Raw genomic sequence first — 56334 nt, forward strand, 5'->3', positions numbered from 1 at the left:
CCCGGCGGCGGGCGCGGCACGAGGTCCCGTACGGCGGAAGGCCCGCCCCCACTCCCGCCGACGCGGGCGGCGAGCCCGAAGACGCCCTGCTGCACGGCGAGGAGAACCGTGCCCTCCGATCGGCGGTCGCCCGATTGCCGGGACGCTGTCCGGAGCTGTTGGCCGCCCTTCTCTCGCCCCGAGACCTCACTTACCGTGAAATCGCAGGAGAGTTGGGTATCTCACAAGGAAGTTTGGGGCCGGTACGTTCCCGTTGCCTGGGATGTCTGCGCAGAATGCTGGCTTCAGAGGTTGCGGTTCCTGGCCCGTGGGGAAAGGAGCGGTAGACCGGAGAGCCACCAGGTGAGCGGGAGGCATGCGCACATGGGCATGAGCGTGACCATTTCGGCGGCGGCCGCCGAAGACGCCGAGCAGATCTTCAAGCTGCAGTATCTGGCGTTCCAGCGGGAGGCCGAGCTGTACGGCAACTACCTCATCCAGCCGCTCACCCAGTCACTGGACTCCCTGAAGGCGGAGCTCGCCTCGGACACCGTCCTGGTGGCCCGGCTCGGCGACGAGGTGGTGGGCGCGGTGCGCGGCAGCGTCGGCGAGGACGGCACGGCGAGCATCGCCAAGCTGTGCGTACACCCCCGGCTGCAGGGCCACGGCCTCGGCGCCCGGCTGCTGCGCGGCGTCGAGGAGGCCCTGTCCGGCCGCGGCGGCACGACCCGCTTCCGCCTCCACACCGGTCACAAGAGCGAGTCCAACCTGCGGCTCTACCGCAAGGCCGGCTACGCGCAGGTCGGCAACCGCACCGCCTCCGACGGCGTGCACCTGGTGATCCTGGAGAAGGAAGCCCGGCCCGCCGACTTCGCCGTCAGCGCGTAGCCCCCGGCGACGGGGGCGCGCCGCCCGCCCGGCGGCCGCCCCCGTACACGGATCAATGCCCGCTCTAGGCGCCCTGGCGCCTGGACCGCAGCCAGAGCATGCCCGTGACCGGCAGGACGACCGGGATGAAGAGGTAGCCCATCCCGAACTGCGACCACACGGTCGAGTCGGGAAAGGCCTCGGGCCGCACGAGCGTCCACGTGCCGACGGCCAGCACACCGGCCAGCTCGGCGCCGCAGCACACCAGCGCCGCCCTGCGCGCCCTCTCCCCGCCGCGCACCAGCGAGTACGTGATGAAGGCGTACGCCACGGCCGCGGCCGCCGACAGCGAGTACGCCAGCGGCGCCCGGCCGAAGCCGGTGGAGATCTCGTAGACCGAGCGCGACAGCGCGCCCACCACCATGACCCCGTAGAGCCACACCAGCAGCAGCCCCGGACCGGAGACCAGTCGCTTGCGCCCGGCGGGCGGGGCGGTCGTCGTGTCAGGCACCGGCGGTTCCCCAGATGTCGTAGAGCCGTACTTCCAGGACGGCGAGGACGACCGCACCCGCGGCCACCGTGACCGAGCCCCACTTGGTGCGCTCGGTCAGCGAGAGCAACCCGGCCGCCGGGACCGCCGCGAAGGCGCCCAGCAGGTAGGCCACGAAGATCACCGTGCCCTGTCCGGGCTTCTCGCCCCGGCCCAGCTGGACCAGGCCGATCACCAGCTGCGCCAGGACCAGCACGGTCACCACGGCCATGCCGATGAAGTGCCAGTCCTTGGTCGGCTGGTCCCGCCATGCGGCGTGGCCGCACCAGACGGCGAGGGCGAGTGCGGCCGCGCCGATGGCGACCGTCAGGGCGTCGAGCATGCAGCGAGGGTATTACGGGCCCGGAGACCCGATGCGTCCGCCCCTCGCCCGGGCTTCCCCGGAAGGCGCGGAGCCGGGCGGCCGACATGCGGACCGTGGCCTTGGCCACAGCGCACCCGGCCGCCGACTGCGCCGCCGACGTGGTCGTCAGGGACCTCCCGGCCGTGCCAGGACTGGCCGGAGAGGCCGGCGTCACCCTGGAGGCGCAGGGCCGAGGGTGCCCGGTGCCGTCCGGGATGCGACCGCTTTCTGTCCGCTATCCGGACATCATTGATCGGTGAGCCGCCCGGTCTGCTTTACTGGGGCCCATGACCACGACGAGCAGCCGCACCCTTGCGACCGAGGCGACGATGACGCCCGGTGCTCGTTGTATGTGTCGAATGCGCGCCTTCTGAGGGCCCCTTCCCGCCGTCTCGCGCCCCGAAGCGAGACCCGCCGAGCGACTCCGCCGCCACCCCGGTCGGCCGTCACCGCCGACTGACCCCCGGTCCGGACCGCTCCTGCCCCGCGCACGCGTCGACACCATCATTTTGTGACGGTTCGCCCCGTATCGCGTCCCCAGATGTTCGCCCCGTGCACGGCATCCGCACCCCGTGCACTCGACAGCGACGGAAATCCTGTGATCACCACATCGGGCCTCACGAAGGTCTACCAGTCCCGTGGCCGCGAGGTCACCGCCCTGGACGGCGTCGACCTGCACGTCCGCGAGGGCGAGGTCTACGGAGTCATCGGCCAGAGCGGCGCCGGCAAGTCCTCCCTGATCCGCTGCGTGAACCTCCTCGAGCGCCCCACCAGCGGCACCGTGACCGTCGACGGCGTCGAGCTCACCGCCCTCGCCGGCCGCGGCCGGCGCGCCGGAAAGGAACTGCGCGAAGCCCGCAGCCGCATCGGCATGGTCTTCCAGCACTTCAACCTGCTGTCCTCGCGCACCGTCCAGGCCAACATCGAGCTGCCCCTGGAGATCCTCGGCGTCTCCGGCCGCGAGCGCTCCCGCAAGGCCCTGGAACTCCTCGACCTCGTCGGCCTCGCCGACAAGGCCAAGGCCTACCCCAGCCAGCTCTCGGGCGGCCAGAAGCAGCGCGTCGGCATCGCCCGCGCCCTGGCCGGCGACCCCAAGGTGCTCCTCTCCGACGAGGCCACCAGCGCCCTCGACCCCGAGACCACCCGCTCCATCCTCCAGCTGCTGCGCGACCTCAACCGCCGGCTCGGACTGACCGTCCTGCTCATCACGCACGAGATGGACGTCGTCAAGACCGTCTGCGACTCCGCCGCGCTCATGAAGCGCGGCCGGATCGTCGAATCCGGCACCGTCGCCGAGCTGCTCGCCACCCCGGGCTCCGAGCTCGCCGGCGAACTCTTCCCGGTCAGCGGCACCGCCACCGGCCCCGACCACACCGTCGTCGACGTCACCTTCCACGGCGAGGCCGCCACCCAGCCGGTCATCTCCCAGCTCTCCCGCACGTACAACATCGACATCTCGATCCTCGGCGCCGCGATGGACACCGTCGCCGGCCGCCAGATCGGCCGGATGCGCATCGAGCTGCCCGGCCGCTACGAGGACAACGTCGTGCCCGTCGGCTTCCTGCGCGAGCAGGGCCTCCAAGTCGACCTCGTCGACGACGACTCGGACCTCGACTCCGAGATCGCCGCACTCGTCAAGGACGGTGCCAAGTGACCTGGTCCGAAATGCAGCCCCTGCTCACCCAGGGCACCTACGACACCCTCTACATGGTGCTGTGGTCCACCCTGGTGACCGTCCTCGGCGGACTGCCCCTCGGCATCCTCCTCGTCCTCACCGACAAGGGCGGCCTGCTGCAGAACCAGCCGCTCAACAAGGTCATCGGCGTGATCGTGAACATGGGCCGCTCGCTGCCGTTCATCATCCTGCTGATCTTCCTGATCCCGGTCACCACCGCCGTCGTCGGCACCTTCATCGGCCCCACCGCCATGATCGTCCCGCTCGCCATCGGCGCCATCCCCTTCTTCGCCCGCCTCGTCGAGACGGCCGTCCGCGAGGTGGACCACGGCCTGATCGAGGCCGTCGAGTCCATGGGCGGCGGCATCCCCACCCTCGTCGGCAAGGTGCTGCTCCCGCAGGCCCTGCCCTCGCTGGTCGCCGCGGTCACCACCACCGTGATCACCCTGGTCGGCTACTCCGCCATGGCCGGCGCCGTCGGCGGCGAAGGACTCGGCTCCAAGGCCATCACCTACGGCTTCCAGCGCTTCGAGACCGGCTTCATGGTCGCCACCGTGGCCGTCCTCATCGCCCTCGTCACGGTGATCCAGCTGATCGGCGACGGCGTGGTACGCGTCCTCGCCCGCCGCGGCCGTACAGCCTGAGCGGACCTTCCTCACCGGAACCGAACCTCCCCACCCCCAGAGCCCGCACTTGTCGTGCTTGGGCCACCACCCGGAAAAAGCAAGAAAGGCACTCTTCGTGCGCAAGAACACCAAGCTCACCGCCATCGCCGCCGCCACCGCCGCGCTCGCCCTCGGCCTCACCGCCTGCGGCAGCTCCTCGGACCCCTCCACGGCCGCCAAGACCGACGGCGGCAAGGTCGACGAGAGCAAGCCGCTGGTCATCGCGGCCTCCCCGAGCCCGCACGCCGACATCCTGAACTTCGTCAAGGACAAGCTGGCGGCCAAGGACGGCCTCAAGCTGGAGGTGAAGGAGTTCACGGACTACGTCCTGCCCAACACCGCCACCGAACAGGGCCAGGTCGACGGCAACTACTTCCAGCACAAGCCGTACCTCGACGACTTCAACAAGAAGAACGGCACGCACATCGTGCCCGTCGTGAACGTCCACCTGGAGCCCCTCGGCCTCTACTCCAAGAAGGTCAAGGCCCTCTCGGACATCAAGCCGGGCCAGACCGTCGCCGTCCCCAACGACACCACCAACGAGGGCCGCGCGCTCCAGCTGCTCGCCGCCAACAACCTGATCACCCTCAAGGAGGGCGTCGGCACCAGCGCCAAGCTGTCCGACATCACCGACAAGAAGGGCCTGGAGTTCAAGGAGCTGGAGGCCGCCACGGTCCCGCGCGCCCTGAACGACGTCGACGCCGCCGTCATCAACGGCAACTACGCCCTGGAGGCCAAGCTCTCGCCCGCCAAGGACGCCCTGGTCCTCGAGAAGGCCGAGGGCAACCCCTACGCCAACTTCCTGGCGGTCAAGGACGGCCGGCAGAACGACCCGCGGATCCAGAAGCTCGCCAAGCTCCTGAACTCCGACGACGTCAAGAAGTTCATCGAGGAGAAGTACCAGGGCTCGGTCGTCCCGGCCTTCGGCACCCCGGGCGCCTGACCCCACACCGCCTGGCGGACGCCGGCTTCCCGGCCCCGCGCACCCCCTCGGGCGCGCGGGGCCGCGGGCTTCCCGGGGACGCCCGCCTCCGGGCGGCCCGGCCCTGCACATCCCCCGGCCGATGCTGCATGCTGAGGCCTACGACCCGCACGAACGGTCCCGTACGAACGGTCCCGACCACGGTCCCCAGGCATGGAGCTGCGCATGACTACCACCTTCCCGGACGTCACCATCAGCACGGACCGGCTGGTGCTGCGCCCCTTCGAGGAGGACGACGTCACCGCGCTCGCCGAGATGATGAACGACGAGCACATCACCGCCTGGACCTCGGTACCGCACCCCTACACCCGCGCAGACGCCCACGCCTGGGCCACCGTGCACTCCCACACCGAGCGCACCGAGGGCCGCGGCATCGTCTTCGCCGTCACCGAGTTCCTCACCCAGCGCCTCGTGGGCATCGTCCACCTCCGGAACACCAACTGGCGCACCCGCACCAGCGAGGTCGGCTACGTCACCGCCCCCTGGGCCCGCGGCGAGGGCTACGCCAGCGAGTCCGTCCTCGCCGTCGCCCAGTGGCTCCTGCGCGACCAGGGCTTCGAGAGACTCGAACTGCGCACGGCGGCGGACAACACCGCCTCCCAGCAGGTCGCCCAGAAGATCGGCTGCATCAGCGAAGGCGTCCTGCGCAACGCGTGGATAGTGCGGACCCAGGCGGCCGACGGCAGCTGGGCCGAGACCCGCACCGACCTCATCGTCTGGAGCCTGGTCCCCGAGGACCTCGACGAGGCCGACGAATACGACGCCTACGAGAGCCGCCACGCCAGCCCCGGCCCCGCCGGACGCCCCGGCCACGACGACGGGTACCCCCTGCGGCAGCGCGCCGACGCGCACGGCTACGCCGTCGGCGCCGACCGGCGCTGACCCGATGACCAGGTAGTCTCACCCTGCCCGCCCGACGACGCCGACCACGACGCCGACGGGACACGCCGAAGACGCCGGCGGCACCGGCGTACGGCGTCGAGAGAGCCAGCCCCCGGCGTCGGCGGCACCCCGTACGACGCCCAGGGCGCCGACGGACGGCGCCCACGACGCCCCCCACCCCCACCCCAGGAGACCGACGACGATGGCCGACCGGGTCACGGTGATCGGCTGGGACGGCTCCCCCCTCACCGCCGCCGCCCGCTCCGCGCTCTCCGCCGCCACCCTCGTGGCCGGAGCCGCCCACCACCTCGCGCTCCCCGAAGTCCCGCCCGGCGCCGAACGCATCCGCCTCGGCAGCCTCGGCCTCGCCGCCCGCCGCATCGCCGGCCACCGCGGCACCGCCGTCGTCCTCGCCGACGGGGACCCCGGCTTCTTCGGCGTCGTACGCACCCTGCGCGCCCCGGAACACGGCCTGGAGGTGGAGGTCGTCCCGGCCGTCTCCGCCGTCGCCGCCGCCTTCGCCCGCGCCGGCATGCCCTGGGACGACGCCCAGGTCGTCGTGGCCCACCCCCGCACCCTGCGCCGCGCCGTCAACGTCTGCCGCGCCCACACCAAGGTCGCCGTCCTCACCTCACCCGGAGCCGGCCCCGCGGAACTCGCCCTGCTCCTGGAGGGGATCCACCGCACCTTCGTCATCTGCGAGGAACTGGGCACCGACCGGGAGCGCGTCACCGTCCTCACCTCCGACGCCGCCGCCGACCACACCTGGCGCGACCCCAACGTGGTCATCGTCATCGGCGGCGCCGGCCAGGCCCCCGCCGGCGCCGACCCCGGCTGGCTGCTCGGCCAGAGCCACGGCCTCGCCCCCGTACGCGGCTGGGCCCGCCCGCAGGACGCCCCCGCCGAACGGCCCCCGGGGGAGGGGGAGTCCGCGCAGCTGCGCGCCGCCCAGCTCGCCCGGCTCGGCCCCCGCACGGGAGACCTCGTCTGGGACATCGGAGCCGGCTCCGGAGCCCTCGCCGTGGACGCCGCCGCCCTCGGCGCCGCCGTCATCGCCGTCGACGCCGACCCCCGCGCCTGCGAGCGCGTAACGGCCGCCGCCCGGGGGCGCGGTGTCCAGATCCAGGTCGTCCCCGGCCGGGCACCGCACGTCCTGGAGAACCTGCCCGAACCCGACGTCGTACGGGTCGGCGGCGGCGGGGCCGCGGTCGTCGCGGCCGTCGCCGAGCGGCGTCCCGAACGGATCGTCAGCCACGCCTCCACGCGCGACGAGGCCGAGGCCATCGGACGCGCCCTCACCGGACACGGGTACGCCGTCGAGTGCGCGCTGCTCCAGTCCGTCGGCCTCGACACCCGGACCTGGGCGGAACAGGAGCGTTCCGTGGTGTTCCTGCTGGCAGCCGAACGCCCCGTGAACCGCTAGCGCGGAGCCCGGGGTAGGCTGGCCGATCGTCGTACCGCCCTGGTGGACGACTGGTGGACGCGCGACGTGGCGCAGTCCACAGCGGACGGTGCCGGTTTCTGGCCGACACGACGGCCGACGAGCGCGACAATGCTCAGGAGTTGTCGTGCGTGCGTACGCGAGGCGTCGTACGGCGCGGCAACGCCGCACGGCATGTTCCGCACGGCGGGCCCTGTGGGCGACCGGGCGATCGAAGAGGCAACACCGATGGGCGAGGGGTACGCATGACTGACACCGGCCAGGTCCCGGGCGAGGGTCACCCGGACAACACGGGCATGGTGGATCAGCAGGGCACGCCCGCTCCGGTCCCGCAGATGCCGCCCCTGCCCCCGATGCCGCCCCAGGCCCCCGCGGGCTACGCCTTCCAGGACCTCGTGGACGACCCGGCCGAGGCCGAGGACGACGAACTGCTGCTGATGCCGAGCGGCCACGGGCAGGGCTCCTGGAGCGACCCGCAGGTGGTGCCGCCGGCGCCGGCCTTCCCGGGTGAGTTCCAGAACGACTTCCCGAACGGCTTCCAGGGCGACTTCCCGGCGGAGCCCGCTTTCACCGAGTACCCGCAGCCCCCCGCCGGCGGCTACCCCGAGCCCGGGCACCTCGGCTTCCAGGAACAGGGCTACCCCGAGGCCGGGTACCCGGCGCCCGGACAGCCCGCGCCCGGCTTCCCCGATGCGGGCTTCCCCGCCTCCTTCGCCGAGCCCGCCGCCTACAGTGCGGGCGCGCACGAGGCCGGCGGCCGCGACTCCGGCTCCCTGGACCTGGGTGGCCTGGTGGCCCCGCCCGCCGCGCAGGTCCCGCCCGCCGCTCCCGTCATGCCGCCGCGCCGGCCGCTGCACATGGGCCCGCCGATGCCCGACGCCACCGGGGGAGTCGTACGCTCCCTCGCGGACCGGGGGCCGGCCGCCGCGCCGGCGGCGCCGGTGACGCCCGCCGCGCCCCAGGCCGCTGCGGCCGCCGTGCCGGCGCAGCCCGTCGCCGTGACGGCGGAGCCGGTGGCAGCCCCCGAGGCGGCGCCGGCTGCCGAGGCGCCTCCGGCTGCCGAGGCGGTGGACGTTGCTCCGGCGGCTGAGGCCCCGGTGGTTGAGGGCACTGCTGCCGAGGCGCCTGCTGCCGAGGCTCCGGCTGCAGAGGCACCCGCTGCCGATGCCGCTGCACCGGCCGCGGAGGCTGCCGCTCCGGCGCCTGAGGCTGCTCCGGCGCCTGAGGCTGCCGCTCCGGCTCCCGAGGCCATTGCCGTGGCCCCTGACGCCGTCCCGGCTGCCGCTCCGGCTGAGCCCGCGGAGGCCGCCGCCCCCGCGGAGGCCGCTGCCCCGCCCGCTGAGGCCGCCCCGGCGCCCGAGGCCCCCGCTCCGGCCGCCGAGGCCGCGCAGGTCGCCCCGGACGCCGCCGCCCCCGAGTACCTGGACCAGCCGGCCGCCGCCCCGCAGCCCGGGGAGGTCCCGCCGCAGGCCGGGACGCCGTGGACGGTGGAGCCGGCCGCCCCGGCAGCCGCCGCCCCCGCCGAGCCGTCGCCGGAGGCCGCCCCGGCCGCCGAGGGGGCCCCCGCGGCTCCCGCAGCCGCCGAGGCCGTCGCCGTCGCAGCCGCGCCCCAGGCACCGGCCGAAGCCGCGCCCGAGGCTCCGGAGCCCGTCGAGCCGGCGCAGGCCGCCGAGCCGGCCGAGGCCCCGGCCGACCCGCAGGCTCCGGCCGAGCCCGCCGAGCAGACCCCCGCGGAAACGGTGGCCCAGGCCGCGCCCGAGGCCCCCGAGCCGGCCGGAGCGCAGCCCGAGCCCGTAGAGCCCGTGCAGCCCGCCGAGGCCCCCGAGCCGGCCGCCGCGGAGGCCGCCGAGCCCGCCCCCGCCGAGGCCGAGGCCCCGCCGGCGGAGCCCGCCGCGGGCGAACCGGCCCCGGCGTACGACGACGCCGAGCGCGAGGCAGTGCTGCGCGTCATGCGCGAGCGCCGCGACATCCGCAAGGGCTTCCGTACCGACCCCATCCCGCACGAGGTGCTGCTGCGCGTCCTCGAGGCCGCCCACACCGCGCCCAGCGTCGGCCACTCGCAGCCGTGGGACTTCGTCGTCATCCGCTCCGCCGAGACCCGCCGGACGATGCACGAACTCGCCCAGAAGCAGCGCGAGGCCTACGCCAAGTCGCTGCCCAAGGGCCGGGCCAAGCAGTTCAAGGAACTGAAGATCGAGGCCATCCTCGACACCCCGGTGAACATCGTCGTCACCGCCGACCCGACGCGCGGCGGCCGCCACACCCTCGGCCGGCACACCCAGCCGCAGATGGCCCCGTACTCCTCCGCCCTCGCCGTCGAGAACCTGTGGCTCGCCGCCCGCGCCGAAGGCCTCGGCGTCGGCTGGGTCAGCTTCTTCGACGAGCGCGAGATGGTCCGCGCGCTGGGCCTGCCGGAGCACCTGGAGGTCGTCGCGTACCTGTGCGTCGGGTACGTGGACGAGTTCCCCGACGAGCCCGAACTGGCCCAGGCGGGCTGGTCGCAGCGCCGTCCGCTGGCCTGGGTCGTCCACGAGGAGACGTACGGGCGCCGCGCGCTGCCCGGCGAGGCCCCGCACGACCTGCTCTCCGAGACCGTCGCCAGCATCCGCCCGCTCGACGCGAAGGCGCTCGGCGAGGCCTGGGAGCGGCAGAAGCGCATGACCAAGCCCGCCGGGGCCCTGGGCATGCTGGAGATCATCTCCGCTCAGCTGTCCGGCCTCTCCCGGGTCTGCCCGCCGCCGATCCCCGAGCCGGCCGCCGTCGCGATCTTCGCCGGCGACCACGGTGTCCACGCCCAGGGCGTCACCCCGTGGCCCCAGGAGGTCACCACGCAGATGGTGGCCAACTTCCTGGGCGGCGGGGCGGTCTGCAACGCCTTCGCCAACCAGGTCGGCGCCGAGGTCTGCGTCATCGACGTCGGCGTGGCCGGGGACCTCCCCGCCACCCCGGGGCTGCTGCCGCGCAAGGTCCGCCCGGGCACGGCCGACCTGTCGACCGGGCCGGCGATGACCCGCGAGGAGGCCATCGCCGCCATCGAGGTCGGCATCGAGACGGCCCGCGACCTGGTCGCGGCGGGCAACAAGGCGCTCCTCACGGGTGAGATGGGCATCGCGAACACCACGGTGTCCGCGGCGCTGATCTCCGTCTTCACGGGGGTCGACCCGTCCGAGGTGACGGGCCGCGGCACGGGCATCAACGACGAGACGCACGCGCGGAAGGTCGACGTCGTACGCCGCGCCCTGGAGCTCCACCAGCCCGACCCGAACGACCCGATCGGCGTCCTGGCGGCCATCGGCGGCCTGGAGCACGCGGCGATCGTCGGCCTGCTGCTCGGCGGAGCCTCCCTGCGCACGCCGGTCATCCTCGACGGCGTGAGCGCGGGCGCGGCCGCCCTGGTGGCCCGCGCCATCGCCCCCGAGTCCCTGTCGGCGTGCATCGCGGGCCACCGCAGCGCGGAACCGGGCCACGTGGCCGCCCTCAACAAGCTCGGCCTGCGCCCTCTGGTCGACCTGGACCTCCGCCTCGGCGAGGGCACGGGCGCCCTCCTGGCCCTCCCCCTGATCCAGAGCGCGGCCCGCGCAATGCACGAGGTGGCCACGTTCGACTCGGCGGGAGTCACGGAGAAGTAGCCCCGGCACCGGCCTGAGCCCCCGCCCCGCTCAACGGGGGGCGGGGGCTTTGCCGTACGCGGCCACGGTGCGGGCCCGCCATCTCCCCCTCGACCCACCGGGGGCGGGGCGGTGGTTGCCCACCCGCCTCCCCGGGTGCGGGTCCGGTGGGCGGGGGAGCGGGGTGCCTGCTGGGCGGTCTCAGGGCTGGTTCGGGGGTTTCCGGGGAAGCCCCCAAAGGAACGGCACGGCCCAGAGGGGGAGCGGCGGGCCCGTCAGGGCTGGGCGAGGGGGCGTTGCCCCGGCCAGCCGGGCATTCCGGGCCCTCTGCGCCTGAGTTCCCGGTGCAGGGGCGCTGCTACCCGCACCGAACACCGACCACAGCGCCCTGCGGCCCACCCAGGCGCAACGGATCGCTACGCGGTCCTCGTTCCAGTGGGGATCCCACCCCCACCCCGACCAGCCGAAACCTCCCGTCCGAAGTTCGCCCCCGCAGGTACCGTCGGAGCCGGCGGGTCGTATCGTGGTCCCGGACGGGCGCCCCGCACTGCGTGCCCGTCACGCCGCTCCAGCGCAGCAGCGGCCCCGCCGACCAGACCCCGCCGCATCAGGAGCCGCAACCGCCATGGCAAACCCGGCACACCCCGCCTACCCCGTAGGACTCCGTCTGGCAGGGCGCCGCGTCGTCGTCATCGGCGGCGGGCAGGTCGCCCAGCGCCGCCTCCCCGCGCTGATCGCCGCCGGTGCCGACGTCCTGCTCGTCTCCCCCTCCGCGACCCCCTCCGTGGACGCGATGGCGGAGACCGGCGAGATCCGCTGGGAGCGCCGCCGCTACCAGGACGGCGACCTCGACGGTGCCTGGTACGCGCTGATCGCCACCCGGGACCGGGCCGCCAACGACGCGGCCTCCGCCGAGGCCGAGAGCCGCCGCGTCTGGTGCGTGCGCGCCGACGACGCCGACGCCGCCACCGCCTGGACCCCGGCCACCGGCCGCGTGGAGGGCGTCACCGTCGCCGTGCTGAGCGGCAACGACCCGCGCCGCTCCGCCGCCGTGCGCGACGCCGTCGTCGAGGGGCTGCGCGACGGTTCCCTCACCGCCGCCCGCCCCCGCGTCCCCGGCGTGGCCCTCGTCGGCGGCGGGCCCGGCGACCCGGACCTGATCACCGTGCGCGGCCGCCGCCTGCTGGCCGAGGCCGACGTGGTCATCGCCGACCGGCTCGGCCCCCGCGACCTGCTCGACGAGCTTCCGCCGCACGTCGAGGTCATCGACGCCGCGAAGATCCCGTACGGCCGTTTCATGGCCCAGGAGGCCATCAACAACGCCCTGATCGAGCACGCCAAGGCCGGCAAGGCCGTGGTGCGGCTCAAGGGCGGGGACCCGTACGTCTTCGGCCGCGGCATGGAGGAGCTCCAGGCCCTCGCCGAGCACGGCATCCCCTGCACGGTCGTGCCCGGCATCTCCAGCTCCATCTCGGTGCCGAGCGCCGCCGGGATCCCCGTCACCCACCGCGGGGTGGCGCACGAGTTCACCGTGGTCAGCGGCCACGTCGGACCGGACGACCCGCGCTCCCTCGTCGACTGGGCGGCCCTCGCCAAGCTCACCGGGACGATCGTCATCCTCATGGGCGTCGACAAGATCGGCCTGATCGCCGAGGCCCTGGTCCGCCACGGCCGCTCCGCCGACACCCCCGTCGCCGTCGTCCAGGAAGGCACCACCGCCGCCCAGCGCCGGGTGGACGCCACCCTCGCGACCGTGGGCGAGACGGTCAAGGCGCAGGAGGTCCGTCCGCCCGCCGTCATCGTGATCGGCGACGTCGTCCGCGTCAACGCCCCCCTCGCCGGCGCCTGACAGGCCGTTGGCACCGCACCCAGGACAAGGCAGTATCACCCTGTGGCTGATCTCATCACCATCGAAGACCCCGACGACCCGCGCCTGCGCGACTACACGGGCCTGACCGACGTCGAGCTCCGGCGCCGCCGCGAGCCCGCCGAGGGCCTGTTCATCGCCGAGGGCGAGAAGGTCATCAGGCGGGCCAAGGACGCCGGGTACGAGATGCGCTCGATGCTGCTGTCCGCCAAGTGGGTCGACGTCATGCGCGACGTCATCGACGAGCTCCCCGCCCCGGTCTACGCCGTCAGCCCCGACCTAGCCGAGCGGGTCACCGGCTACCACGTGCACCGCGGCGCCCTCGCCTCGATGCAGCGCAAGCCGCTGCCCACGGCGCAGGAGCTGCTGGCGTCGGCCCGCCGGGTGGCCGTCATGGAGGCGGTGAACGACCACACCAACATCGGGGCGATCTTCCGCAGCGCCGCCGCCCTCGGCATGGACGCCGTGCTGCTGTCGCCCGACTGCGCGGACCCGCTGTACCGCCGGTCGGTGAAGGTCTCGATGGGCGCGGTGTTCTCCGTCCCCTACGCCCGCCTGGAGGCCTGGCCCAAGAGCCTGGACTCGGTCCGGGAGGCCGGCTTCAAGCTCCTCGCGCTGACCCCGCACGAGAAGGCCTCGCCGATCGACGTGGCCGCCCCGCAGACCCTGGAGCGGGTGGCGCTGATGCTGGGGGCGGAGGGCGACGGGCTGTCCACCCAGGCGCTGGTCGCCGCCGACGAGTGGGTGCGCATCCCCATGGCCCACGGCGTCGACTCGCTGAACGTGGGCGCGGCCGCGGCCGTCGCGTTCTACGCCGTGGCCGGCAGCGGCCGCGCGTAGTCAGGGACCGTACGGAGGGGGTGGCGCGCCGGACGGTGCGCCGCCCCCTCAGAGTTTCTGCGCGAGGGCGATGCCCAGGGCCACGAGCAGGGTCACCACCACGAACACGATCAGCCGCTGCCGCAGCAGCTTCGGGTCCGGCCGCGACGGGCGGCGGCGCCCGGTGCCGGTCGTACGGGGTCCCGGGCGGCCTCCCGCCCGCCCGGCGGTGGAGCCGGGGTTGCGGGACGACGAGGGCCGCGACGGGGGCCCGCCGTGGTGCCCCTGCGGCCGGGCGACGGGCGTGGCGCTGCCCGTACGGCGCTCCGTGCTGCGGTCCGCCTGGCCCGGGCCCCGCTCGGCGGGCCGGGCGGCGGGCCGCTCGACGCGGGCCCGCTGCGCCGGCGGGCGCCCGTCGCCCAGGCCCTGCGCCTCGCGGGCGGCGATCTCCTTGAGCCGCATCGACAGCTGGAGCGTGGTCGGCCGTTCCTCGGGATCCTTGGCCAGGCACGCCCGGACCAGCGGCGCGAGGGCGTCGGGCACCCCCACCAGATGCGGCTCCTCGTGCACCACGCGGTACAGCATGACCTCGGAACTGCCGTGCCCGAACGGCGAGTCGGCGGTCGCCGCGTAGGCGAGGGTGGCGCCGAGCGCGAACACGTCCGTGGCGGGGGTGACGGCGGCGCCGCGCACCTGCTCGGGCGCGAGGAAGCCGGGGGAGCCGACGGCGGTGCCGACGTGGGTGAGGGTGCTGGCCCCCGTGGCCCAGGCGATGCCGAAGTCGATGATGCGGGGGCCCTTGGGGGAGAGCAGGATGTTCGAGGGCTTCAGGTCCCGGTGGACCACCCCCGCCTCGTGCACGGCGACCAGGCCCTCGGAGAGCGCGGCGCCGATCGCGGCGATCTGCGCGGCCGTCAGGGGGCCTTCCTCGGCGACCTTGTCGTGCAGCGAGGGGCCGGGTACGTACTGGGTGGCGAACCAGGGCCGCTCGGCGTCCAGGTCGGCGGCCACCAGCCGCGCCGTGCAGCCGCCGCGGATCCGGCGGGCGGCGGACACCTCGCGCGCGAAGCGCGAGCGGAACTCCTGGTCCTCGGCCAGGTCCGGCCGGATCACCTTGAGGGCCACGCGCTGGCCGCGCCGGTCGGACCCGAGGTAGACCACGCCCATGCCGCCGGCGCCGAGTCGCCGGTGCAGTCTGAACGAGCCGACGACACGCGGGTCCTCGCGCCGGAGCCGCATCATCGCCATGTCCACCCCGCTGACCGGTCGTCCTGTTGACCTGGCACAGCTTACGGACCATCCGGCACGAGCGCTCAGAGGCCGCGCCCTCGTCAGGGGATTCGATTGTCAGTACGGGCAAGCCACTTGAGGGTGTGACAGCTCCCGTATCCGCCCCCGCCTGCCCCCGGCCGGCCGTCCCAAACACCCCTCCGCCCAAGGGGATTGGCGCCCGTGCCGCACCGCCGGGCGGCTTCCCCCGCGGGGGGCGGGCCGGCCCGGGCGGCCGGGACCGCCAACACCCCGCGCGCAGACACGCGTGTGCGGGGAGTGACGGAAGTGAGCGAAGTCACTACCCTCCGGTCATCCCCTCCGGGAAGACCCCCATCACGGGGGAGGGATCTCCACCCAGGGGAGTAGGCGGAGACCGGCCTCGTCATCCTCCTGGAGGCCCGCCAAGGGGTACGAGGGCATGAGGCCAGGAGCCCTTCCGGAGCCTAGTGTTGAAGACAAGCGGCGGGTGGCGCACTCGTCCCCCGAGGTCACGAGCCCGCCGCTGCAGACGACAGGGAGAGGACCATGGCGGGCATCGCACGGCAGGGACGCAAGGCATTCGCGTTCAACGGCCATGAGTCCGGCACGCGCCACCCACTGGTGGCCGCGGCCATGGTGCTCCCCCTGGCCGCCCTCCTGCTCTTCCTCTTCGGAGGCTTCGATCAGGTGGCGGCACAGGCGTCGTCCGTGGGCGTGATGCTGGGGCGCTGAGCGGCGCCCCGGGCCCGGAAGAGCGGTCCGGGCCGGGACATCGGCCTGTCGTACCCCGTGGGGACGGGGGCGCGACGGACGGCAGGTGAAGGGTGCTGCCCGTACGACTGGGGAGTCGGACGGGCAGCACCCTTTCTCACGCCCCGTGACCCCCTGGCACCACTGCCGCCCCTTGAGGCATACGGGAACGCGGAAGCCCCGGCCGTCGAGACGGCCGGGGCTTCCGGTGCGGTGCGCGATACTGGGATTGAACCAGTGACCTCTTCCGTGTCAGGGAAGCGCTCTCCCGCTGAGCTAATCGCGCGGGCTGCGGTAGAGAACCGCAGGTCAGGCAAGTGGTGCAGGTGCTGCGTGCGCGATACTGGGATTGAACCAGTGACCTCTTCCGTGTCAGGGAAGCGCTCTCCCGCTGAGCTAATCGCGCGGGGGTCCTTGCGGACCGGTGGACGATACTGGGATTGAACCAGTGACCTCTTCCGTGTCAGGGAAGCGCTCTCCCGCTGAGCTAATCGTCCTTGGAGGTGGAGACGGGATTTGAACCCGTGTAGACGGCTTTGCAGGCCGTTGCCTCGCCTCTCGGCCACTCCACCTCGGAGTGTGCAGGGGTTCTCGGGAAGATCCCCCACTCAGAGCGGACGACGAGACTCGAACTCGCGACATCCACCTTGGCAAGGTGGTGCTCTACCAACTGAGCTACGTCCGCAGTGTCACCGTGTTCGCTCCGGGGTTCTCCCCCTTCGCTCCCTGGCGACGTGTTGAACTCTAGCGGATTCCCGGGCCAGCTCAAAAACGCGTTTCCGCAGCGTGCTGCCGCCCGATCACCAGCGGTCACCCGGCGGTCACCTCACCGGCGCCATCCCGCCACCGGTCATAGACTCGCAGCCGTGCACGACCTGCCTCCCCTGGCCCGCTTCGGCGGCCTCCTCGCGACCGACCTCCGAGACGTCACCAGTGACCCCTCCGCCCTCGACTCCACCGGGTTCTGGGCGGTGGCCGCCGACTTCGAAGGCCGGCTGGTCTGCGCGCGCTTCGGCGACGTACGCCCCGACCCCGTGCCGGCGCCCGTCACCGGGGCCTGGCGCGGGCCGGCCGTCGGCCAGTGGTCCTCCTCGCTCGACCGCGCCGCGTACGTGGCGGGCGTGCGCCGGATACGCGAGTACATCGCGGCGGGGGAGGTCTACCAGGCCAATCTCTGCCGGGTGATGTCCGCGCCCCTGCCCGATCCGGCCGCGGCCGACGTGGACGCCCTGACCGCGCTCCTCGCGCGGGGCAACCCCGCCCCCTACGCAGGAACGATCCGGCTCCCGGCGCACGGCGTCGAGATCGCCACCGCCTCCCCGGAGCTCTTCCTCAGCCGCGCGGGCCGCCACGTCGAGTCCGGCCCGATCAAGGGCACCGGCCGCACCGCCGCCGACCTGCTGCCCAAGGACCACGCCGAGAACGTGATGATCGTGGACCTCGTACGCAACGACCTCGGCCGCGTCTGCGCCACCGGGTCCGTCACCGTGCCCCAGCTGTGCGCCGTCGAGGAACACCCCGGCCTGGTGCACCTCGTCTCCACCGTCAGCGGCGAGCTCGCCGACACCACCGGCTGGCCCGAGCTGCTCGCGGCGACCTTCCCGCCCGGCTCCGTCACCGGCGCCCCCAAGTCCTCCGCCCTGCGGATCATCGAAGAGCTGGAGACCGCCCCCCGCGGCCCCTACTGTGGGGGCATCGGCTGGGTCGACGCAGACCTGGGCACCGCCGCCCTCGCCGTCGGCATCCGCACCTTCTGGATCGACCGCGAGGCCCCCGGCGGCCCCCGCCTCAGCTTCGGCACCGGCGCCGGCATCACCTGGGGCTCCGACCCGGAACGGGAGTGGGCGGAGACCGAGCTGAAGGCCGCCAGGCTGGTCGCACTGGCCTCCGGGGGCCCCATACCCGGCACGGCGGCGCCGGCCGCACACGAGACGCACGACCTGAGTGGAGGAACCGTACGGTGAGGATCTGGCTCGACGGCACGCTGCGCGACGCCGAGGACGCGAAGGTGTCCGTACTGGACCACGGCCTGACCGTGGGCGACGGGGTCTTCGAGACGCTCAAGGCCCAGGACGGGACGGTCTTCGCCCTCAGCCGGCACCTGGAGCGGCTCACCCGCTCGGCCCGCGGCCTCGGCCTGCCGGACCCCGACCTCGACGAGGTGCGCCGCGCCTGCGCCGCCGTACTGGAGGCCAACCCTATGCCGCTCGGCCGGCTGCGGATCACCTACACCGGCGGGGAGTCCCCGCTCGGCTCCGACCGGGGCGACACCGGGCCCACCCTGGTCGTCGCCGTCGGCGAGACCACCCGCCGCCCCGACACCACCGCGGTGATCACCGTCCCCTGGGTCCGCAACGAGCGCTCCCCGCTGACCGGCCTCAAGACCACCTCCTACGCCGAGAACGTGGTCGCCCTGGCCCGGGCCAACCGGGCGGGAGCCTCCGAGGCCCTCTTCGCCAACACCGTCGGGCAGCTCTGCGAGGGCACCGGCTCCAACGTCTTCGTCGTCCTCGACGGGGAACTGCACACCCCGCCCGTGGCGTCGGGCTGCCTGGCGGGCATCACCCGCGCGCTGGCCGTCGAATGGACCGGCGCGAAGGAGACCGACCTGCCCTTCGACGCCCTGGAGCACGCGGAGGAGGTCTTCCTGACCTCCACCCTGCGCGACGTACAGGCCGTGCACCGCGTCGACGGCCGCGTCCTGGCCGCCGCGCCCGGCCCCGTCACCGCCAAGGCCATGCGCGTCTTCGACGAGCGCGCCGCGTCCGACATCGACCCCTGAGCCCCCGGCCCGTGGTCACGGCGGCGCCGGGCGGGTAGAACTCGACGGTGACCACCACCCTGCGGCCGAGCGGCCCGCTTCAGCAGAGCGAATCCGGCGCGCGCTCGCGCCCGTACGAGGTCCGCGTCAACAGCCGGCGCGTCGGAGCGCTGCTGATCGCCGCCGACACGCCCTTCGGGCCGACGGTGGGGGAGATCCGCGACCTGGCCGTCGACGAGCCGGACCGGCGCCGCGGCCGCGCCACGGTCGCCGCCCTCGCGGCCGAGGAGGTGCTGCGCGGCTGGGGCTGCCGCCGGGTCCGGATCTCGGTCCCGGCCGGCTCGGCGGGCGGACTGCGGCTCGCCGCGGCCCTCGGGTACGCCGAGTACAGCCGCGACCTGGCCAAGGAGCTGCCCGCCGCCCCTCCCGCCCTCTCCGAGGGGGTCCGGGGCCGGCCCATGACCCCGGCCGAGTACGAGGCCTGGAACGTACGGGCCCGCGCCGGCTACGCGGCGAGCTGGGCCGCCCGCGGGATGCCGGAGGAGGCCGCGCGGGCCAAGGCCGAGGCCGACCACGACGCGCAGCTGCCCCAGGGCCCCGCCACCCCGGGGGTGACCATCACCGTCCTGGAGGCGGCCGGCACGCCCGTCGGCCACCTCTGGCTGGCGGCGGCGGGGGAGGGCGCGTACGTCTACGACGTCGCCGTCGCCGAGGAGCACCGCGGCCGCGGCCACGGCCGCGACCTGATGCTGCTCGCGGAGCGCACGGCACTCGCCGGGGGCCACCGGACGCTGGCGCTGCACGTGTTCACCGCCAACACCCCCGCCCTGCGCCTGTACGAGTCCCTCGGCTACCGGCCCACCCGGCTGAACTACGCCAAGGACCTGATCTAGGCGGACCCGCCCGCGAGCAGCCGGTCCGCGATCTCCTCGATGCGGGCGCGCAGGCCCTCCTGGCTCTTGCCGCCGTCCAGGCGCTCCCCGGCGATCACGTACGTGGGGGTGCCGGTCACGCCGATGGCCTTGCCCTCGGCCTGGTCGGCGTCCACGATCAGGATGTGCCGCCCGTCGATCAGGGCGGTGTCGAACTCCTCGACGTCCAGGCCGAGTTCACGCGCCACATCCAGCAGGACGGCCTCGCCGCGCTCGCCCAGCTCGCCGGTCCGGGCCAGGACGGCCTCCGCGTACGGCCAGCCCTGCCCCTGCTCCGCGGCCTCCTCGGCGGCCTGTGCGGCGGCGAAGGCGTGCTTGTGCTTCTCCAGCGGGAAGTGCCGCAGCCGGATGTCCATCCGGTCGCCGTAGCGGGCCCGCAGGGCCCGCACGTCGTCCAGGGCGCTGTGGCAGTCCGGGCACTGGAGTTCGCACCAGACATCGAGGATCACGGAATCGGTCATGCGAACAGTCTCCCAGACCCCCTGGGGAGGAGATCCGACCCCGAGATGTCCCGGAGATCGGCGCGGACGGGCCCGTGGCCGTGGCCGCCGCGGCGGCGGCCGGTGCAGGATGGAAGGGACGGACCGACCACCGCCGACAGCCGGAGGACCGCATGCTGGCCGAGACCATATGTTCCGCGGTGTCCGCGGCGGGCCTGGGCATCGCCGCGCTGACCGCGTACCGCAAGCGCTTCCTCGCCGCCACGCGGATCGCGGCGTACGCGCTGGTGCCGGTGGGCCTGGTGCTGACCGGCGTGGTGGAGTGGGTGTCCGGGATGGCCTTCAAGCCGGCCGTCTGGATCGGCTTCGGCCTGCTGGGCCTGGCCTGGGTGCTCTTCATGACCACCCGGGCCGTGGAGCGCAGGAGCCCGGGCAGGGCCCCCCGGGCGCCCAAGGCGGCCGCGGGAGCGCCCGGCCGCGACGCCGTCGCCCCCGGCGCCTCGGCCCCCTCCCTCGGCGGCGGACGGCGTCAGGACGCCGCGGCCGCTCCGGCGGACGACTTCTCCGACATCGAGGCCATCCTCAAGAAGCACGGCATCTGAACGGCGGGCCCGGACGACGCCCCTAGGCGAGCCCCACGGTGAACGCCGCGCGGTAGCCGGTGCCGGCCCGGACGGGGGTGAGGGTCATCCGGCCGCCCGCGGCCCGGTAGCGGTCGTCGTGGGCGTTGGGGTCGCGGGGTGCCTTGCGGCGTGCGTAGGGCTGGCGGCCGTAGACCTCCCGCAGGAAGGCGTCGGGCAGGAAGAACTGCGAGGTCGTCTCGGTGTCCCCGTCGGGGCGGACCTTGAAGTGGATGTGCGGTGCCAGTCCGGCGTACCAGCCCGGCACGATCGTGGTGAAGGCGCAGCGGCCGGATCCGTCGGTGACCTGGACCCCGCGCAGGTAGCTCTCCCGGCCCTCCGAGTACACGCCCGCGGCATCGGCCTGCCAGATGTCGACGGCGGCGCCCGCGAGCGGCCGGCAGCCGTCCGCCGCGCCCACCACCGTGAGCTCCAGCCGCAGCGGCACGCCCTCGCGGCCCTCGGTGACGTCCGAGCGGGTCCGGCCCCGGCCGACGTAGTTCGGGCCCGCTCCCGACCGCACGGCCAGGACGCAGTCCGGGGTGGCGCCGCCCGACGGAGCGGGCGCGGCCCTGCCGGGGGCGGCGGGGTGGGCGCAGGCCGCGGTGAGCGCGGCGATCCCGGCGGATCCGGCGGTCAGCAGGAGGGTCCGGCGGCTGGTCGGGCAGGTGCCCTGGTCGGTCATGCGAACCCCTCACGCGTGCGCCCGGGGCCGTCGCGCGCGGACGGCCGCCCACCGCGCCCACCGTGCCGCACCCCGCCCTGCGGGCCCGCGACCGACACACGGCCGACCGGGGGGACCGCCCGGGGGCGGGTCCTCGTACCCGATGCGGGGCCGGGCGCGGGGGAGAAGCCCCGGTAAACCACCTGAACTGACGAGAGAAGGCGAACTGCCGCGTCCGTTATGGCGTGTTGGGGGCGCAAAGGGGTGGGGCTGCGCCATCATCGCCCCGACATGCTCGACACATCGCAGGGTGAGCCGCAGGCTCCCGCCTCCGAGGCCCCCATCGCCCGGGCCGCCGCCGCCACTCTGGCTTCCACGACCGGCACGACCGGCACGACCGCCACGGCCCCCGTGGCCCCGCACGCTCCACAGGCCTGTGCCGCCCCCGTGGCGCCGGACGCGGCCGAAGGGCGCGGCTGCCTCTTCGCGCTGTCCCAGCCGCCCCTGATGATCTTCCTAGCGGTGATCGGCACCCTGCTGCTGCTGGCCGCCCTGCACGACCTCTATCTGCTCTGAGCCCTCCCCGTGGGAGTCCGCCTCCTTGCGGCGGGCCCGGTACGCGGCCACGTGCAGCCGGTTCCCGCAGGTCCGGCTGTCGCAGTAGCGGCGGGAGCGGTTGCGGGACAGGTCCACGAAGGCCCGCCGGCAGTCCGGGGCCTCGCAGCGGCGCAGCCGCTCCTGCTCGCCGGAGACGACGATGAAGGCGAGCGCCATGCCGCCGTCCGCCGCCAGGTGGTCGCCCACCGAGGCGCCGGGGGCGAAGTAGTGCACGTGCCAGTCGTAGCCGTCGTGGTCGGTCAGCCGCGGGGTGGTGCCGGCCGTGGCCACCAGCTCGTTGATCAGCGCGGCCGCCGCACGGGAGTTCGGTGCCGCGAAGACCTGGGCGAACTTGCCCCGGACCGTGCGCACCCCGGCGAGGTCGCGGGCGCCCAGCTCGCCGACGTCGCTGATCGCGTACTCCTCGACGAAGGCGCGCAGGGCCCCGATGTCGGAGAGCCCGTCGGGCTGGTCCGGCTCGGCCGCGGTGTTCACCAGCGCGACGACGACGTCGAGTGCGCGACGGGTGTCGTGGGGGATCTGCACGGGGTCGCTCCCTGGGGGCCGGGCCTGGCGGCGGCGGGCCGCTGCCGCCGTGGGGGCCGACAATAGCGCTTACCGCCGGGAAGGGGCCCGAGCGCACCGGCGCCGCCCCCGCGGGTGGCTTCCGCGAGGACAGCGCCGGTACTGCCGTATGTGGTTGTCCGTTCCGCACCGTCGCCCCGAGTCGGACGGTGGCGGGCTGGGATCCTGGTTCAGCTTTCGGCCAGGATGTGGGAGAGCTCCTTGTCGAGGTCGAAGTGCCGGTGCTCGGTCCCGGGTGGGACCGCGGCGTCCGTCCGCTTGAGGAACGACTCGAGGGCTCGGGCGGGTGCTTCGAGCAGCGCTTCTCCCTCCGGTGAGCTCAGGGCGATGCAGACGACGCCCTGACCGTGGCTGCGGGACGGCCAGACGCGGACGTCGCCGGTACCGGTGGGCCGGTGGAGGCCCTCCGCGAGGAGGTCGCGGGCGAACACCCATTCGACCGTTTCCTCGGCGCCGGTGTGGAAGGTGGCGTGCACGGCGTAGGGGTCGGCCGTGTCATACCGCAGGCCCGCGGGAACAGGCAGTGAGGACTCGCTCGACACAACGAGGCGCAGGTGCAGCTCGCAGCTGACCGTGGTGTTCATAAGCGCCAGGGCCTTTCGCTCAGTGTGCGCTCGGGGATTCGCACGTCGGCGAAATCGACATGCCACCTACGGTGCCGTTGTAAACCCCTCTGACCGTTTTGCGGACCTCTGGGTCCCTCGTACGGCGGATCCAAACCAGCATTCACGTGTGCTTCCGGCTCCGGTAGATTCGACCCCATGAATACGGGGAGTGACCGCGGAACCAATGAGTCCGCCAGTGGCGAGCCGGCCTCCGAAGAGGCCCCGCCGCACGAGTCGAAGGCGCCCGCCTTCATCAAGGCCAACCGCAGCCTTCACCTGAGCTGGCAGGTCGGCGTCTTCGTCGTCGGCCTCGCCGTCATCGGCGCGGGCGTCGCGATGCTCGTCCTGCCCGGCCCCGGCTGGGTCGCGATCTTCGCCGGCCTGGCGATCTGGGCCACCGAGTTCGCCTGGGCGTCCCTCGCCCTGCGCTGGACCAAGCGCAAGGTCTCCGAGGCCGCGCACAAGGCGCTCGACCCGAAGGTCCGGCGCCGCAACATCATCCTCACCAGCGTCGGCCTCGCCATAGCGGCTGCGCTGATCGGGTTCTACCTGTGGAAGTACGGCTTCACGATGCCGTGGAACCTCAAGGACCAGTGACCGGCCGCCGCTGGTCACGGAGCACCGCTGACATGCGGTAATGTTTGCGGTGCGTCCGGGCGATTAGCTCAGTGGGAGAGCACTTCGTTCACACCGAAGGGGTCACTGGTTCGAACCCAGTATCGCCCACCCGGAGCAGAGGCCCGGAGACTCGGAAGAGTCTCCGGGCCTCTGTCGTACCACCCGGCCCGCTCAGCGCAGCCGCCCGAGCGCCTCCCGCAGCCGGCGCGCCTGGCGCAGCCGCTTCTCGTACGTCGCCCCCACCGCCAGCAGCAGCAGGCCCGCCAGCGCCGGCGGCACCCAGCGCGGCAGCAGCCCGGCCACCTGGACCACGTACGGGGCCAGCTCGTGCAGGGCCACCGCCGCGAGGGTCGCCCCGCCCAGCAGCAGCGGCGCCCGGAGCCGGCGGTGGGCGCCCGCCAGGGTCACCGCCAGCGCCCCCGCCCCCAGCAGCAGCGGGCGCGGCCAGTACGGGTCGCTCCAGACGGCCACCAGGCTCGGCAGCAGGGTCGCGCCCAGCCCCGGCCCGTACGAGACCCAGGACGAGGCCCGCGGATCCCGGCGGCGGCGCAGCGCGCCCACCGCCAGCGCCAGCACCGACACCGGCAGGGTGTACGCCTCCACCACCGCCACCCCCGACGCCGCCAGCCGTGCCCACGCCGCCGCCACGAACAGCGCCCCCGCGACCCCGCCCAGCGCCCGCCGCTCCGGCCGCAGCGCCGCCCCCGCGCACAGCACCCCGGCCAGCGCGAGGACCAGCGCCAGCACGGGCGCGTCCCCGGCCGCCAACACCACGGCCAAGGCCCCCGCCCCGGCCGCCGTCCCCTCCGCCGCGACCCGCACCGGGCCCAGCCGGGGCGCGAGGGCCGCCACCACCGCCGGGACGGCCAGCACCGCCACCGCCCGCCAGGGCCAGGCCAGGCCCGCCACCGCGCCCAGCGCCACCACGGTCGCCGCCGCGTACCCGACGGCGCCCACCGCGCAGCCCGCCCGCACCGGCGCCGCAGCGGCCCTGTGGGCGGCTCCCAGCGCGCAGCCGACGCCCAGCACCCCGAACACCGCGAAGGTCGCCGTACGGCCGTCCAGGGCCGCCAGGGACAGGTCCAGGGCCCCGGCCGCGGCGCACCCCCCGGCGGTGAACGCGAGGGCCCGCGCCGGAGCGCGCAGCGCCACCGCCCCGGCCGCCGCCGTCACCGCGAGCTGCGCGGCGAAGACCGCCGCCGACGCCAGGCCCGGCAGCACCGGCGCCACGAACAGCCCGGCCCAGGCGCACCCCACCGCCGCCGCCCCCGCGACCGGGCGCGGCAGCACCCCGCCCGGCAGCCACAGCGCCCCCGCCGCCGCCAGCAGGGTCACCGTGAGCGTCGGCCCCGGCCCGTCCTGGTGCGGGGTCGTCGCGGCCCACACCTCGCGCAGCACCCCGGCCCGGGACGCCAGGACCACCGCCACCGCCGCCAGCCCCGCCAGGGCCCCCGCGGCGGCCACGCCCGCCCCGGCCCGCAGCAGCCCGCGCCGCACCTGCTCCGGGGCCGCGCCCGCCCGTACCGCCGCGGCCGACAGCGCGAGCGCCGCCGCCACCCGCGCCGCCACCGCCCACCACACGGAGCCCGCCCCGGCCGGGACCAGCGCACCCGCCGCCGACACCGCGGCCAGGCCCCCCGCCACCGCGGCCGCCCCAGCCCGCGGCTCGCGCCAGGCCACCGCCACGCCCAGCAGGCCCCCCGCCGCCAGCAGCAGCGCCGGACCGGCCGCCCCGGGCCGCGCCAGGGACAGCGCCAGCCCCACCGCCAGCGCCGTCCCGCCCAGCACCCCCGCGCACACCCCGGCGGGCACCCGGACCGCCCGGCGCGCCACGCCCGCGGCCAGGGCCGCGTCCAGCGCCGCCGTCGCCAGCAGCGCCGCGCCGGCCCACACCGGGTCCGCCCCCGCAACGGCCGCCGCCAGCGGCAACGGCAGCTGCGCCGCCCCCACCGCGGCGGGCAGCGGCAGCCGCAGCCCGCCCAGGGCCGTCCCGTACCCGGCCCACAGACCCGCCAGCACCGCCGACGCACAGGCCGCGTACCGCAACCCGTCGGTGCCGGACAGACCCACCGCGTGCACCGCGTACGCGTCCAGCACCGTCAGCAGCAGCCCCAGCCCGGCGACCGCCTCGGCCGTCGAGCGCAGCCCGCGCCGCAGCAGCGCGACGGGCGCCGCCAGCGCCGCCCCGGTCAGTACCGCCAGCACCGCCGAACGCCCGCCGATGCCCAGCGAGCCCCAGCTCAGCAGGGTGAACGCCAGCGCCGCCACCGCCAGCAGCACCGCGCCCAGCGTCAGCAGCACGTTCTGGGCGCCCGGCTTCGGCGCCTGCACCTGGGCGGGCCGCGGCACGGCCTGCGGCACCGGCTGGGCGAGGAAGCGCAGCAACCAGTCCCGGCGGGCCAGCAAGTACATGCGCCTGGCGTCCAGTTGGGCCAGCTCGCCGTCGATGAGCGCCAGCTCGTGGGCCGGCGGCAGGGGGGAGTCCATGCTCGGAGTGTGGCGCCCGTCACGCCATCAGGACATGGGCGGGCGTACTCAGATCGCCCTGAGTACCTCCCCGTCCCCGCCGCCGGAGCCGCCGCCAGAACCGACCCCGGAACCGCCCCCGGACCGGCGTCCGGCGCGCCAGACTGGAGGCATGCACCGCTGGACGCACTACCGCTTCCGCAGCGTGTGGGACCTCGACGCCCCGCCCGCGCTCGTCTACACCCTGCTGGCCGACCCCGGCCGCTACCCCGACTGGTGGCCCCAGGTCCGCAGGGCCGAGCGGCTCGACGCGGACACCGGGGCCGTCGTGATCCGCTCGGTCCTCCCGTACGGCCTCCACGTCACCCTCACCGAACTGCTCCGCGATCCCGCGCACGGCGTCCTCGAGGCGGCGCTGCGCGGGGACGTCGAGGGCTGGGCGCGGTGGACCGTGCGCCCCGGGGGCGCGGCCGGCGCCGTGCGCACACGGGCGGTGTACGAGCAGGAGGTCGAGGTACGGGCCGCCCTGCTGCGGCGGTTCGCCCTCGCCGGGCGGCCGCTGTTCCGGCTCAACCACGCGCTCATGATGCGGGCCGGGCGGCGCGCCCTGCGGGCCCGGCTGAGCGCTGCGCCGGGAGCGGTTTGATCCGGCCCGGAGGCTCTTGTATTGTTCAGTGCGTTCCCGGGCGATTAGCTCAGCGGGAGAGCACTTCGTTCACACCGAAGGGGTCACTGGTTCGATCCCAGTATCGCCCACCGGGACAGGCCGGTCCGTCTGATGACGGACCGGCCTTCCGCATTCCACGGCCGGTGTCTCAGGCGGCCTGCGGCAGTTCCGGACGCAGCGGCCAGTGCGGATCCACCGCCTCCGGAGTGCCCTGCCGGGCGAACCAGGCCTGCAGCCCCCGCGCCTGTGCCGCGTGCCACACCGCCTGGAGCGCGTGCAGTTCGGCCGGCGTCAGCCGCTCCAGCCGCCCCGCGAAACGGCGCCCGACCGCCCGTACGAGCTCCAGCGCGGCCTGCGCGTCCGCCGAGGCGTCGTGCGCCCCCTCCAGCTCTATCCCGTAGTGCGCGCACAGGTCCGTGAGCGTACGGCGGCCCTTGCGGTAGCGGTCCAGGTGCTTGTCCAGCACCCGCGGATCCAGCACCGTCAGCGGCCTGTCGTCCAGGTACCGGGCCAGCGTCGAGGCCCGGTGCCGGCGCAACTCCCGGTCCAGCAGCGTCAGATCGAACGGTGCGTTCATCACCACCACCGGCCGCCCCGCCATCTGCTGCTCGCCCAGCGCGCGGGCTATCTCCTCCACCACCGGCGCAGGCCACCGGCCGTTGCGCTGGAGGTGCTCGTCGGTCAGGCCGTGCACGTCCGTGGCGCCCCGCGGCACCGGGATGCCGGGATTGACCAGCCAGCGGGTGGTGCGGACCCGGCCGCCCGCACACTCCTGCACGACGAGCGCGGCGGACACGATCCGGTCCTGCTCGACGTCCACCCCGGTGGTCTCCGTGTCGAATGCGGCCAGCGGCCCCTCGTACCAGCGTGTCATCGCGAACTCCTCGTCCCCGGTCGGCAGATGGGCCGCTCCGGGCACCTCCGCCCGGGAACGCGCCATCCCCGCCGAATCCGTGATACCCGGGCTGTTTGCCCCGTACGCCGTTTGCGCGTACCCGGCTGCGGAGACAAATCCCGTGGGGGGTCGCACTGATGACCGGTCGTCACCCTCCCACCCGTTCACGGCAGAGCCCGAAGGCATGGGGAGCCGGCCATGGCGCTCACGCAGCCCGAACCGGGCGGGGTGCTGCACGGACAGGGCGATCCGCTGACCGGACCGCTGCGCGGCACACTCGCCACCACCGCCTGCATGGAGACCCTCCAGGTGGGCTACCTGCACGCCGTCGCGGCCGCGGCCGGCTGCTCCCTCTCCCAGCCCTTCCCGGACAACGGCATCGACTGGCACGTCAGTCACGGGGCGCCCCAGCACGTCGTCGACGACGAGGTGACCATCAAGGTGCAGCTGAAGGCGACTTACCAGATACCGGCCCGCCCCACCGGGGCCACCTTCGGCTTCACCCTCGACAACGAGCACCTGGTGAAGCTGGCGCGGACGCCGGTCGCCGTCCACAAGATCCTCGTGGTGATGCTCGTACCGCGGGAGCGGGAGCACTGGCTGAGCGCCGGCCACGACCGGCTCGACCTGCGGCACTGCTGCTACTGGACCAACCTCGCCGGGCACCCAGTGACCGGCCGGCGCCGCACCACGGTACGGATCCCCACCGAGCGGATCTTCGACGACCGGGCGCTGTGCGAGATCATGACCCGCGTCGGGTCGGGAGGGACACCTTGATGGACCGGCATCCGCCGCACCTCGAACCGCTGCCGCGCCCGGCACCCGCCCCGGGCACCCCCGATCCCGGCCAGGTCGACCCGCAGGTCCTCGGGGCCCTGCTGCACCGGCACGGCTGGCTGCGGCGCGGCGGCGCCGCGGGCCGCTACGGGCGGTGGACCCCGCCGGACCGGGCCGGCACCAGCCTGCTCGTCCCCGAGAACCGCACCTTCCCCGACTGCGCCGACCTGCTGGAGGAGGCGCTGACCGCGCTCTCCCGCAGCGGGGCGCCCTCCGCGCGGGAGGTGCTGTTCGGGCTGAGCGTGCCCAGCGACGAGGTCCGCTGGGAGCGGGAGGTCTCGCAGGGGCGGCCGTACGGGCCCCAGGGCGAGGCCGCCTGGCCGGTGCAGGAGCGGCTGCGCTCGGCCGCCCGCCGGCTGCTGCTGGCCGGGGCCCTCGCCGACCGCGCCCGCGCCGGGTACTACGGCGCCCGCCACCGGGCCCAGGCCGAACGGTTCCTGGACCGGGTGCTGGTGGGCCCGGCCCCGGGCGGGCGCAGGCTCGCCGCGTACGTCCCCGTGGACGGCGGCCGCGGGGCGGTGACGCGGCTGCACCACGCGCTGCACGCGGCGCGGGAGGCGGTGGACTACCGGCGGGCGACCGGCGGCATGGAGGCCTTCGACGCCGCCGTCGCCGCAGGGGTCAGCCGGGAGTTCGCCGAGGCGCTGATCGCCCTCGTCCGGGGCTCGGAAGGGGCCCGAGTGGCGCTGGCCTGGGCGCCGGCGGCCGGGGTGCCGGCCGGGTGCGCGGCGCGGCCCGAGCCGGTGGAGTTCTCGCCGGGGGACCTGCCGGTGCTGCGGGAGGCCGCCGCCCGCTACACCCGGGAGGAGCCGGCCGTCTCCGTACGGCTCACCGGGGCCGTGGTCCGGATGCGGAGCTCGGCGGCGGGCGACGGGGGCACGGTCCGGCTGCGGGTGCTGGCGGGCGCGGAGGTCCCGTACGTCCGGGCCGCCCTCGACGAGGAGGGGTACCGGACGGCGGTCCACGCCCACCTGGCCGGACTGCCGGTCCGGGTCAGCGGCCGGCTCTCCCGCCGGGGCGGCTTCCGCAGGCTGGCGCAGGCCTCGGACGTGAGGCCCGTCCCGCTGGACGAGGTGGAGCGGGACCGGCTGATGAAGACCCTGGACGGGGCCTTCGACCCGGAGGACGCGCTGCCGTCGGACGACCGGACGGGCGGCCGGCCGTCCGACGGGACGGCGTAGGGAGCGCCCGGTGCTGCCGCCGGACGACGGGGCGGCGGGGCGGCTCAGGGAGCGACCGGGGCCGCGGTGTCCGCCGGCTCGTGCGACGTGTCGCCCATGGGCGGGACCGCGGGGTCGCCCCGCTCCACCGTCACCGGGACGCCGCCCGTGATCTGCTCCAGGCGGGCCTTCAGCTCCTTCGAGGCCGCCCCCTGCTCGGTGCTCGTCACCAGGACCCCGGAGGCGTCCGGGGCGGGCGAGAAGGTGTACAGCGGGAAGGCCGGCCGGCCCTGGTCGGCGGTGAGCCGGTCCACGGCGGCCGTGAGCGCGCGGTGGGTGTAGCGGCTCAGGTAGAGGTCCGCGCGTCCCGGGTCGGCCGCGGGGTCCGCCTGCCGGGCGGCCTCCAGCAGCAGGCGGCCCCGGTCCAGGTCGGTCACGCACAGCGCGACCCGGCCCGCGGGCCGGTCGGCGACGTGGGTGCCGTACACGTCGGCGAAGGCGCCGCTCCCCTGCGCGCCGACGGCCTGGGACAGGCGCGAGGCCTCGGGCGTGTTCGCGGGGGTCCCGTCGGCGGCGGTGGGCGGGGTGCCGGGCTCGGCGCGGACCGCTCCCGGGCAGGCCGGCGCCCCGCCCGCGGGCGAGGGCGGGGCCGGCTCGGCCGCCGGTCCGGGGCCGGTGGCCGCCGCGCAGCCGGTGAGCAGCGCGGCGGCGGCGAAGCAGGCGAGTCTGACGGCGGTACGGCGCATGATCTCTCGATCCCCCTGGGGTTCCTGTGCTTCGGGCGCCCCTGTGACGCGCCCGGCCGCCGACCGGTTCCCCCGCGGGACCGTCCTCCAGAGCGCGGCCGCCGGCCGTCCTCCGGGTCCCGGCCGCCGGCCGTCCTCCGGGTCCCGGCTGCGGTTCCCCGTTTCGGGCGCGGCCGGGGCCACCGCCCGTCGTAAGTGGCCCCTACCCGGCCCCGGGCAGGGTGAAGGACGCCATCCGCAGGCCCGGGACGGGGGAGAAGTCCGCGCCCCGGGTGAAGCCGTGGCGCCCGTACAGGGTCACGGCCGGAGTGTTGTCCGCGCCGGTGGCGACCTCGACCGGGCGGCCCGGGAAGAGCTCCGTCAGCGCGTGGCGCAGCAGCAGCGAGGCGACGCCCCGGCGGAACCAGGCCGGGTCCACGCAGAGCCGGTCGACGGACACGCCGTCCCGCGTCTCCTCCCAGGCCAGGAAGCCCGCCACCGCGCCGGCGCCGGTGACCGCTCCCAGCCAGCGCAGCGGCCGCGCCCGCATCGTCTCCAGGTCCTCGCCGAGCGCGGGGATGCCGTCGAAGCCGATCAGCTCCGCCTCCACCGCGTAGGCGGCCCGGCCGATCCGGTGCACGGCGGCGGCCGTCGCGTCGTCGGTGAGGTCCAGCGGGCGCGGGCGCGGGCTCGGCACGGGGTGGGGTCCCTTCGGGTCGGGGCGGGAGGGGCCACGCTACCCGCGGGGCCGGCCGGGCCCGCCGGGATTTCCGGGCCGGGCCGGGGCCGCCCCGGCCCGGGGCATAACCGTTTAGCGGCGCAGCCACTCGGCTCGGTACGATTCAGGCGCGCAGCGTTCGCTCGCGTGCCCCCTCAGTCAGGAGAGACCGGTGTCAGACGTCCGTGTGATCATCCAACGCGATTCCGAGCGGGACGAGCGCGTGGTGGCCACGGGCACTACGGCGGCGGAGCTCTTCGCCGGCGAGCGCACCATCGTCGCCGCGCGCATCGCCGGTGAGCTGAAGGACCTCTCGTACGAGGTGAAGGACGGCGAGACCGTCGAGCCGGTGGAGATCTCCTCCGAGGACGGCCTCAACATCCTGCGCCACTCGACCGCGCACGTCATGGCCCAGGCCGTGCAGGAGCTGTTCCCCGAGGCGAAGCTGGGCATCGGCCCGCCGGTCCGCGACGGCTTCTACTACGACTTCGACGTCGCCAAGCCCTTCACTCCCGATGACCTGAAGACCATCGAGAAGAAGATGCAGGAGATCCAGAAGCGCGGGCAGCGGTTCGCCCGCCGCGTGGTCTCCGACGAGGCGGCCCGCGAGGAGCTCGCCGACGAGCCGTACAAGCTGGAGCTCATCGGCATCAAGGGATCGGCCTCCACCGACGACGGCGCGAACGTCGAGGTGGGCGGCGGCGAGCTGACCATCTACGACAACCTCGACGCGAAGACCGGCGAGCTGTGCTGGAAGGACCTCTGCCGCGGTCCCCACCTGCCCACCACCCGCAACATCCCTGCGTTCAAGCTGATGCGCAACGCCGCCGCCTACTGGCGCGGCAGCGAGAAGAACCCGATGCTCCAGCGCATCTACGGCACCGCCTGGCCCTCGAAGGAAGAACTGAAGGCCCACCTCGACTTCCTCGCCGAGGCCGAGAAGCGCGACCACCGCAAGCTCGGCAACGAGCTCGACCTCTTCTCCATCCCCGACGAGATCGGCTCCGGCCTCGCGGTCTTCCACCCGCGCGGCGGCATCATCCGCCGGGTGATGGAGGACTACTCGCGCCGCCGGCACGAGGAGGAGGGCTACGAGTTCGTCTACTCCCCGCACGCCACCAAGGGCGCCCTCTTCGAGAAGAGCGGCCACCTGGACTGGTACGCGGAGGGCATGTACCCCCCCATGCAGCTCGACGGCGGTACCGACTACTACCTCAAGCCGATGAACTGCCCGATGCACAACCTGATCTTCGACGCGCGCGGGCGCTCCTACCGTGAGCTGCCGCTGCGCCTGTTCGAGTTCGGCACCGTGTACCGGTACGAGAAGTCCGGCGTGGTCCACGGCCTGACCCGCGCCCGGGGCTTCACCCAGGACGACGCGCACATCTACTGCACCCGCGAGCAGATGGCCGAGGAGCTCGACCGCACGCTCACCTTCGTGCTGAACCTGCTGCGCGACTACGGCCTGACCGACTTCTACCTGGAGCTGTCCACCAAGGACCCGGAGAAGTTCGTCGGCTCGGACGAGGTCTGGGAGGAGGCCACCGCGGTCCTCCAGCAGGTCGCCGAGAAGCAGGGCCTCCCGCTGACCCCGGACCCGGGCGGCGCGGCCTTCTACGGCCCGAAGATCTCCGTGCAGGCGCGCGACGCCATCGGCCGTACCTGGCAGATGTCGACCGTGCAGCTGGACTTCAACCTGCCGGAGCGCTTCGACCTCGAGTACACCGGCCCGGACGGCTCGCGCCAGCGCCCGGTCATGATCCACCGCGCGCTGTTCGGCTCGATCGAGCGGTTCTTCGCCGTACTGCTGGAGCACTACGCGGGCGCCATGCCGCCGTGGCTGGCCCCGGTCCAGGCGGTCGGCATCCCGATCGGCGACGGGCACGTGGAGTACCTCCAGGAGTTCGCCGCCGCGGCGAAGAAGCAGGGCCTGCGGGTCGAGGTGGACGCCTCCTCCGACCGGATGCAGAAGAAGATCCGCAACCACCAGAAGCTCAAGGTCCCGTTCATGATCATCGTCGGTGACGAGGACATGGCCGCGGGCACCGTCTCCTTCCGCTACCGCGACGGTTCGCAGGAGAACGGCATCCCGAAGGACGAGGCGCTGGCCAAGCTGGCCAAGGTCGTCGCGGACCGCGTCCAGGTCTGATCCGGGCCTGACCGGCCCGATGACGGGCCGGGCCAAGGGCGGGGCCCCCGGAGAGCGATCACTTTCCGGGGGCCCCGCTCGTTCGCCAGGACGAGGTCATATGCTGCGCCTATGACGATTGAGCCGGAGCAGCAGATCGGTGTGGGCACGCAGGACGCGTTCCAGCGTCTGTGGACCCCCCACCGGATGGCCTACATCCAGGGAGAGAACAAGCCGACCGGCCCGGAAGCCGGCGACGGCTGCCCCTTCTGCGGGATTCCGGAGATGTCCGACCAGGAGGGCCTGGTCGTGGCGCGCGGCAAGCACGTCTACGCCGTGCTGAACCTCTACCCGTACAACGGCGGCCACCTGATGGTCGTCCCGTACCGGCACGTCGCCGACTACACGGAGCTCGACGGGCCGGAGACGGCGGAGCTCGCCGACCTCACCAAGCGGGCCATGTTCGCGCTGCGCAAGGCCTCCGGCGCGCACGGCTTCAACATCGGCATGAACCAGGGCAGCGCCGCCGGCGCCGGCATCGCCGCCCACCTGCACCAGCACATCGTGCCCCGCTGGGGCGGGGACACGAACTTCATGCCGGTCGTCGGCCACACCAAGGTGCTGCCCCAACTCCTCGCGGACACCCGCCAGATGCTCGCCGACGCCTGGCCGCACGACTGATCGGGCCGTCCCGCCCTACGCGTCGTAGACGTCCGCCTTGCGCGGGGCCGGCTCCTGGATGAGGCCGTTCATGATCGAGGAACGGTTGGTGAAGGCCGAGGTGTCCACGCCGTTCTCCTCCAGCACCTTGAAGGTCGCCGTGTGCACCGCCCGCAGGACCGGGGCCACCGTGCGCAGGGCGTCGTCCGCCATGAAGCGGTGGCGCCACATGGAGCCGGCCCAGACGTGCCGCAGACCGAAGGGCTCGGGCAGGACGAGCTTGCCGCCGAGGTGGTCCAGGAGCGGCGGGTACCAGGTCAGCGGGGCGCGCACGGCCAGGCGTACCACCTCCGTGGTGTCCACCAGCGGCAGCGGGCGCTCGACGGTCTCCCAGAAGCGGATGGACTTCGGGACCTCGATCACCGGGGTCTTGGACTTGGTGGTGAACAGGCCGTGCACCGGGCCGAGGGCGTGCGCGGTGACGTCCACGCGCAGGGTCTTGTAGAGAACGGTGACGGTGACCAGCATCGTGATGACGAGCTGGCCGTCCCACAGCGGGTACTGGATGCCGAGGTAGTGCCGGTTGCCGGCGCTGAACTGCTGCTCGTTGCAGATCCGGGTGATCTCGTGCGGCTTGACCAGGAAGGAGTCGACGTCCTCTCCGCTCGGCCGGGCCACTTCGGCGGCGCCCTCGCCGACGGGGGTGACGATCCAGTGCTGGATCGAGGCGGGCGGGAACCCGCCGGTGTGCAGGGGGCCGCGCTCCAGCTTGCGCAGCTGCGTGTCGATCGCGCGTATGACGTCCCAGCTGCGGAACGGGTGGATCTCGTGCCCCTCCTTCCTCGGGGTCAGCTCCTCGGCCATCTGCCAGCTGCCCCAGCGGGTGCCCATGCCGAGGATGCCCTTGGGGCCCGCGTAGAAGACGGAGTTGCTGCGGTCCTCCGCGGTCAGCTTCGCCAGCTGGCGGCGCAGGTCCTCGCGGGCCTTCTCGTCGGGGTTGCCGGGGACCGCCTCCGGGATCTTGGCGGCGACGGGGGCCCCGCCCCCGAGCAGGCCGTCCCAGCGGGAGCGCAGGTCTGCGGCGGTGTTCTCGCAGATCCGGCGGGCCAGGTACCAGCCGAGGACGGGGGCGACGAGCGTGCCGAGCAGGTAGACCTCCAGCAGACCGGTGCCGGGCTCGCGCTTGACCACCCGGTAGACCAGCACCGCGGCCATGAGGAACACGGCGACCAGCAGCACGGTGCCGATCCAGGTGCTCTTTTTGCCCCCGCCCTTGGAGAGGGACTTGCGCAACTGGAAGAGGCCGAGCCACAGCAGCATCCCGGGCAGGAACAAGACCCCGCTGACCAGCGTGATCAGGCGCAGCTTGCGGTCGCGTTCCTTGCGGATGCGGGAGGCGGCCAGGCAGTGCTCCACGACGGTCTGCGGGTCGGCGCCGAAGGACTGGATGAGCGGTTTGCGGCCGGGGGCGAGGGTGCGGGCCTCGACGGCGCGGCAGAAGGCCTCGCCCAGGTTGGGTTCGAGGAGGGAGATCTTGGGCGCCTTGACGGAAGCGGGGTGGTTCTCGCTGTTCGCCCCGAGGATGGATGACAGCGCGGTGTCCTTGCCGCCGTCGCGGTACGCGGCGGAGGCGAGCGCGTTGGTCGCGGCGGTCTGGCCGCCGCCGCCCTGGAGAGGAATCTGTGCTCCGGGCCTGAAGTCGAAACCGTCGTCCGCCACCGCTGCCCCCATCGCCGTGCCACTGTGCTCTTCGCCCGTGGTGCTGTCGTGCTCGTCGTGCTCGTCGTGCTTGTCGCGCTGTGTCGTGGTCCGTTGTGCTGTGCGTCGCGGCGAAAAGCCTATCGGCGTACCCGCCCCCACGGTCATGGGACAGGGAAATACCGCCCACCGCAAGCGCGTCGGGTGGGCGGCAGTCGGACCGCTATGTCGACTGGATTCCCTTCTCTGCCTGTTCGCGCACCTTGTCCGCGAGGTGGGCCGGCATGGGCTCGTGCCGGGCGTACGCGCGCCGGAACCGGCCCGTACCGTGCGACACCGAGCGCAGGTCCACGGCGTAGCGGCCGATCTCGATCTCGGGGACCTCGGCGCGCACCCGGGACCGGCCGGGGCCGGCCTGCTCGGTGCCGACCACGCGGCCGCGGCGGCCCGCGAGGTCGCTCATGACCGGGCCGACGTACTCGTCGGGCACCTCCACGTCGATTTCGGAGACGGGTTCCAGCAGGTGGATCGGGGTGTCGGCGGCCGCCTCGCGCAGGGCCAGGGCGCCCGCCGTCTGGAAGGCGGCGTCCGAGGAGTCCACGGAGTGCGCCTTGCCGTCGCGCAGGGTGATGCGTACGTCGACCAGCGGGTAGCCGGCCGCGATGCCGCGGGCGGCCTGGGCCCGTACGCCCTTCTCCACGGACGGGATGAACTGGCGCGGCACGGCGCCGCCGACGACCTTGTCGACGAACTCGATGCCGCTGCCGGGCGGGAGCGGCTCCACCTCGATCTCGCAGATGGCGTACTGGCCGTGGCCGCCGGACTGCTTGACGTGCCGGCCGCGCCCGGCGGCCTTGGCGCCGAAGGTCTCGCGCAGGCTGACCTTGTGGGGCACCGGGTCGACCTTGACTCCGTAGCGGGTCCGCAGCCGCTCCAGGGCGAGGTCCTGATGGGCCTCGCCCAGGCACCACAGGACGAGCTGGTGGGTGTGCGGGTTCTGCTCCAGCCGCATGGTGGGGTCCTCGGCGACCAGGCGGGCCAGGCCCTGGGAGAGCTTGTCCTCGTCGGCCTTGCTGTGGGCCTCGATGGCGAGGGGGAGCAGCGGCTCGGGCATCGGCCAGGGCTCCATGAGGAGCGGGGCGTCCTTGGCGGAGAGGGTGTCGCCGGTCTCCGCGCGGGTGAGTTTGGCCACGCAGGCGAGGTCTCCGGCGATGCAGGTGGCCAGGGTGCGCTGCTGTTTGCCGAAGGGGGAGGTGAGGGCGCCGATCCGTTCGTCGAGGTCGTGGTCCTCGTGCCCCCGGTCGGTCAGCCCGTGGCCCGAGACGTGGACGGTCTCTTCGGGGCGCAGGGTGCCGGAGAAGACGCGGACCAGGGAGACGCGTCCGACGTAGGGGTCCGAGGAGGTCTTGACGACCTCGGCGAGGAGCGGCCCGGCGGGGTCGCAGGTGACGTCGGGGCGGGGGGAGCCGTCCGGGGCGGTGACGGTCAGAGGGGCGCGTTCGGCCGGGGAGGGGAAGCCGCCGGTGACCAGTTCGAGCAGCTCCACGGTGCCCAGGCCCTGGCGGGCGCCGTCGGCGGCGGGGGCGGCCATCAGCACGGGGTGGAAGGTGCCGCGGGCGACGGCCCGCTCCAGGTCGTCGATCAGGGTCTTGACGTCGATGTCCTCGCCGCCGAGGTAGCGGTCCATGAGGCTCTCGTCCTCGCTCTCGGCGATGATCCCCTCGATCAGGCGGGAGCGGGCGGCCTCGATGCGGTCGAGCTCGGTGGGGTCCGGGTCGCGTTCGGTGCGCTCGCCGGAGGTGTAGTCGTACACGCGCCGGGAGAGCAGGCCGAGCAGCCCGGTGACGGGGGAGTGGCCGTCCGGCCCGGCCGGTCCGTGCAGCGGCAGGTAGAGCGGGACGACCGCGTCCGGGTCGTCTGCGCCGAAGATCTCGCCGCAGACGTCGGCCATCTGGGAGTAGTCGGCGCGGGCTGCCTCCAAATGGGTGACGACGATGGCGCTCGGCATGCCGACGGCCTGGCATTCGTCCCAGACCATCCGGGTGGCTCCGTCGATCCCGTCGGAGGCGGAGACGACGAAGAGCGCCGCGTCCGCGGCGCGCAGGCCGGCCCGCAGTTCCCCGACGAAGTCGGCGTATCCGGGGGTGTCGAGCACATTGATCTTGATTCCGGCCCACTCGACGGGGACCAGGGAAAGCTGGACGGAGCGCTGGCGGCGGTGCTCGATCTCGTCGTAGTCCGAGACCGTGCCCCCGTCCTCGACCCGTCCGGCCCGGTTGACGGCCCCCGCCGTCAGGGCCAGGGCTTCGACCAGCGTGGTCTTGCCGGCGCCGCTGTGGCCGACCAGCACGACGTTCCGTACGGACTCGGGGCGGTCGGCCGTCAGTGCCCTGCCGGCGGCTCCGGCTTGGTGTGATGTGGCTCCCATGGTGCTCGTGCCTCCCGGTGTCGCGGTGAGGAGGGTGATCGGGGTCCTTCGAGCTTTGCACCGCCGTCACACTGCGTCCATACGTGGTACCGGCCACGGCCGGGTGAGCCGACGGCGGGTGACGGACGGGTGACGGGCGTCCGCCGCGGGCAGGGAGCGGGGCGAACCGGTGGGTGCGCGGCGTGGCGGGTGCGGGGCGCTGGCTACGATGGGCCAGCCGGTGGCCGTGGTGGCCGTTCGGCCCAGCGACCCTCTGGGAAGGCCATGCTGAACAAGTACGCGCGTGCGTTCTTCACGCGTGTTCTCACGCCGTTCGCCGCATTTCTCCTGCGCCGGGGGGTGAGCCCGGACGCCGTGACCCTCATCGGCACCGCCGGAGTGGTGGCCGGCGCGCTGGTCTTCTTCCCCCGGGGCGAGTTCTTCTGGGGCACGATCACCATCACCCTCTTCGTCTTCTCCGACCTGGTGGACGGCAACATGGCCCGCCAGGCCGGCACCTCCAGCCGGTGGGGCGCGTTCCTCGACTCCACCCTCGACCGGGTGGCCGACGCGGCGATCTTCGGCGGGCTCGCGCTCTGGTACGCGGGCCTGGGCGACGACAACGTGCTGTGCGCGGTCGCGATCTTCTGCCTGTCCAGCGGCCAGGTGGTCTCGTACACCAAGGCCCGCGGTGAGGCGATCGGGCTGCCGGTCGCCGTCAACGGGCTCGTCGAGCGCGCCGAGCGGCTGGTGATCTCGCTGGTCGCGGCCGGCCTGTCCGGGCTGCAGACCTTCGGGGCCCCCTCGTGGATCGGGGTGCTGCTGCCCGTCGCGCTGTGGATCGTGGCGGCGGGCTCGCTCGTCACGCTGATCCAGCGGGTGGTCACCGTACGCCGCGAGGCGGCCGAGGCCGACGCGGCGTCCACCGGGGCCGAAGGCGGCGCGCTCTGATGGGCAGGGCACAGGACAGGCTGATCGACGGGCTGTACGGGCTCGGCTGGGCGGGCGTGAAGAAGCTGCCCGAGCCGGCGGCGGTGGCCCTCGGGCGCAAGATCGCGGACGTGGCGTGGAAGCGGCGCGGCAAGAGCGTGCTGCGGCTGGAGTCCAATCTGGCCCGCGTGGTGCCGGACGCGACCCCCGAGCGGCTGCGCGAGCTGTCGCATGCGGGCATGCGGTCGTACATGCGCTACTGGATGGAGTCCTTCCGGCTCCCGGCCATGGACGCGCGACGGTTCGGCGAGGACGTCCAGCTCGAGGACGACCACATCCTGCGCGAGGCGATCGCCTCCGGGCGCGGGGTCGTCGCCGCCCTGCCGCACCTGGCCAACTGGGACCTCGCGGGGGCCTGGGTCACCGGCCACCTGGGCGTACCCTTCACCACCGTCGCCGAGCGGCTCAAGCCCGAATCGCTCTACGACCGCTTCGTGGCCTACCGCGAGAGCCTGGGCATGGAGGTCCTGCCGCACACCGGCGGCTCCTCCTTCGGCACCCTGGCGCGCCGGCTGCGCTCCGGCGGGCTCGTCTGCCTGGTCGCCGACCGGGACCTGTCGGCCTCCGGGGTCGAGGTGGACTTCTTCGGCTCCCGGGCCAGGATGCCCGCCGGGCCCGCGCTGCTGGCGCAGCAGACCGGGGCCGTCCTGCTGCCGGTGACCCTGTACTACGGGGAGACCCCGAAGCTGTACGGCCGGTTCCACCCCGCGGTGGAGGTGCCGCAGCAGGGCACGCGGACCGAGAAGACCGCCGCGATGACCCAGGCGGTGGCGGACGCCTTCGCGTCGGGGATCGCCGAGCACCCCGAGGACTGGCACATGTTGCAGCGGTTGTGGCTCGACGACCTGGAGGAGCGCCCGTAGTGAAGATCGGCATCGTGTGCCCGTACTCGTGGGACGTCCCCGGAGGCGTCCAGTTCCACATCCGTGACCTGGCGGAACACCTGCTCCGCCAGGGCCACGAGGTGTCGGTGCTGGCCCCGGCGGACGACGAGACCCCGCTGCCCCCCTACGTGGTCTCGGCGGGACGGGCGGTGCCGGTGCCCTACAACGGGTCGGTCGCCCGGCTGAACTTCGGCTTCCTCTCCGCCGCCCGCGTACGCCGCTGGCTGCACGAGGGCGTCTTCGACGTGATCCACATCCACGAACCCGCCTCGCCCTCCCTCGGCCTGCTGTCCTGCTGGGCGGCCCAGGGCCCGATCGTGGCGACGTTCCACACCTCCAACCCCCGCTCCCGCGCGATGATCGCCGCGTACCCGATCCTCCAGCCGGCGCTGGAGAAGATCAGCGCCCGGATCGCGGTCAGCGAGTACGCCCGGCGCACGCTGGTGGAGCACCTCGGCGGGGACGCGGTGGTCATCCCCAACGGCGTCGACGTCGACTTCTTCGCCCGGGCCGACCCCAAGGCGGAGTGGGGCGGGCAGACCCTCGGCTTCATCGGCCGCATCGACGAACCCCGCAAGGGCCTGCCGGTGCTCATGGCGGCCTTCCCCGCCATCGTGGAGGCCTGCCCGGACGTACGCCTGCTTGTGGCCGGCCGCGGCGACGAGGAGGAGGCCGTGGCCTCCCTCCCCGCGGAACTGCGCTCGCGCGTGGAGTTCCTCGGCATGGTCTCCGACGAGGACAAGGCCCGCCTGCTGCGCAGCGTGGACGTCTACGTGGCCCCCAACACCGGCGGTGAGAGCTTCGGCATCATCCTGGTCGAGGCCCTGTCGGCGGGCGCCGCCGTCCTGGCCTCGGACCTCGACGCCTTCGCCCAGGTCCTGGACCAGGGCGCGGCGGGCGAGCTGTTCGCCAACGAGGACGCCGCCTCCCTGGCGACGGCGGCGATCGCCCTGCTGCGCGACCCGGCCCGCCGCGCGGAACTGAGCGCCCGCGGCTCGGCCCACGTCCGCCGCTTCGACTGGTCGACGGTCGGCGCGGACATCCTGGCCGTCTACGAGACGGTCACGGCCGGCGCGGCGGCGGTGGCGACGGACGAACGCGTCCCCCTCCGCACCCGCCTCGGCTTCACGCGGGACACGTAGGGGCCCGTAGCGGGTAGTGTCGCCGCCCGTGATCGAAAACCTTGTCTGGATCGCGGTGGTGCTCGCCGTCGTCGGGGTCTACCTCAGCTGGACCGCCGGGCGGCTGGACCGGTTGCACACGCGGATGGACGCCGCCCGGGCCGCGCTCGACGCGCAGCTCGTGCGGCGGGCGTCCGTGGTGCTGGAGGTGGCCACCTCCGGGGCGCTCGACCCCGCCTCCTCGCTCGTGCTGTACGAGGCCGCCCACGCCGCCCGGCAGGCCGAGGAGGAGCACCGCGAGGTCGCCGAGAGCGAGCTCAGCCAGGCACTGCGGGCGGTGTTCGCCGACGTGGACCAGGTGGAGGTGCTGAAGGCCGCCCCGGGCGGCGAGGAGGCCGCCGAGGAGCTGGCCGCCGCGGTGCGCCGGGTGCCCATGGCGCGCCGGTTCCTCAACGACGCCGTACGGGCCGCCCGCGCGCTGCGCCGCCACCGCAAGGTCCGATGGTTCAGACTGGCGGGACACGCCCCGTTCCCCCTGGCCTTCGAGATGGACGACGAGCCTCCGGCGGACCTCGCGGACCGCCCCGCCTGAGGTTCCTAGGGCCGCGGGGGACAAATGAAAGAGCCACCGGCTCCACATTGGCCCTTGTAGTGGACTGGTCGGTGGGGTTTTCTCAGCGAGTAGCACCCGTCTTCCCTTTCGAGTTCCTTTCGAGTGAGGTCAACCCGTGAGCACGCTTCCCACCTCTTCCCAGTCCACTGAGTCGGCCATCGGCACCTCCCGCGTCAAGCGCGGCATGGCCGAGCAGCTCAAGGGCGGCGTGATCATGGACGTGGTCAACGCCGAGCAGGCCAAGATCGCCGAGGACGCCGGCGCCGTGGCCGTCATGGCCCTGGAGCGGGTCCCCGCCGACATCCGCAAGGACGGCGGCGTCGCCCGCATGTCCGACCCGAACATGATCGAAGAGATCATCGGCGCCGTCTCCATCCCGGTCATGGCCAAGTCCCGCATCGGCCACTTCGTCGAGGCGCAGGTCCTGCAGTCCCTCGGCGTCGACTACATCGACGAGTCCGAGGTCCTGACCCCGGCCGACGAGGTCAACCACTCCGACAAGTGGGCCTTCACCACCCCCTTCGTCTGTGGCGCCACCAACCTGGGCGAGGCCCTGCGCCGCATCGCCGAGGGCGCGGCCATGATCCGCTCCAAGGGTGAGGCCGGCACCGGCAACGTCGTCGAGGCCGTCCGCCACCTGCGCCAGATCAAGAACGAGATCGCCAAGCTGCGCGGCTTCGACAACAACGAGCTGTACGCCGCCGCCAAGGAGCTGCGCGCCCCGTACGAGCTCGTCAAGGAGGTCGCCGAGCTCGGCAAGCTCCCCGTCGTGCTGTTCTCCGCCGGTGGCGTCGCCACCCCGGCCGACGCCGCGCTGATGCGCCAGCTCGGCGCCGAGGGCGTCTTCGTCGGCTCCGGCATCTTCAAGTCGGGCGACCCGGCCAAGCGCGCCGCCGCCATCGTGAAGGCCACCACCTTCTACGACGACCCGAAGATCATCGCGGACGCGTCCCGCAACCTGGGCGAGGCCATGGTCGGCATCAACTGCGACACCCTCCCCGAGGCCGAGCGCTACGCCAACCGCGGCTGGTAGTCACTGCCATGACCAACCCCGTGATTGGTGTCCTGGCCCTCCAGGGCGACGTACGGGAGCACCTGATCGCCCTGGCCGCGGCGGACGCCGTGGCCAGGCCGGTCCGGCGTCCCGAGGAGCTCGCCGAGGTCGACGCCCTGGTGATCCCCGGCGGCGAGTCCACGACCATGTCCAAGCTCGCCGTGCTGTTCGGCATGCTGGAGCCGCTGCGCGAGCGCGTGCGCGCCGGCATGCCCGTCTACGGCACCTGCGCCGGCATGATCATGCTCGCCGACAAGCTGCTGGACGGCCGTGACGACCAGGAGACGCTCGGCGGCATCGACATGATCGTCCGCCGCAACGCCTTCGGCCGCCAGAACGAGTCCTTCGAGGCGAAGATCGACTTCGCCGGCATAGCGGGCGGACCCGTCGAGGGCGTCTTCATCCGCGCCCCCTGGGTCGAGTCGGTCGGCGCCTCCGCCGAGGTCCTCGCCACGTACGACGGCCACACCGTCGCCGTGCGCCAGGGCAACGTCCTCGCGACCTCCTTCCACCCCGAACTCACGGGCGACGACCGCGTCCACGCGTACTTCGTCGACATGGTGCGCGCGGGGCTGTGACGAGGCTTCGGTAGGATCGCGGTGAACACTGTTGGTTACGCGAAGGAGACAGGCGGATGTCCGGCCACTCTAAATGGGCTACGACGAAGCACAAGAAGGCCGTGATCGATGCCAAGCGCGGCAAGCTCTTCGCGAAGCTGATCAAGAACATCGAGGTCGCGGCCCGCATGGGCGGCGCCGACATCGACGGCAACCCGACGCTCTTCGACGCCGTTCAGAAGGCCAAGAAGCAGTCGGTCCCGAACAAGAACATCGACTCCGCGGTCAAGCGCGGCGGCGGCCTCGAGGCCGGCGGCGCCGACTACGAGACGATCATGTACGAGGGCTACGGTCCCAACGGTGTCGCGGTGCTCATCGAGTGCCTCACCGACAACCGCAACCGCGCCGCCTCCGACGTCCGCGTCGCCATGACCCGCAACGGCGGTTCCATGGCCGACCCGGGCTCGGTGTCGTACCTGTTCAACCGCAAGGGCGTCATCCTCCTGCCCAAGGCGGAGCTGTCCGAGGACGACGTGCTCGGTGCCGTCCTCGACGCCGGTGCCGAAGAGGTCAACGACAACGGCGACACCTGGGAGATCATCAGCGAGGCCACCGACCTGGTCGCGGTCCGCACCGCGCTCCAGGAAGCCGGCATCGACTACGACTCGGCCGACTCCAGCTTCGTCCCGACCATGCAGGTCGAACTGGACGAAGAGGGCGCGCGCAAGATCTTCAAGCTGATCGACGCGCTGGAGGACAGCGACGACGTGCAGAACGTCTTCGCCAACTTCGACGTCTCGGACGAGGTCATGGAGAAGGTCGACGCCTGACCGGCGCCGCTCTCCCCGCTCTCCCTCCGGCGGCGGGCCGACAGGACACACCCTGTCGGCCCGCCGCTTTGTCAGTGGGGCCGGATAGCCTGCACGGACAGGTGTCGACGTAGGGGGCGGAGTGCGCGTACTGGGTGTGGACCCGGGGCTGACGCGGTGCGGCGTCGGCGTGGTCGAGGGAGTCGCCGGGCGGCCCCTGACCATGGTCGGCGTCGGGGTGGTGCGGACGCCGGCGGATGCCGAGCTGGGGCACCGGCTGGTCGCGATCGAGGCCGGCATCGAGGAGTGGCTCGACGCGCACCGGCCGGAGTTCGTCGCCGTGGAGCGGGTTTTCAGCCAGCACAACGTCCGTACCGTCATGGGCACCGCCCAGGCCAGTGCCGTCGCCATGCTGTGCGCCGCGCGCCGCGGCATACCGGTCGCCCTGCACACCCCCAGTGAGGTCAAGGCCGCCGTCACCGGGAGCGGCCGGGCCGACAAGGCGCAGGTCGGGGCCATGGTGACCCGGCTGCTGCGGCTCGCCGAACCGCCCAAGCCGGCGGACGCCGCCGACGCGCTCGCCCTCGCCATCTGCCACATCTGGCGGGCCCCCGCCCAGAACCGCCTCCAGCAGGCGGTCGCCCGGCACGCCACCGCCCCGCACGTCCTGAAAGGCCGTACCCGATGATCGCCTTCGTCAGCGGCCCCGTCGCCGCGCTCGCCCCCACCCTGGCCGTGATCGAGGTCGGGGGCGTGGGCATGGCCGTGCAGTGCACGCCGAACACCATCGCCGGACTGCGGGTCGGCGAGCAGGCGCGGCTGGCCACCTCCCTGGTCGTACGGGAGGACTCGCTGACCCTGTACGGCTTCGCGGACGACGACGAGCGCCACGTCTTCGAGCTGCTGCAGACCGCGAGCGGGGTCGGGCCGCGGGTGGCCCAGGCGATGCTCGGGGTGCACAGCCCCGACGCGCTGCGGGTCGCCTTCGCCACGGGGGACGCGAAGGCGCTGACGGCGGTGCCGGGGATCGGGCCGAAGGGTGCGCAGAAGCTGCTGCTGGAGCTGAAGGACAAGCTGGGCGCGCCCGGCGGCCCGGTGGTCGGCGCGCAGCGCGCGCCCGCCGCGTCGGGGCCCGCCCCCTGGACCGAGCAGCTCACGGCCGCGCTGATCGGGCTGGGGTACGCGTCCCGGGACGCGGACGAGGCCGTCTCCGCGGTGACGCCGCAGGCGGAGGCGGCCATCGCCGCCGGCGGCTCCGCGCCGGTGCCGCAGCTGCTGCGGGCCGCGCTGCAGTCCCTCAACCGCGCCCGCTGACGGACGGCCGCACCGCTGCGCGGGCCCGCCATCCGGGACGGACCCGGCCAGGTCGGGGAGCAACACCGCACGACGGGCCTCCGCACCGGGCGCGGGACCGGGACCCGGCACGGGACCCCGCACCGCGCAGCGGGACCCCGAACCCGGCACGGGACCGGGGCTGGGACGGGGCCCCGCACCGGGCGCCGGTTCCCGCACCGCGCGGCGGGACCCCGCACCGGGCGCCGGTTCCCGCACCGCGCGGCGGGATCCCGCACCGCGCAGCGGGACCCCGACCCCGGCCGGGACGGGGCCCGGATCGACCACCGCAACGACGTAGAAGGCAGACTGAGCACCGTGAACTGGGATGACGAGAGCGACGACCGGATCGTGGCCGCGGCTGCCGACGGGGAGGACACCGCCGTCGAGGCGGCGCTGCGGCCCAAGGACCTCGGCGAGTTCATCGGCCAGGAGAAGGTCCGCCAGCAGTTGGACCTCGTGCTGAAGGCCGCCCGCCAGCGCGGTGCCACCGCCGACCACGTGCTGCTGTCCGGCGCCCCCGGCCTCGGCAAGACCACCCTCTCCATGATCATCGCAGCGGAGATGGGCGCGCCCATCCGGATCACCTCCGGCCCCGCCATCCAGCACGCCGGCGACCTCGCCGCGATCCTGTCCTCCCTCCAGGAGGGCGAGGTCCTCTTCCTCGACGAGATCCACCGCATGTCCCGGCCCGCCGAGGAGATGCTGTACATGGCCATGGAGGACTTCCGCGTCGACGTGATCGTCGGCAAGGGGCCGGGAGCCACCGCCATCCCGCTGGAGCTGCCGCCCTTCACCCTCGTCGGCGCCACCACCCGCGCCGGCCTGCTGCCCCCGCCCCTGCGGGACCGCTTCGGCTTCACCGGGCACATGGAGTTCTACGCCCCCGAGGAACTGGAGCGCGTGGTCCACCGCTCCGCCCGCCTCCTCGACGTCGAGATCGACACCGCCGGCGCCGCCGAGATCGCCGGCCGCTCCCGCGGCACCCCCCGCATCGCCAACCGGCTCCTGCGCCGCGTACGCGACTACGCGCAGGTGCGGGCCGACGGGGTGATCACCCGTGAGGTGGCCGGCACCGCCCTCCAGGTGTACGAGGTGGACGCGCGCGGGCTGGACCGGCTGGACCGGGCCGTGCTGGAGGCCCTGCTCAAGCTGTTCGGCGGCGGGCCCGTCGGGCTGTCGACCCTCGCCGTCGCCGTGGGCGAGGAGCGGGAGACCGTAGAGGAGGTGGCCGAGCCCTTCCTGGTACGGGAGGGCCTGCTCGCCCGTACCCCCCGCGGGCGGGTCGCGACCCCCGCCGCCTGGGCCCACCTGGGCCTCGTCCCGCCCCAGCAGGGCGGCAGCGGATCAAGCGGACAACAGGGCCTCTTCGGGGGCTGACGGCGCGGAGGTTAGACCGGTCAGGAACTGCGGTGCCATGCTGGGCGTTGTTCCATCGGTGCGGACTCGCCTAGACTCCGCCGATGCCGACCCTTCGGGCCGGCGTGCCCACCCCCGTAGAAATGGCCGCTCCCCGGCGCGGCCGTGCGAAGGATCCTCGTCCCGTGAACAACATCAGCTTCTTGCTCCCGTTCATCGTGCTCATCGGGGCGATGTTCCTGATGACCCGGTCCGCCAAGAAGAAGCAGGCCCAGGCCGCTCAGATGCGCGACCAGATGACGACCGGCACCGGCGTCCGCACCATCGGCGGCATGTACGCCACGGTGAAGGAGATCGGCGAGGACACCGTCACCCTCGAGGTGGCTCCGGGTGTCCACGCGGTTTACGCGAAGAACGCCATCGGCGCCGTCCTGGAGGACTCCGAGTACAACCGGATCGTCCACGGCTTCTCCGAGACCCCCGAGGACACCCCGGTCGTCCCGGACGACGCCTCCTCGCTCACCGGTGGCGACGCCCCGAAGACGGACGAGGCCCCCAAGCTCGACCTGGGCAAGAAGGACGAGCCCAAGGACGGCGAGCCGAAGGACGGCAAGACCGACGGCGAGCCCGGCACCAAGTAGCGTCAGCTCGGGGGCCGCGGTGGTGTCCGACCGGCATCCGCCGCGGTTCCCGCAGTGAACTTCTGCGGGGGGCAGGGGTCCCCACCACACATTTCGTGGCCGTCCGCGCGCTGACCCGGCGCGGGACGGTTGGACAGGGAGAAACGACAAGGTGGCAGCACCGAAGAAGGGCCGGCGGCCCACGGGGGCTCAGGGGAGGCCGGGGCGCGCCCTGGCCTTCATCCTGATCGCGATGGTGGCGCTCACCGCGGGGATGTTCCTCACGAAGCAGACGACGCCCCGTCTGGGCATCGACCTCGCCGGCGGTACGAGCATCACGCTCAAGGCCAAGAGCGAGCCCGGCAAGCCGGACGCCGTCAACGAGACCAACATGAACACGGCGGTCGGCATCATCGAGCGCCGCGTCAACGGTCTCGGCGTCTCGGAGGCCGAGGTCCAGACCCAGGGCCGCGACCACATCATCGTGAACATCCCCAAGGGGACGAACGAGCAGCAGGCGCGCGAGCAGGTCGGCACCACCGCCCAGCTGTACTTCCGCCCCGTGCTGGCCTTCGCCGACGGCGCCCCCGCCGCTCCCGAGCCGAAGCCGAGCACGTCGCCGAGCCCCTCCGCGAGCGGTTCCGGCGCCCCCAAGGCCGAGGGCTCCAAGCCCTCCGCGTCGGCCACCCCGTCGTCCAGCGCCACTTCCCAGGGCCGTGTGCTCAGCGAGGCCCTCAAGGCCCCGGGCACCCCCACTCCCTCGCCCTCGGCGAGCGAGTCGAAGAAGGCAGACGACAGCAAGGCCACGCCCTCCGCCTCGGCCCCGGCCCCCGTTCCGACCCCGTCGACGGACCCGGCCGTAGCGGACCTCCAGGCGAAGTTCGCGGCTCTGGACTGCACCAAGGAGGACCAGCGGGCCGCCGCGGGCAAGGGCGCCAAGCCCGAGGACCCGATGATCGCCTGTGGCCGCCGCGGCGACGCCTGGGGCAAGTGGGTCCTCGGTCCGGCGCAGGTCAACGGCCAGGACGTCAAGGACGCCCAGGGCGTCATCGACCAGCAGCGCGGTCAGTGGATCGTCACCATGCAGTTCACCGACAAGGGCGCCGACAAGTTCGCCAAGATCACCGGTGAGCTGGCCACCAAGCAGTCCCCGCAGAACCAGTTCGCGATCGTGCTCGACGGCGAGGTCATCTCCGACCCGTCCGTCGGCCAGGCGCTGACCGGCGGCAACGCCGAGATCTCCGGCGGCTTCACCCAGCAGTCCGCGCAGGACCTGGGCAACATGCTCTCGTACGGCGCCCTGCCGCTGTCCTTCCAGGAGGACAGCGTCACCACCGTCACCGCCGCCCTCGGCGGCGAGCAGCTGAAGGCCGGCCTCATCGCCGGCGCCATCGGCCTCGCCCTCGTGGTGATCTACCTGCTCGTGTACTACCGCGGTCTGGCCTTCATCGCCATCGTCAGCCTGATGGTGTCCGCGATCCTCACGTACACGATCATGGCGCTGCTGGGCAAGGGCATCGGCTTCGCCCTGAACCTGCCGGCCGTCTGCGGCGCGATCGTCGCGATCGGCATCACGGCCGACTCGTTCATCGTGTACTTCGAGCGCATCCGGGACGAGATCCGCGAGGGCCGCACCCTGCGTCCGGCCGTCGAGCGCGCCTGGCCGCGGGCCCGGCGCACCATCCTGGTCTCCGACTTCGTGTCGTTCCTCGCCGCCGCGGTGCTCTTCATCGTCACCGTGGGCAAGGTCCAGGGCTTCGCCTTCACGCTGGGTCTGACCACCCTGCTCGACGTGGTCGTGGTGTTCCTCTTCACCAAGCCCGTCATGACCCTGCTGGCCCGTACGACGTTCTTCTCGAGCGGGCACCCGTGGTCCGGGCTCGACCCCAAGCGGCTCGGCGTCAAGCCGCCGCTGCGCCGGTCCCGCCGCGGCGCGTCCGTCCCCGCCCCCGTCGACGCAAAGGAGGCGTGAGAGATGTCGAAGCTGGGAGATCTCGGCGCCAGGCTGTACCGCGGTGAGGTCGGCTACGACTTCGTCGGCAAGCGCTTTCTCTGGTACGGCGTTTCCATCCTGATCACCATCACGGCGATCGTGGCCCTGGCCGTCCAAGGCCTCAACATGGGCATCGAGTTCAAGGGCGGCGCCGTCTTCACCACCCCGAAGACGTCGGTCTCCGTCGCCAAGGCGACCGAGGACGCGGAGAAGGCCTCCGGGCACGACGCGATCGTCCAGGAGCTCGGCACCGGCGGCCTGCGCATCCAGATCTCCGGTCTGGACACCGACTCCGCTGCCTCCGTGAAGAAGCAGCTCGGCGCCGACCTCAAGGTCGACGCGGCCCAGATCAACGCGGACCTGGTCGGCCCCAGCTGGGGCGAGCAGATCGCGAACAAGGCCTGGACCGGCCTCGGCGTCTTCATGGTCCTCGTGGTGATCTACCTCGCCATCGCCTTCGAGTGGCGGATGGCGGTCGCCGCGCTGATCGCGCTGATCCACGACCTCACCATCACCGTCGGCGTGTACGCCCTGGTCGGCTTCGAGGTCACCCCGGGCACCGTGATCGGTCTGCTCACCATCCTCGGTTACTCCCTCTACGACACCGTCGTCGTCTTCGACGGTCTCAAGGAGGGCTCGAAGGACATCACGAAGCAGACCCGCTACACCTTCAGTGAGATCGCCAACCGCAGCATCAACGGCACGCTGGTCCGCTCGATCAACACGACGGTCGTCGCGCTGCTCCCGGTCGCGGGCCTGCTGTTCATCGGCGGCGGCTTCCTGGGCGCCGGCATGCTCAACGACATCTCGCTGTCGCTGTTCGTCGGCCTCGCGGCCGGCGCGTACTCCTCGATCTTCATCGCGACCCCGCTGGTCGTGGACCTGAAGGAGCGGGAGCCGGCGATGAAGGCGCTGACCAAGCGGGTGCTCGCCAAGCGCGCGGCCGCGGCCGCCAAGGGCGAGGGCGCCGACTCGGACGCCGAGGCGGACGAGACCCCGCAGGTCGTGGCCCAGGGCGGCCAGGGGAGGCGGCGCCGGTGACCACGGCCTCTTCCGCCGAGCTCCGCGAGCTGCTGCTCAGCCGGATCACCGACGTCCCGGACTATCCGAAGGCGGGGGTGGTGTTCAAGGACATCACCCCGCTGCTCGCCGACCCGAAGGCCTTCGCCGCGCTGACCGAGGCCCTGGTCGAGCTGGCCGTCCGGTACGGCGCCACGAAGATCGTCGGCCTGGAGGCGCGGGGGTTCATCCTCGCGGCCCCGGTCGCGGTCCAGGCGGGCCTCGGCTTCGTCCCCGTGCGCAAGGCCGGCAAGCTGCCGGGCGCCACGCTCGCGCAGGCGTACGAGCTGGAGTACGGCACCGCCGAGATCGAGGTCCACGCGGAGGACCTGTCGGCCGGTGACCGGGTCATGGTCATCGACGACGTCCTGGCCACCGGCGGCACCGCCGAGGCCTCGCTGGAGCTGATCCGGCGGGCCGGCGCCGAGGTCGCCGGGGTGGCGGTCCTGATGGAGCTGTCGTTCCTCCCGGGGCGGGCCAAGCTGGCCGCCGCGCTGGCGGGGGCCCCGCTGGATTCGCTGATCGTCGTCTGACCTGCTCTGCCGGAGCGGCGGGTTCCCGGGATGCCCGGGGGCCCGCCGCTTTCGTGTGGGTGCGGCGGCGCTTGCGCGGGCCCTGCCCCCGCCCCGCAGGGCGGCGGGCGCTGGGGGCGGGCCGGAGCCGGCCTGGGGGCGCGTCCCGGGGAGTGGCCGCGGCGAACGGGGCGGCGCAACCCTCGCTACCATGGTTTATCCGGACCTGACCGGGGCCCCGGATCCTCCCCCGGACTCCCTCCGGGGGGACCCCCAGAGGAGCGCTCTTGCCAGACGAGGTCCAGCCACTCTCCGCCGCACAGCCCGACCCGCAGGCCGAGCAGGCCGCGGCGGCCGCAGCCACGCCCCCGCCCGCCCCGCCGGTCAAGCCCGCGCCGGCCAGGCCGGCCGGGTCCTCCAACCGGGTGCGCGCCAGGCTGGCGCGTCTCGGCGTGCAGCGTTCCAACCCGTACAACCCGGTACTGGAACCCCTGCTCCGCATAGTCCGCAGCAACGACCCGAAGATCGAAACGGCGACGCTGCGCCAGATCGAGCAGGCCTACCAGGTCGCCGAACGCTGGCACCGCGGCCAGAAGCGCAAGAGCGGCGACCCGTACATCACCCACCCGCTCGCGGTGACCACCATCCTCGCCGAGCTGGGGATGGACCCGGCCACCCTGATGGCGGGCCTGCTGCACGACACCGTCGAGGACACCGAGTACGGCCTGGACCAGCTCCGCCGCGACTTCGGCGACGCCGTCGCCCTCCTCGTCGACGGCGTCACCAAGCTCGACCGGGTCAAGTTCGGCGAGGCCGCCCAGGCCGAGACCGTCCGCAAGATGGTCGTCGCCATGGCCAAGGACCCCCGGGTCCTCGTCATCAAGCTCGCCGACCGCCTGCACAACATGCGCACCATGCGCTACCTCAAGCGGGAGAAGCAGGAGAAGAAGGCCCGCGAGACCCTCGAGATCTACGCGCCGCTGGCCCACCGCCTCGGCATGAACACGATCAAGTGGGAGCTCGAGGACCTCGCCTTCGCGATCCTCTACCCCAAGATGTACGACGAGATCGTGCGGCTGGTCGCCGAGCGGGCGCCCAAGCGCGACGAGTACCTCGCCGTCGTCACGGACGAGGTGATGGTCGACCTGCGCGCGGCCCGGATCAAGGCCACCGTCACCGGCAGACCCAAGCACTACTACAGCGTCTACCAGAAGATGATCGTCCGCGGCCGTGACTTCGCGGAGATCTACGACCTGGTCGGCATCCGCGTCCTCGTGGACACCGTCCGCGACTGCTACGCCGCCCTCGGCACGGTGCACGCGCGCTGGAACCCGGTCCCCGGCCGGTTCAAGGACTACATCGCGATGCCCAAGTTCAACATGTACCAGTCGCTCCACACGACGGTCATCGGACCCAGCGGCAAGCCGGTCGAACTCCAGATCCGCACCTTCGACATGCACCGCCGCGCCGAGTACGGCATCGCCGCGCACTGGAAGTACAAGCAGCAGACCGTCGCCGGCGCCTCCAAGGTGCGCACCGACGTCCCGCAGGCCGCCAAGGGCAGCGCCGGCCAGGACACGGTCAACGACATGGCCTGGCTGCGCCAGTTGCTCGACTGGCAGAAGGAGACCGAGGACCCGGGCGAGTTCCTCGACTCGCTGCGCTTCGACCTCTCCCGCAACGAGGTCTTCGTCTTCACCCCCAAGGGCGACGTCATCGCGCTGCCCGCCGGCGCCACCCCCGTCGACTTCGCGTACGCCGTCCACACCGAGGTCGGCCACCGCACCATAGGGGCGCGGGTCAACGGCCGCCTCGTCCCGCTGGAGTCCACGCTCGACAACGGGGACCTGGTGGAGGTCTTCACCTCCAAGGCCGAGGGCGCGGGCCCCTCCCGCGACTGGCTGGGCTTCGTCAAGTCTCCCCGGGCCCGCAACAAGATCCGCGCCTGGTTCTCCAAGGAGCGCCGCGACGAGGCCATCGAGCACGGCAAGGACGCCATCGCCCGGGCCATGCGCAAGCAGAACCTGCCGATCCAGCGGATCCTGACGGGCGACTCCCTCGTCACGCTGGCGCACGAGATGCGCTACCCGGACATCTCCTCCCTGTACGCGGCGATCGGCGAGGGCCACGTGGCCGCGCAGGGCGTCGTACAGAAGCTGGTGCAGGCCCTCGGCGGCGAGGAGGCCGCCAACGAGGACATCGAGGAGAGCATCCCGCCGTCGCGCGCCCGTACCAAGCGGCGCGGCAACGCCGACCCCGGTGTGGTCGTCAAGGGCGTGGACGACGTGTGGGTGAAGCTGGCCCGCTGCTGCACCCCGGTGCCCGGCGACCCGATCATCGGCTTCGTCACCCGCGGCAGCGGCGTATCGGTTCACCGCGCCGACTGCGTCAACGTCGACTCCCTCTCCCAGCAGCCCGAGCGGATGCTGGAGGTGGAGTGGGCGCCGACCCAATCCTCCGTCTTCCTGGTCGCCATCCAGGTGGAGGCGCTGGACCGGTCCCGTCTGCTGTCGGACGTCACCCGGGTCCTGTCGGACCAGCACGTGAACATCCTCTCCGCGGCCGTGCAGACCTCCCGCGACCGGGTGGCGACCTCCCGGTTCACCTTCGAGATGGGCGACCCCAAGCACCTGGGCCACGTCCTGAAGGCCGTACGGGGCGTCGAGGGCGTCTACGACGTCTACCGCGTCACCTCGGCCCGCCGGCCGTAGCGCACCGCACCGCACACGACAGTGGGCGCCACCCCCGAGGGGTGGCGCCCACTGTCGTGCGACGTGCCGGGCGGGTCAGGGGCAGCCCCACCAGACGAAGTTGAGGTTGCCCCCGAAGAGCGCGGAGACGGCGGTGGCCGAACCGATGATCCACATCACGGTGCTCCTGCGGGCCCGCGCGAGGGCCAGCGCGAAGGGGAACAGCAGCGGGAACGCCGGCATGATGAAGCGCATCTTCGAGAAGTAGAAGCCCGCGCCGCCCAGCGCCATCAGCATGATCATGGCCGCGAAGATCCACACGACCATCGGGGGCCGGCGCCGACGCGTCATCAGCACGAACAGCACCACCGCCGTGACCACCGTCAGCGAGACCACCACGTGGTTGAGGGTGGTGTGGACCTCGGTGAAGGTCTTCTTCAGCTCGTTGACCGTGTCGAAGCCGCCGTCATAGACGGAACCCCACCGCCGCTGGAGCTCGAAGTAGCCGTCCCAGCGGCCGAAGTGCCAGCCCACGTAGCCGACGTACCCGAACCAGCCCAGCGGCGCGATCAGCGAGGCCGCCACGATCCGGCCCACGGCCGGCCGCTGCGCACGCCGCTTGCGGCGCCACTGCACGTACTCCCACACGCCCGCCAGCACCACGGCCGCGACGATGGCCGAGCCGGAGGGCCGGGTGGCGCCGGCGAAAAGGGCCAGCACACCGGCCGTCAGCCAGGACTTCGTCATCACCGCGTACATCGCCCACACCGACAGGGCGAGGAACAGCGGCTCGGTGTACGCCATCGACTGGACCAGCGCCGCCGGAACGATCGCGAACAGGGCGCAGGTGAAGAGCGCCACCCGGCGTCCGTAGATCTTGTCGGTGACGGCGAAGATGCCCCACGCGGCGATCACCGAGGCGAACAGCGCCAGCCCCATCGCCACCCAGTTCATGGGCAGGTGCGTGACGTACGAGGTGTACCGCACCAGCATGGGATAGACGGGGAAGAACGCCATCTGGCAGCTCGGCCCCGCGAAGGCGCAGGGCGAGGGGGTCGCCAGCGGAGTCGTCAGACCGTTCTCGGCGATGTGCAGGTAGTAGACGGCGTCCCAGCGCCCGCCCAGGATCTCCAGCGGCTGTACGCCCTTGCGCTGCGCCCAGACCGCCATGACGGCGAGCCCGGTGGCGCGCAGGGCCAGGTGGATCAGCAGCGCCTTCCGGGCCCGCTCGAGGTTGGCGAGTACGCGCCGTCCGAGGCCCCGGGGCCCCGACTCCTTCTTGCTGGTGATCGGCCGGGCAACAAGAAGTGAGTCGGGGACATCAGCGCGTATCTGGGTATGCGTCACATTCGATCCTGGTCGTCGCCCGGCAGAGGGCCGCCGAGGCGGCACCGTACAACGTTACACAGGTGTCAGGTGCGACCAGCGCGCACCCTGTGTCGAAGCCACGTGACGAACAGGCTCCACAAAAGGGGACGCGTTCGCGGCGTGGAGGAAGATCCGGTATGGGGGGCGCGCCACCCCGCGACGGCCGATGGGCACCACCGGACGGAACCGGTGGTGCCCATCGGCGGAGCAGGGCCCAGGGCCCCACGGCGTCAGCCGCCGAACTCCTCCAGGCCCTTCAGCGCCTGGTCCAGCAGGGCCTGCCGGCCCTCGAGCTCACGCGCCAGCTTGTCCGCCTTCGCGTTGTTGCCGGCCGCGCGCGCCGCGTCGACCTGCTCGCGCAGCTTGTCGACGGCCGCCTGGAGCTGTCCCGTCAGACCGGCCGCGCGGGCCCGCGCCTCCGGGTTCGTACGGCGCCACTCGCCCTCCTCGGCCTCCTGGATCGCCCGCTCAACGGCGTGCATCCGGCCCTCGACCTTGGGACGCGCGTCGCGCGGCACGTGGCCGATGGCCTCCCAGCGCTCGTTGATGGCACGGAACGCGGCGCGGGCCGCCTTCAGGTCCGTCACCGGGACGAGCTTCTCCGCCTCGACGGCCAGCTCCTCCTTCAGCTTCAGGTTCTCGACCTGCTCGGCGTCGCGCTCCGCGAAGACCTCGCCGCGCGCCGCGAAGAACACGTCCTGCGCACCGCGGAAACGGTTCCACAGGTCGTCCTCGGCCTCGCGCTGCGCCCGGCCCGCCGCCTTCCAGCTGTCCATCAGCTCGCGGTAGCGGGCGGCCGTCGGACCCCAGTCCGTCGACTTCGACAGCGACTCGGCCTCCGCGACCAGCTTCTCCTTGGCCTTGCGGGCCTCCTCGCGCTGGGCGTCCAGCGCGGCGAAGTGGGCCTTGCGGCGCTTGGAGAAGGCGGAGCGGGCGTGCGAGAAGCGGTGCCACAGCTCGTCGTCCGACTTGCGGTCGAGCCGGGGCAGACCCTTCCAGATGTCCACCAGCGCGCGCAGCCGCTCGCCGGCGCTGCGCCACTGGTCGCTCTGCGCCAGCTGCTCGGCCTCGGTGACCAGGGCGTCCTTGGCCGAACGGGCCTCGTCCGCCTGCTTGGCCTTCTGGACCTTGCGCTCCTCGCGCCGCGAGTCCACCGTCGCCACCAGCTTGTCGAGCCGGACGCGCAGCGCGTCGAGGTCCCCGACGGCGTGGTGCTCGTCCACCTGGGTCCGCAGGTGCTCGATGGCCGTCTGGGCGTCCTTGGCGGACAGATCGGTGGTCCGCACCCGCCGTTCGAGGAGGCCGATCTCGACCACCAGGCCCTCGTACTTGCGCTCGAAGTAGGCCAGGGCCTCCTCGGGGGTGCCCGCCTGCCACGAGCCGACGACCTGCTCGCCCTCGGAAGTACGCACGTACACGGTGCCGGTCTCGTCGACTCGGCCCCACGGGTCGCTGCTCACAGCGCCTCCTCCACCTGATGCCCGCCGAGGGGTTCAGCCCCCGGGCATCGT

At 73.3% G+C, this 56334-nt stretch carries 52 protein-coding genes and 7 tRNA genes (1 of these 59 cut by a window edge); 39 read left to right on the top strand and 20 right to left on the bottom strand.

Going from position 1 to position 56334, the window contains the following annotated elements:
- Nucleotides 1–326, top strand: the 3' portion of a protein-coding gene (locus tag ACZ501_RS22410) for an RNA polymerase sigma factor (protein ID WP_468797525.1). Its footprint begins 211 nt before the window's first position; only the last 326 of its 537 coding nucleotides appear in the window; the start codon falls outside the window, past its left edge; the stop codon is at nucleotides 324–326.
- 37 nt (nucleotides 327–363) lie between these two features.
- On the top strand, nucleotides 364–867 hold the full coding sequence (locus ACZ501_RS22415) for a GNAT family N-acetyltransferase (RefSeq protein ID WP_361609831.1): 504 nt from the start codon (nucleotides 364–366) through the stop codon (nucleotides 865–867).
- Nucleotides 868–931: 64 nt separating this feature from the next.
- Here the strand turns inward: ACZ501_RS22415 and ACZ501_RS22420 are convergent, their stop codons facing one another.
- Nucleotides 932–1357: a hypothetical protein gene (locus ACZ501_RS22420; protein ID WP_362465129.1), complete on the bottom strand. Its 426-nt coding sequence runs from the start codon at nucleotides 1355–1357 to the stop codon at nucleotides 932–934.
- Nucleotides 1350–1718 (bottom strand): hypothetical protein, encoded by a 369-nt coding sequence (locus ACZ501_RS22425; RefSeq protein WP_361609833.1) that lies wholly within the window; start codon nucleotides 1716–1718, stop codon nucleotides 1350–1352. The genes ACZ501_RS22420 and ACZ501_RS22425 overlap by 8 nt, the downstream gene beginning before the upstream one ends.
- A gap of 619 nt (nucleotides 1719–2337) precedes the next feature.
- Here ACZ501_RS22425 and ACZ501_RS22430 point away from each other — a divergent pair.
- The 8 genes from ACZ501_RS22430 (at nucleotide 2338) to ACZ501_RS22465 (ending at nucleotide 13699) form a co-directional block, all read left to right on the top strand.
- Nucleotides 2338–3393, top strand: coding sequence for a methionine ABC transporter ATP-binding protein (locus tag ACZ501_RS22430; protein ID WP_362465123.1), 1056 nt, complete (start codon nucleotides 2338–2340; stop codon nucleotides 3391–3393).
- Nucleotides 3390–4058, top strand: coding sequence for a methionine ABC transporter permease (locus ACZ501_RS22435; protein ID WP_361609835.1), 669 nt, complete (start codon nucleotides 3390–3392; stop codon nucleotides 4056–4058). Before ACZ501_RS22430 ends, ACZ501_RS22435 begins: the two co-directional genes overlap by 4 nt.
- A 97-nt stretch (nucleotides 4059–4155) precedes the next feature.
- Nucleotides 4156–5022: a MetQ/NlpA family ABC transporter substrate-binding protein gene (locus ACZ501_RS22440; RefSeq protein WP_361609836.1), complete on the top strand. Its 867-nt coding sequence runs from the start codon at nucleotides 4156–4158 to the stop codon at nucleotides 5020–5022.
- A 204-nt stretch (nucleotides 5023–5226) separates the two neighbouring features.
- Nucleotides 5227–5943 carry a GNAT family N-acetyltransferase gene (locus ACZ501_RS22445; RefSeq protein ID WP_361609837.1) on the top strand — a complete coding sequence of 239 codons (717 nt, stop codon included), beginning with the start codon at nucleotides 5227–5229 and terminating at the stop codon, nucleotides 5941–5943.
- Between the two features lie 202 nt (nucleotides 5944–6145).
- A complete protein-coding gene (gene cbiE / locus ACZ501_RS22450) occupies nucleotides 6146–7366 on the top strand; it encodes a precorrin-6y C5,15-methyltransferase (decarboxylating) subunit CbiE (RefSeq protein ID WP_361609838.1) in 1221 nt (406 codons plus the stop codon).
- 263 nt (nucleotides 7367–7629) lie between these two features.
- On the top strand, nucleotides 7630–11013 hold the full coding sequence (gene cobT, locus ACZ501_RS22455) for a nicotinate-nucleotide--dimethylbenzimidazole phosphoribosyltransferase (protein WP_468797528.1): 3384 nt from the start codon (nucleotides 7630–7632) through the stop codon (nucleotides 11011–11013).
- A gap of 604 nt (nucleotides 11014–11617) precedes the next feature.
- Nucleotides 11618–12841, top strand: a complete 1224-nt coding sequence (gene cobA / locus ACZ501_RS22460; protein WP_362466560.1) for a uroporphyrinogen-III C-methyltransferase — start codon at nucleotides 11618–11620, stop codon at nucleotides 12839–12841.
- 42 nt (nucleotides 12842–12883) lie between these two features.
- Nucleotides 12884–13699: a TrmH family RNA methyltransferase gene (locus ACZ501_RS22465; protein ID WP_267035793.1), complete on the top strand. Its 816-nt coding sequence runs from the start codon at nucleotides 12884–12886 to the stop codon at nucleotides 13697–13699.
- A gap of 48 nt (nucleotides 13700–13747) precedes the next feature.
- Here ACZ501_RS22465 and ACZ501_RS22470 read toward each other — a convergent pair whose 3' ends face one another.
- Nucleotides 13748–14926, bottom strand: coding sequence for a serine/threonine-protein kinase (locus ACZ501_RS22470; RefSeq protein ID WP_468797531.1), 1179 nt, complete (start codon nucleotides 14924–14926; stop codon nucleotides 13748–13750).
- Nucleotides 14927–15475: 549 nt separating this feature from the next.
- Here ACZ501_RS22470 and ACZ501_RS22475 point away from each other — a divergent pair.
- Nucleotides 15476–15661: a hypothetical protein gene (locus ACZ501_RS22475; protein ID WP_361611717.1), complete on the top strand. Its 186-nt coding sequence runs from the start codon at nucleotides 15476–15478 to the stop codon at nucleotides 15659–15661.
- Nucleotides 15662–15893: 232 nt separating this feature from the next.
- Here ACZ501_RS22475 and ACZ501_RS22480 read toward each other — a convergent pair.
- From ACZ501_RS22480 to ACZ501_RS22500, 5 genes are all read right to left on the bottom strand, one after another.
- Nucleotides 15894–15965, bottom strand: a tRNA-Val gene (locus ACZ501_RS22480).
- Between the two features lie 48 nt (nucleotides 15966–16013).
- Nucleotides 16014–16085 (bottom strand) — tRNA-Val (locus ACZ501_RS22485).
- Between the two features lie 19 nt (nucleotides 16086–16104).
- Nucleotides 16105–16176: transfer RNA gene (locus ACZ501_RS22490), tRNA-Val, on the bottom strand.
- 1 nt (nucleotide 16177) lies between these two features.
- A tRNA-Cys gene (locus tag ACZ501_RS22495) sits at nucleotides 16178–16251 on the bottom strand.
- 40 nt (nucleotides 16252–16291) lie between these two features.
- Nucleotides 16292–16364, bottom strand: a tRNA-Gly gene (locus ACZ501_RS22500).
- Nucleotides 16365–16545: 181 nt separating this feature from the next.
- Here ACZ501_RS22500 and ACZ501_RS22505 point away from each other — a divergent pair.
- From ACZ501_RS22505 to ACZ501_RS22515, 3 genes are read left to right on the top strand one after another with little or no spacing between them, the layout of a single operon-like run.
- Entirely contained in the window at nucleotides 16546–17643 is a 1098-nt protein-coding gene (locus ACZ501_RS22505; protein WP_468797534.1) for a chorismate-binding protein, read from the top strand.
- On the top strand, nucleotides 17640–18461 hold the full coding sequence (locus ACZ501_RS22510) for an aminotransferase class IV (RefSeq protein ID WP_361609915.1): 822 nt from the start codon (nucleotides 17640–17642) through the stop codon (nucleotides 18459–18461). Before ACZ501_RS22505 ends, ACZ501_RS22510 begins: the two co-directional genes overlap by 4 nt.
- Nucleotides 18462–18508: 47 nt before the next feature.
- Entirely contained in the window at nucleotides 18509–19333 is an 825-nt protein-coding gene (locus ACZ501_RS22515; RefSeq protein ID WP_468797537.1) for a GNAT family N-acetyltransferase, read from the top strand.
- Here ACZ501_RS22515 and ACZ501_RS22520 read toward each other — a convergent pair.
- Nucleotides 19330–19833 carry a DsbA family protein gene (locus ACZ501_RS22520; RefSeq protein ID WP_468797540.1) on the bottom strand — a complete coding sequence of 168 codons (504 nt, stop codon included), beginning with the start codon at nucleotides 19831–19833 and terminating at the stop codon, nucleotides 19330–19332. The genes ACZ501_RS22515 and ACZ501_RS22520 overlap by 4 nt on opposite strands.
- A 152-nt stretch (nucleotides 19834–19985) precedes the next feature.
- On the opposite strand from ACZ501_RS22520, the gene ACZ501_RS22525 reads away from it, so the two are divergent.
- Nucleotides 19986–20414: a hypothetical protein gene (locus ACZ501_RS22525; protein ID WP_468797543.1), complete on the top strand. Its 429-nt coding sequence runs from the start codon at nucleotides 19986–19988 to the stop codon at nucleotides 20412–20414.
- A 22-nt stretch (nucleotides 20415–20436) separates the two neighbouring features.
- On the opposite strand, the gene ACZ501_RS22530 is transcribed toward ACZ501_RS22525, so the two are convergent.
- Nucleotides 20437–21117: a dioxygenase family protein gene (locus ACZ501_RS22530; RefSeq protein WP_468797546.1), complete on the bottom strand. Its 681-nt coding sequence runs from the start codon at nucleotides 21115–21117 to the stop codon at nucleotides 20437–20439.
- 270 nt (nucleotides 21118–21387) lie between these two features.
- Between ACZ501_RS22530 and ACZ501_RS22535 the strand changes: the two genes are divergently transcribed.
- Nucleotides 21388–21672: a hypothetical protein gene (locus tag ACZ501_RS22535; RefSeq protein ID WP_361609917.1), complete on the top strand. Its 285-nt coding sequence runs from the start codon at nucleotides 21388–21390 to the stop codon at nucleotides 21670–21672.
- Here ACZ501_RS22535 and ACZ501_RS22540 read toward each other — a convergent pair.
- Both ACZ501_RS22540 and ACZ501_RS22545 read right to left on the bottom strand, forming a co-directional pair.
- Nucleotides 21613–22239, bottom strand: coding sequence for a CGNR zinc finger domain-containing protein (locus ACZ501_RS22540; RefSeq protein ID WP_468797549.1), 627 nt, complete (start codon nucleotides 22237–22239; stop codon nucleotides 21613–21615). The two genes, ACZ501_RS22535 and ACZ501_RS22540, sit on opposite strands and share 60 nt — an antisense overlap.
- Before the next feature lie 209 nt (nucleotides 22240–22448).
- Nucleotides 22449–22862, bottom strand: coding sequence for an SsgA family sporulation/cell division regulator (locus ACZ501_RS22545; RefSeq protein WP_030011909.1), 414 nt, complete (start codon nucleotides 22860–22862; stop codon nucleotides 22449–22451).
- 177 nt (nucleotides 22863–23039) lie between these two features.
- On the opposite strand from ACZ501_RS22545, the gene ACZ501_RS22550 reads away from it, so the two are divergent.
- Nucleotides 23040–23480 carry a TIGR02611 family protein gene (locus ACZ501_RS22550; RefSeq protein WP_361609909.1) on the top strand — a complete coding sequence of 147 codons (441 nt, stop codon included), beginning with the start codon at nucleotides 23040–23042 and terminating at the stop codon, nucleotides 23478–23480.
- Nucleotides 23481–23537: 57 nt separating this feature from the next.
- Nucleotides 23538–23609 (top strand) — tRNA-Val (locus tag ACZ501_RS22555).
- Between the two features lie 63 nt (nucleotides 23610–23672).
- On the opposite strand, the gene ACZ501_RS22560 is transcribed toward ACZ501_RS22555, so the two are convergent.
- Nucleotides 23673–25988, bottom strand: coding sequence for an SCO7613 C-terminal domain-containing membrane protein (locus tag ACZ501_RS22560; RefSeq protein ID WP_468797552.1), 2316 nt, complete (start codon nucleotides 25986–25988; stop codon nucleotides 23673–23675).
- Between the two features lie 151 nt (nucleotides 25989–26139).
- On the opposite strand from ACZ501_RS22560, the gene ACZ501_RS22565 reads away from it, so the two are divergent.
- Together ACZ501_RS22565 and ACZ501_RS22570 are read left to right on the top strand one after the other, a co-directional pair.
- A complete protein-coding gene (locus ACZ501_RS22565; RefSeq protein ID WP_361611093.1) occupies nucleotides 26140–26613 on the top strand; it encodes an SRPBCC family protein in 474 nt (157 codons plus the stop codon).
- 38 nt (nucleotides 26614–26651) lie between these two features.
- Nucleotides 26652–26723, top strand: a tRNA-Val gene (locus ACZ501_RS22570).
- Between the two features lie 59 nt (nucleotides 26724–26782).
- Here the strand turns inward: ACZ501_RS22570 and ACZ501_RS22575 are convergent.
- A complete protein-coding gene (locus ACZ501_RS22575) occupies nucleotides 26783–27508 on the bottom strand; it encodes a 3'-5' exonuclease (protein WP_361611095.1) in 726 nt (241 codons plus the stop codon).
- Nucleotides 27509–27727: 219 nt separating this feature from the next.
- Between ACZ501_RS22575 and ACZ501_RS22580 the strand changes: the two genes are divergently transcribed.
- Together ACZ501_RS22580 and ACZ501_RS22585 are read left to right on the top strand one after the other, a co-directional pair.
- On the top strand, nucleotides 27728–28306 hold the full coding sequence (locus ACZ501_RS22580) for a DUF4365 domain-containing protein (protein WP_468797555.1): 579 nt from the start codon (nucleotides 27728–27730) through the stop codon (nucleotides 28304–28306).
- Nucleotides 28306–29547: a hypothetical protein gene (locus ACZ501_RS22585; RefSeq protein ID WP_468797558.1), complete on the top strand. Its 1242-nt coding sequence runs from the start codon at nucleotides 28306–28308 to the stop codon at nucleotides 29545–29547. The genes ACZ501_RS22580 and ACZ501_RS22585 overlap by 1 nt, the downstream gene beginning before the upstream one ends.
- Before the next feature lie 44 nt (nucleotides 29548–29591).
- Here ACZ501_RS22585 and ACZ501_RS22590 read toward each other — a convergent pair whose 3' ends face one another.
- Nucleotides 29592–30272 (bottom strand): hypothetical protein, encoded by a 681-nt coding sequence (locus ACZ501_RS22590; protein ID WP_468797561.1) that lies wholly within the window; start codon nucleotides 30270–30272, stop codon nucleotides 29592–29594.
- Nucleotides 30273–30474: 202 nt separating this feature from the next.
- A complete protein-coding gene (locus tag ACZ501_RS22595; RefSeq protein ID WP_468797564.1) occupies nucleotides 30475–30948 on the bottom strand; it encodes a GNAT family N-acetyltransferase in 474 nt (157 codons plus the stop codon).
- Nucleotides 30949–31141: 193 nt separating this feature from the next.
- On the opposite strand from ACZ501_RS22595, the gene thrS reads away from it, so the two are divergent.
- Both thrS and ACZ501_RS22605 read left to right on the top strand, forming a co-directional pair.
- The gene (gene thrS, locus ACZ501_RS22600; protein WP_125817806.1) at nucleotides 31142–33118 is read left to right on the top strand and encodes a threonine--tRNA ligase; all 1977 of its coding nucleotides are present in this window, start codon (nucleotides 31142–31144) and stop codon (nucleotides 33116–33118) included.
- Between the two features lie 111 nt (nucleotides 33119–33229).
- Nucleotides 33230–33778 (top strand): HIT family protein, encoded by a 549-nt coding sequence (locus tag ACZ501_RS22605; protein ID WP_361607825.1) that lies wholly within the window; start codon nucleotides 33230–33232, stop codon nucleotides 33776–33778.
- A 15-nt stretch (nucleotides 33779–33793) separates the two neighbouring features.
- Here the strand turns inward: ACZ501_RS22605 and ACZ501_RS22610 are convergent, their stop codons facing one another.
- Both ACZ501_RS22610 and ACZ501_RS22615 read right to left on the bottom strand, forming a co-directional pair.
- On the bottom strand, nucleotides 33794–35476 hold the full coding sequence (locus ACZ501_RS22610) for a hypothetical protein (protein ID WP_361607828.1): 1683 nt from the start codon (nucleotides 35474–35476) through the stop codon (nucleotides 33794–33796).
- A 202-nt stretch (nucleotides 35477–35678) separates the two neighbouring features.
- Entirely contained in the window at nucleotides 35679–37883 is a 2205-nt protein-coding gene (locus tag ACZ501_RS22615; protein WP_468797567.1) for an elongation factor G-like protein EF-G2, read from the bottom strand.
- 264 nt (nucleotides 37884–38147) lie between these two features.
- Here ACZ501_RS22615 and pgsA point away from each other — a divergent pair, with 264 nt between their 5' ends.
- The 15 genes from pgsA (at nucleotide 38148) to ACZ501_RS22690 (ending at nucleotide 53476) form a co-directional block, all read left to right on the top strand.
- Nucleotides 38148–38813 carry a phosphatidylinositol phosphate synthase gene (pgsA, locus tag ACZ501_RS22620; protein WP_361607834.1) on the top strand — a complete coding sequence of 222 codons (666 nt, stop codon included), beginning with the start codon at nucleotides 38148–38150 and terminating at the stop codon, nucleotides 38811–38813.
- On the top strand, nucleotides 38813–39715 hold the full coding sequence (locus ACZ501_RS22625; RefSeq protein ID WP_361607837.1) for a phosphatidylinositol mannoside acyltransferase: 903 nt from the start codon (nucleotides 38813–38815) through the stop codon (nucleotides 39713–39715). The genes pgsA and ACZ501_RS22625 overlap by 1 nt, the downstream gene beginning before the upstream one ends.
- A complete protein-coding gene (locus ACZ501_RS22630) occupies nucleotides 39715–40878 on the top strand; it encodes a glycosyltransferase family 4 protein (RefSeq protein WP_361607840.1) in 1164 nt (387 codons plus the stop codon). Before ACZ501_RS22625 ends, ACZ501_RS22630 begins: the two co-directional genes overlap by 1 nt.
- Nucleotides 40879–40906: 28 nt before the next feature.
- On the top strand, nucleotides 40907–41449 hold the full coding sequence (locus tag ACZ501_RS22635) for a LemA family protein (protein ID WP_361607843.1): 543 nt from the start codon (nucleotides 40907–40909) through the stop codon (nucleotides 41447–41449).
- Nucleotides 41450–41585: 136 nt separating this feature from the next.
- Nucleotides 41586–42503: a pyridoxal 5'-phosphate synthase lyase subunit PdxS gene (gene pdxS / locus ACZ501_RS22640; protein ID WP_361607846.1), complete on the top strand. Its 918-nt coding sequence runs from the start codon at nucleotides 41586–41588 to the stop codon at nucleotides 42501–42503.
- An 8-nt stretch (nucleotides 42504–42511) separates the two neighbouring features.
- Nucleotides 42512–43102, top strand: coding sequence for a pyridoxal 5'-phosphate synthase glutaminase subunit PdxT (gene pdxT, locus ACZ501_RS22645; RefSeq protein ID WP_361607849.1), 591 nt, complete (start codon nucleotides 42512–42514; stop codon nucleotides 43100–43102).
- Between the two features lie 56 nt (nucleotides 43103–43158).
- Nucleotides 43159–43911 (top strand): YebC/PmpR family DNA-binding transcriptional regulator, encoded by a 753-nt coding sequence (locus ACZ501_RS22650; protein WP_042812451.1) that lies wholly within the window; start codon nucleotides 43159–43161, stop codon nucleotides 43909–43911.
- Nucleotides 43912–44032: 121 nt separating this feature from the next.
- Nucleotides 44033–44578 (top strand): crossover junction endodeoxyribonuclease RuvC, encoded by a 546-nt coding sequence (gene ruvC, locus ACZ501_RS22655; protein ID WP_361610274.1) that lies wholly within the window; start codon nucleotides 44033–44035, stop codon nucleotides 44576–44578.
- Nucleotides 44575–45204: a Holliday junction branch migration protein RuvA gene (gene ruvA / locus ACZ501_RS22660; RefSeq protein WP_361610276.1), complete on the top strand. Its 630-nt coding sequence runs from the start codon at nucleotides 44575–44577 to the stop codon at nucleotides 45202–45204. The genes ruvC and ruvA overlap by 4 nt, the downstream gene beginning before the upstream one ends.
- Nucleotides 45205–45540: 336 nt before the next feature.
- Nucleotides 45541–46602, top strand: a complete 1062-nt coding sequence (gene ruvB / locus ACZ501_RS22665; protein ID WP_468797570.1) for a Holliday junction branch migration DNA helicase RuvB — start codon at nucleotides 45541–45543, stop codon at nucleotides 46600–46602.
- Nucleotides 46603–46766: 164 nt separating this feature from the next.
- Nucleotides 46767–47222, top strand: coding sequence for a preprotein translocase subunit YajC (gene yajC, locus ACZ501_RS22670; RefSeq protein WP_468797572.1), 456 nt, complete (start codon nucleotides 46767–46769; stop codon nucleotides 47220–47222).
- A gap of 151 nt (nucleotides 47223–47373) precedes the next feature.
- The gene (gene secD, locus ACZ501_RS22675; protein WP_361610279.1) at nucleotides 47374–49173 is read left to right on the top strand and encodes a protein translocase subunit SecD; all 1800 of its coding nucleotides are present in this window, start codon (nucleotides 47374–47376) and stop codon (nucleotides 49171–49173) included.
- Nucleotides 49174–49176: 3 nt separating this feature from the next.
- Nucleotides 49177–50235 (top strand): protein translocase subunit SecF, encoded by a 1059-nt coding sequence (gene secF / locus ACZ501_RS22680; RefSeq protein ID WP_361610280.1) that lies wholly within the window; start codon nucleotides 49177–49179, stop codon nucleotides 50233–50235.
- Nucleotides 50232–50786: an adenine phosphoribosyltransferase gene (locus ACZ501_RS22685; protein ID WP_361610282.1), complete on the top strand. Its 555-nt coding sequence runs from the start codon at nucleotides 50232–50234 to the stop codon at nucleotides 50784–50786. The genes secF and ACZ501_RS22685 overlap by 4 nt, the downstream gene beginning before the upstream one ends.
- A 266-nt stretch (nucleotides 50787–51052) precedes the next feature.
- Nucleotides 51053–53476 carry a RelA/SpoT family protein gene (locus ACZ501_RS22690; protein ID WP_361599730.1) on the top strand — a complete coding sequence of 808 codons (2424 nt, stop codon included), beginning with the start codon at nucleotides 51053–51055 and terminating at the stop codon, nucleotides 53474–53476.
- A gap of 75 nt (nucleotides 53477–53551) precedes the next feature.
- Here ACZ501_RS22690 and ACZ501_RS22695 read toward each other — a convergent pair whose 3' ends face one another.
- Complete coding sequence (locus ACZ501_RS22695; RefSeq protein WP_361599733.1) at nucleotides 53552–54802, bottom strand: hypothetical protein; 1251 nt, start codon at nucleotides 54800–54802, stop codon at nucleotides 53552–53554.
- Nucleotides 54803–55053: 251 nt separating this feature from the next.
- Nucleotides 55054–56283 carry a DUF349 domain-containing protein gene (locus ACZ501_RS22700; protein ID WP_361599736.1) on the bottom strand — a complete coding sequence of 410 codons (1230 nt, stop codon included), beginning with the start codon at nucleotides 56281–56283 and terminating at the stop codon, nucleotides 55054–55056.
- Nucleotides 56284–56334: the final 51 nt, after the last annotated feature.

The organism is Streptomyces sp. NPDC034085, assembly GCF_055575555.1.

Excerpts from the sequence above, each read along its gene's own strand:
- ACZ501_RS22575 (WP_361611095.1), bottom strand. The coding sequence starts at position 27,508 with ATGACACGCTGGTACGAGGGGCCGCTGGCCGCATTCGACACGGAGACC.
- pdxT (WP_361607849.1), top strand. The coding sequence starts at position 42,512 with ATGACCAACCCCGTGATTGGTGTCCTGGCCCTCCAGGGCGACGTACGG.
- secF (WP_361610280.1), top strand. The coding sequence starts at position 49,177 with ATGTCGAAGCTGGGAGATCTCGGCGCCAGGCTGTACCGCGGTGAGGTC.
- ACZ501_RS22470 (WP_468797531.1), bottom strand. The coding sequence starts at position 14,926 with ATGGCGATGATGCGGCTCCGGCGCGAGGACCCGCGTGTCGTCGGCTCG.
- ACZ501_RS22650 (WP_042812451.1), top strand. The coding sequence starts at position 43,159 with ATGTCCGGCCACTCTAAATGGGCTACGACGAAGCACAAGAAGGCCGTG.
- ACZ501_RS22415 (WP_361609831.1), top strand. The coding sequence starts at position 364 with ATGGGCATGAGCGTGACCATTTCGGCGGCGGCCGCCGAAGACGCCGAG.
- ACZ501_RS22425 (WP_361609833.1), bottom strand. The coding sequence starts at position 1,718 with ATGCTCGACGCCCTGACGGTCGCCATCGGCGCGGCCGCACTCGCCCTC.
- ACZ501_RS22560 (WP_468797552.1), bottom strand. The coding sequence starts at position 25,988 with ATGGACTCCCCCCTGCCGCCGGCCCACGAGCTGGCGCTCATCGACGGC.
- ACZ501_RS22605 (WP_361607825.1), top strand. The coding sequence starts at position 33,230 with ATGACGATTGAGCCGGAGCAGCAGATCGGTGTGGGCACGCAGGACGCG.
- cobT (WP_468797528.1), top strand. The coding sequence starts at position 7,630 with ATGACTGACACCGGCCAGGTCCCGGGCGAGGGTCACCCGGACAACACG.
- ACZ501_RS22625 (WP_361607837.1), top strand. The coding sequence starts at position 38,813 with ATGGGCAGGGCACAGGACAGGCTGATCGACGGGCTGTACGGGCTCGGC.
- cobA (WP_362466560.1), top strand. The coding sequence starts at position 11,618 with ATGGCAAACCCGGCACACCCCGCCTACCCCGTAGGACTCCGTCTGGCA.
- ACZ501_RS22530 (WP_468797546.1), bottom strand. The coding sequence starts at position 21,117 with ATGACCGACCAGGGCACCTGCCCGACCAGCCGCCGGACCCTCCTGCTG.
- ACZ501_RS22525 (WP_468797543.1), top strand. The coding sequence starts at position 19,986 with ATGCTGGCCGAGACCATATGTTCCGCGGTGTCCGCGGCGGGCCTGGGC.
- cbiE (WP_361609838.1), top strand. The coding sequence starts at position 6,146 with ATGGCCGACCGGGTCACGGTGATCGGCTGGGACGGCTCCCCCCTCACC.
- ruvA (WP_361610276.1), top strand. The coding sequence starts at position 44,575 with ATGATCGCCTTCGTCAGCGGCCCCGTCGCCGCGCTCGCCCCCACCCTG.
- ACZ501_RS22565 (WP_361611093.1), top strand. The coding sequence starts at position 26,140 with ATGCACCGCTGGACGCACTACCGCTTCCGCAGCGTGTGGGACCTCGAC.
- ACZ501_RS22550 (WP_361609909.1), top strand. The coding sequence starts at position 23,040 with ATGAATACGGGGAGTGACCGCGGAACCAATGAGTCCGCCAGTGGCGAG.
- ACZ501_RS22445 (WP_361609837.1), top strand. The coding sequence starts at position 5,227 with ATGACTACCACCTTCCCGGACGTCACCATCAGCACGGACCGGCTGGTG.
- ACZ501_RS22475 (WP_361611717.1), top strand. The coding sequence starts at position 15,476 with ATGGCGGGCATCGCACGGCAGGGACGCAAGGCATTCGCGTTCAACGGC.
- ACZ501_RS22615 (WP_468797567.1), bottom strand. The coding sequence starts at position 37,883 with ATGGGAGCCACATCACACCAAGCCGGAGCCGCCGGCAGGGCACTGACG.
- ACZ501_RS22585 (WP_468797558.1), top strand. The coding sequence starts at position 28,306 with ATGGACCGGCATCCGCCGCACCTCGAACCGCTGCCGCGCCCGGCACCC.
- ACZ501_RS22590 (WP_468797561.1), bottom strand. The coding sequence starts at position 30,272 with ATGCGCCGTACCGCCGTCAGACTCGCCTGCTTCGCCGCCGCCGCGCTG.
- ACZ501_RS22545 (WP_030011909.1), bottom strand. The coding sequence starts at position 22,862 with ATGAACACCACGGTCAGCTGCGAGCTGCACCTGCGCCTCGTTGTGTCG.
- pgsA (WP_361607834.1), top strand. The coding sequence starts at position 38,148 with ATGCTGAACAAGTACGCGCGTGCGTTCTTCACGCGTGTTCTCACGCCG.
- ACZ501_RS22580 (WP_468797555.1), top strand. The coding sequence starts at position 27,728 with ATGGCGCTCACGCAGCCCGAACCGGGCGGGGTGCTGCACGGACAGGGC.
- ACZ501_RS22535 (WP_361609917.1), top strand. The coding sequence starts at position 21,388 with ATGCTCGACACATCGCAGGGTGAGCCGCAGGCTCCCGCCTCCGAGGCC.
- ACZ501_RS22520 (WP_468797540.1), bottom strand. The coding sequence starts at position 19,833 with ATGACCGATTCCGTGATCCTCGATGTCTGGTGCGAACTCCAGTGCCCG.